This window comes from Pedobacter quisquiliarum, from assembly GCF_014642175.1.
Lineage (GTDB): Bacteria > Bacteroidota > Bacteroidia > Sphingobacteriales > Sphingobacteriaceae > Pedobacter > Pedobacter quisquiliarum.
This window is the reverse complement of record NZ_BMIL01000003.1, coordinates 1-57,671: the sequence shown is the minus strand read 5'-3', so window position 1 is coordinate 57,671 and position 57,671 is coordinate 1. Positions and strand designations below refer to the sequence as shown.

The following is a 57,671-nucleotide window of genomic DNA, read 5'->3' as shown; positions in this document are numbered from 1 at the left end:
AAACGCTCTTTAGCTGTAGCAAACACTTCATCATATTTGATTTCGATATTGTTGTCCTTGATGATTTTGTTCTCAATCAGCGTCCACTTCAGATTCTTAGCGAAGTCTTCATAGCCTTCGTTCAACTCCTCGTCAGTTAACTTTTCGTTAGTCGCTTTCAACCATTTACGTAAGAACTCATCAGGAAGTTCCATTTTCACTTCGTCAGTAAGCTTAGTATACATATCATTCTGAAGTTTACGGTCAGCATCTTGCTTAAACATGCCTTCAATTTCTTCAGTGATTTTAGCGGTAAAACCAGCCTCATCCGTTACTACACCTTCTCCAAATATTTTATCAAAGAACTCTTGGTTCAAATCAGCCTCTTCCAAACGGTTTACATTCTTAACCGTTACCTGGAAGGTAGATTTCATTTCTTTTGCTGCTTCTTCAGTAATGTCTAACAATTTAGCAATGATGTTTTCATTGTTATTGAAAGCTTTCTGAAGATCCAGTTGAAGAACATCGTCTTTCTTCAAACCGATTAATGTGCTTTTTACAGCCTCATCAGTCACCTGATCTAAACGAATTGAACCAGTATGATTAATGCCACCTTCAAAAACTGAACCATCGGCCGAAAGTTCTGCTAATTCAGCATATAGCACATCCTCTTCTGCCGAAACTTCCGGGTTTGTCATTTTGCCATAGCTTTTACGGATATTCTTGATTCTTGAAGCCAGGGTTTCTTCATCAGCTTTAACTTGGTAAGCTTTGAATTGATCAGCATCGCTGATGTTTACCTCTACAGCAGGTGCCAATCCGATTTCGTATTCAAATTCGAAAGCATCAGTAAAGTCCCATTTGAATTCTTTAGTATCATCCATTTTAGGTAATGGCTGACCAAGGATTTCAACTTTATTCTCAGAAAGGTAGTTGTTTAAAGCGTCAGAAAGCATTTTGTTAATTTCTTCAACAAGGATGCTTCTACCGTACATTTTCTTGATGTGTGCTGCAGGAACCATGCCTTTACGGAAACCGGGGATGGTTGCCTTTTTCGCCTGATCTTTTATAGTCTTATCAACCTTCTCTGTATAATCTTCAGGTGCAATGCTTACTTTGATGATAGCATTTAGGTCGTTGATTTTTTCCTGTGTAATGTTCATTTTTTCAGAATCAAAAATTTACAATCTTTTTAATAAAAAAAATCCCCCGAAATACATCGGGGGAATCATTAGTGCGGATGAAGGGACTCGAACCCCCACGCCGTGAAGCGCCAGATCCTAAGTCTGGTGCGGCTACCAATTACGCCACATCCGCATCATTTAGGAATTGTTTTGTTCTGCAAATATAGAGATTACTTTTACTTATTGAAAAGCTATCCAACTTATTTTTGCATTCCATCAATAAAAGCCTAAATATCAGCCCAATAATTTTCAACTTATTTTTCGCTCCAACCCGATCACGATGAAACAAGGCGTTATGTTAGCCCTAAACCGGCCGCTAAATAGCCTGTAAACAAAAAAGCATGGATGTATCACCCATGCTTTTTGTTGATTGTCTTACCGAAATATGCACCAATTAACCTACTCCAGGCTATTTCTTGCGCTTTAAAGCACCTATTTTTTTACTAATCCTGGTAATCACCTTCCGAAGCATCAAGTGTCTATTACTTAAAACTCTGAAATTCTTGTACGGCGTCTGCTTTAAATATTGATGGAACAGGTCATAATACTCCGGTTGTGACTTATACGACTTGAAAATTGGTTTAATATTAAGATAGTGCACCAAAAAAGGATCCTCATACTTGTTGTCAGCAAAGGCATTCCATCTTGGGTCTAGCATTACCCATTGGTTTACCAGCACGACATTCAGACCGTACTGATCGGGCCATTTAGCATATTTAGTATTTTCGCTGATTACTTTGATGACTTTATTGGGCACGTCCATTGCACGCCATCGAATCGGGTCCAGCAACAATAGACCAGAGTTGAAGTAAGCGTCGTCGGCTTGTAGTCCAAGTTCCTTGTAATTGGCTACTCCGCCCCACTTGCTTAGCATCGTCGCACACCTGTCCTGCACGGCAGCAAAAAGCTTATCGCCAAGATCAACGTTCCACAGCTCTGATATATCTTTCAAGACAATCATGTCTACATCAAGATACAACATCTTCTTTGTTTCCTTCGGAATCAAATAGGGCGCGAATAATCGCATGTATACAGTTATCGGCAGCGCAGATATATCGTCAGGGAACTTAACATCTTTTGGCACCACCGTATTGGTCTTATGCCAAAAGAAAGTAAACATATCTTTACTAACGGTTTCCGAGATTAGCTTTATGTTTTTGGATGATATACCATCATCAATAACATGAACATGGATTTTTTCTCCAGATTTATGATTTAGCTCGATCGACTTTACTAAAGCGGAAAGCAGGATCGCATAGAAGTTGTCTGTAGCGACAACAAGGGTTATAGGGTCTGATGTTTTCATTGGTTATACTGCCTACTTTGTTGGCAAAACGCACTGGTAGATGAGCGTCCAAAACTACAAACATGAGGCCAATTTAGTCTTCACACTTTTTGACCATTATACTTTCACATTAAGTCTTTTTGAAGTTGAAAAAGGTAGCCTACGGCTTTAACCAAGCGGCTGCCGTACCAGGAGAACATCTCACCATCCACAATCCTCACGTGTGCTCCAGGCATCAATGTAGAGAATTCCGCGATGTGCTTTTCCCCAAAGGGATAAGGCTCACTTGATAGGAAGATTAACTGCGGGTTCAGTTGCCCGATCGTTTCTGTTTCCAAAACTGGGTATCTGGCTTCAGCCAAAACATTGTTCAAGCCAATCTTGCGCATTACATCATCAATAAAGGTGGCACGGCCTGCCGCCATATAAGGCTTCTTCCAAATCATGTAAAGTACGTCGGCGCTAATGCGACGTTCTAAAGCGAGTGTTTGTAAGTCTTTAAAACCTATGGAGATCAAATGCACCAGATACGCAGCTTCCGGCGCGCGGTCTACAATTTCCCCTACCCTGCTGATCATGTCCAATGCCTCATCAAGATTGGATATGTCGCTCATCCAAACCGGGAATTCTTCCTGGAGTAATTCAATCTCTTCGCGTGTATTCTCTTCTTTGTTCCCGATAATCAAATCTGGTTTTAGCGAGCGGATCAGTTCTATATTCAGCTTCTTAGTGCCACCGATCTTAAACTTGGCATGTACCTTTTGCTCTGGATGGATGCAAAACTTCGTTACCCCTATAACTTCCTGATTAAGGCCTAAATCAAACAGCAGTTCTGTTTGTGAAGGTACCAGTGAAATGATGCGTATTGGTGGAAACCCAAGTGTTATGCTGTTTCCCAACTGATCGATATAGGTTTTCTTCATAAAAAGTAAAGGTAAATGTCTGCGTGCACTTGCACGAAACATTTACCTTTCGATAAACAAACAAATAAAATGTTAACCTTACTATATGGTTGTTCCTGATGGAACGATTGCACCCTTTTTAACAACTACAATTCCATCCTTTACAGCATAGAACCCGAAGTCACCATCTGGCAGGTGCATACCGCCTTTGATCTTCACGCTATTCCCAATTCTACAGTTCTTGTCAATAATAGCGTTAGAAATCTCACAATCATCACCTATACCAATTAGCGGATGGCCGGCATCATTTTCCTCCTGTATCTGCTGTAAGGTCTGATAACGATCACTACCCATGATATAGGCATTCTCGATCTTGGTGCCACGGCCAATTCTGGAACGAATACCAATCACGGCATGACTGATGGCTTCAGCCTGTAGTATACACCCTTCAGCAATCACAGCCTTATTCAATGTTGTTCCAAGTATTTTTGATGGCGGCAACATGCGAGGTCTTGTGAAAATACTTTGATGACTATCAAACAAGTTAAACTTCGGTATGTCGTCAGTTAATCCAAGGTTCGCCTCAAAGAAAGAAGATATGTTACCGATATCGGTCCAGTACCCCTCATATTGATAGCTTAATACGCGGTACTGATTAAGCACCATTGGAATAATCTCTTTACCGAAATCTTTCTCATTCGGATTCTCCTCAAATATGCGGATCAGCAAATCACGGTTGAAGATGTAGATACCCATTGAAGCCAGGTAGTTTCTACCTTCAGCCTGCATCTCCGGACCAGTATCAGAACTCCATTCCTTAATCAATTCTGAATTCGGTTTTTCCGTGAAGGAGGTAATAATGTTTTCTTCATTCGCTTTAAGGATTCCGAAATCTGTACCATCTTTAGCGGTAACCGGAATGGTCGCAAGCGTCACTTCTGCTTTGCTCTCAATGTGCGCATTAACCATTTCATTGAAATCCATCTGATATAATTGATCTCCAGATAGGATCAATACATATTCAAACTCATGATTCAACAGGTGGTGCATCGTTTGACGAACAGCATCGGCCGTTCCCTGGAACCAGGTTGGGTTTTCAGGTGTCTGTTCAGCAGCCAGAATATCCACAAAGGCATCGCTAAAGTGGCTAAAGTGGTAAGTGTTCTTAATGTGCTTGTTCAGCGACGCAGAGTTGAATTGCGTTAGTACAAACATGCGGTGAATGCCCGAGTTCAAACAGTTTGAAATTGGAATATCCACTAATCTATACTTACCTGCAATAGGAACGGCTGGTTTGGATCTGGTCTGCGTTAGTGGTGATAACCTGGAGCCCTGGCCACCGCCAAGAATTACTCCCAATACTTTTTCAGTCATATAGTTAAGTTTATATTTGGTAAAAGTTGATGTAGTCCTGAGCTGATTTATCCCAGGAATGGTCAAGTGTCATTATACGTTTTCTAATCTCTTTTATAGCTTTTGGGTTTTGATATAGATGAAAAGCCCGGCCTATCGCGTGCTCCACATCCGGCACCGTCGCCTGTTCATGGCAGAAGCCAAAACCACCATCACCCACGTCAATAACCGTATCCTTCAGGCCACCTATGCGGCGCACTATCGGTATCGTGCCATAACGTAGCGCATACATCTGGTTCAAACCACAAGGTTCAACCCTGGACGGCATCAGCAAGAAGTCTGCTCCAGCATACATTTGATGGGACAGTTGCTCATTGTATCCAATATAGGTATTGTAAATACCCTTGTACCTATCTTTAAGCTGTTCCAGCTGATCCTCGACATGTTTCTCGCCCGATCCAAGCACCAGGATATTTAGCGCACCTTCACTTTGCCGCATCACGTTATCGAAGATCTGCGGCAGTAAATCAGCGCCTTTTTCACCAACTAACCTGCCAATAAATGTATACAAAGGCTTGTTTACATCCAGACCGAAAATGTTGCAAAGCGCCTGTTTATTTGCTTTTTTCCCCGCTTCAAAGTTCTTCAAATTGTAATTCTTCGCCAGCATGTTGTCCGTCGCAGGATCCCAAACGTCGTTGTCGATGCCATTCAAGATGCCGTGTGACTTGCCCCGCTCCCGCTGAAGCAAACTTTCCAATCCATTTGCGCTATAACTAACTTCTTCCATATAGCTCGGCGATACAGTGGAAATTTTCCATGCACATTTAATGGCTGAAGCCAATGGATTAATCGCCTTATCCCATTCCAGTTTGCCAGAGTTTCGAAGGTCAAAGATTGGAAGCAGATGTAGTTTATCCCAGCCAAATTGCCCCTGATACTGGGCATTGTGGATGGTAAATGCGGTAAGAACGGAATTCAAGCGCCAAAATCGCGGACAGTTTGATACCATAAATGGAATAAGACCAGTATGGTAATCATGACAATGAATCACATCGGGTTTGTGCTGCCACTGATGTATCCAGTCGAGCGCTGCCATTTGGAATGCTAAAAAGCGCTCCGTATCATTGTCGTAGCCGTAAACTTTAGGGCGATCAAGCAACCCTGGAATGTGAACCAGGTACAAGTCAAAACCAAGCTTATTCGACTTCTCTCTGATAATTCGTACCTGGTAATTGCCCGTGCCCATCTCCACCCAGCCTTCGTAAACCCCTTCAAACTCGTTTTCATTCAAAAACTTGTTATCATAGGCGGGCATCACAACTTTAGCAGTATGACCAATTTTGTTTTGATACTTCGGCAATGCACCCACAACGTCGCCAAGCCCACCGACTTTAGCCACTGGATAACATTCTGCACTGAAGTGTATGATTTCCATCTTTTATATGGTATTAAATAAATTGTTGAAATATAACAACTGAAAAGCAATCGAGTTTGCCCAGTATTCCCAATTATGTTCGCCAGGCCGGATTGTGAAATCATGAGGGACATTCTGGTACATCAGCTTGTCGTGCAGCGCAACATTCACCCGGTAGAAAAAATCATCCTTCCCACAGTCGATAATCAATCTGAGCTGACCTGGTTTAATGAGGTGCGTCAATTCAATTACTGAATGTGAGGCCCAACTATCCGGATTTTCATGGTAGGAACCCAAACGTTCTTTTATCGCCCAACTATCTGGAAATGGACGAATATCCACGCCACCACTCATGCTTCCTGCTGCCGAAAAAAGATCCTGATGTTTAATGGCCAGGTACAATGCGCCATGTCCACCCATACTCAAGCCTGTTATTGCACGGCCCTTCCGGTCATTAATCGTACGGTACCGCTTGTCAACATCAGGGATGAGCTCTTTTGTCAGATATGTTTCGTACTGCCATTTGGGATCTACCGGGCTGTCGAAATACCAGCTTGAAGCATTACCATCAGGACAAATGATGATCAGCTTGAGTTGATCGGCATGTTCTTTAATCTTTGGAACTGTTCTGATCCATTTACTATAATTATCACTGTAACCATGCAGTAAATACACCACCGGGAAGGTTTTTCCCTTGCTGTAATCTTGTGGTAGAATAACGACAGATTTGATATTCTTCTTCATGGCGCCGCTATAGGTTGATATCGTATCTACCTGTGCAGAAAACCCATGAAATGCAAATCCCAGGACCAACAAGGATATGTATAAGATTTGCCGATAAAAACCAATGATCATCACGTTACAAATTAAAGTCTGAATATAGAGATATTTATTCTAGGTATAAACATGCATGAAAATATCTGAAAAGGTGAAATTGTTTTCTTAAAACACAAGTTTCAATCTAATTTCAGTTAATGCATTGATAATGTTCCAGTTTAAATTCAAATTCATAAACTGCTAATTTAAACAGGAACCGAATGAAACATTTCAGAATTTCTTTACCGGCATTGCTGATGATATTTTTACTATTTCATGTGTCTTGTACAAAGAAAGGTGCTTCGCCCGCGCCAGATGGTCCCGAAAAGCCAACCGCACCCGGAACCCCGCCAAATCCTGCAAGCCCAACAACACCGACTAACCCTACAACGCCTACAAACCCGACGAACCCAACAAAAAAGGTCCTGATACCTCAAAGTATAACGACAGACAACTTAAAAGTAGAATTCAAATATTCCGTGACCGGTAATCGATTAACGGAAATCCGGCAGTCAAATGGAACGCGTGAAATGATCCTCTATCATGATAATGGGTTTCCAAAAGAGTATCAACGATTTTTGAAAGACGAGTTGATTTACCATGTCTATTATGTGACGAATGCTGATGGCTTAGTTATAAAGGCCATTCAATATGCAGTGGCATCTGGTGGCAAAGCGAAGACACTTTTAGGAAACTACCAGATTAGCTATGGAGATCACTTGGAAATAAAAACTATAGAATGGTATGATTTTACGAACATGCTTACCTCAAGCAGGGAGCATAAGTACAACGACGACCTGCAACTAATTAGTAGTCAATCTGCAGTTAAAACCTCAACCTTACAGTCTTTCCAATATGATGGTTCTGAGGGGATTTTGAAACACGTAACCCATGCGCAACTCATCGCCATTGAACACCCAGCCTTTTACATGCTGAACCAGAAATCAAATCTACAATCAATAAAACACGAGAACCACACTACGGAAGATCTTAGGTTTGAAATGCAGTATAATGTTGATGATTACCCCTCGGCAATCACGCAAATAAATGCAGCCAATAACCAGAAAACCTTCAAAATCACTTACAAATGAAATGACTACTTAGAAATTGCCTGATAGACCATCTCCAGCGTAAATCGAACAATTAGCAGCATTGCGGATACAAAAAGACCAAAGACAAAAGGATGGCCAAAGGTTTTACCTTGAAGGATTAACTTTCTAACGATGAAACCCGCAATGAAATAGTTAAGCAGAATAACAAAAACAACGCTGCTGTAATTTTTGGAAATCAGCTCATAGACAAAAAGCAGCACACAGAAAATCATGATACCCCATTTCGCAGATTTCCAGATCTCCGGTGCTGTTGCAGCGTGCGGGTTGGCATGCAGCTTCCTTCTTTCCAGCATACGCTCAGTCAGTGCAGGATTATGCAACACACGTTTATACATCTCCCGATCTGCGGCTTCCACCGCCTCCGCTTGGTAGTGGGAACGTTTTTCGATAATGACATTCATCAACTCATCGTCGGTAAGCGCCTGCATTTTTGCACTAAAATTATTTTCCATTATTCTTCCTTATCACAAGCTCATGATTATGAACTTCCGCCAAATCTACTGCTTTTTTGAATTCAGCAATACTTTCGAAGGTTAATTGCGCTATTGTTCTTGATTCATAAACAACTGTAAAAGCATCAGGCTCGAACGGCCAGTCTTCAACGACCAAAGCACCATCTTCGGACATGAAAAAACCGTAAGACTTCTGATCGGGGCCATTACTGATCTCTATCTTTCTTTGTTCCGGTTGAATCAACCCTTGGCAGATCAGCAAAGAAAAAGCATCACAGAATTCAAGCAATTCGTAGGAGGCATCAATATCCTCCAGTGTTGCGCCCGACTCTTTCAACCATTTCCGCTCCTGCTTCTTCATTTCCTTGCAAAATTCTTTTGCAGCGATATCCTTACCATGCACAAAATGTATGTGTCTGGCTGTAAGTAAAGCGATGTAGCGGCTCTTTGTGAGTGCCATTTCCAGTTGTCGCTTACACATGTTTGCTCTGAATCCGGTCATCTTAAAATCAACCGGACCGCCGTTTTCGTTCAACAGCTGATCATCCTCGAACTCGTTATACACATCATCATGTTCAGCGGTTGCGATGAGCGTTTCCAACCAGCGCGCTGGTTGATTAGAGTTTTTCCAGCGCGCACAAATCTGCGCTGCAATCAATCCGTGTGCACGTTGTGTGATTATTTGCCAGCCGGCTTCTGTGTAATTTACAATCATGGATAAACAAAAAAATCCCAAATCGAAACTTGGGATTTAAATATTATTGGTTTGTGGTCAGTTAACTAGCTCTGGCTATCATGCCCTTCAAGTTTCACAAGCTTATTGTAAATACCTAAAAGTAAAAATGGAGCAGCCCATTGTCCAACAAATAATGCGGTATGTTTTTGTCCAAGGCATTTTAATGTTAAAGAGACGCCCATAGATCCTAACGCAGCCCAAAGAAATATATCAGATGGCAGTTTAGCAGTTTGTTCTTCAATTGTTCTTGCAACAGGTCCTTCTTTGTGTTGCGGGTTGTCTTGTAATTCCATAGTTAGTCCTCCGATTAAATGAATAATAATTTAGGTTCTTTTGCTATATATTACAGGTATTCAGGCCTTTTGTTTACGATAATTTGATTAACAGTATATACAACATTTGGAAAAGTGTTAATACGTATCTGCTTCATCAGACTACTCTAGGCCATCACGAAGCTGCTGAAGTTTCAACTTACCCATAGCCGTAAGCACGGCATAATGTTGTACATGTTCCCGGTGAATGGTCACATAGCCATGTGCTTCCAACTCTTCGTACTCGTGCTCCATGCCACCTAAAATAGATGAGCTCTCCTGGTGTTCAATCGTCTCGAGCATGCGCAGCAAATATTCTCTTTCCATAATTTTATATTTAGTTAATTATATAACAATTATGTTTTCAAGGAGTTTCAATTATTTCGCTTCCTGAACATTGCTAATCCTCAGGGCGCTCCCTGGGGTCCGCCATTTTCACAATTCTAGGCATGAAGCTACCTAAAACATCTACCAAATCCCCCTGTGCTTTCATAACAGCATGGATGTCTTTGTAAACCATTGGCGCCTCATCAAGGCCGGATCCAAGCAACGTTATGCCATGTGTTTTCAGCAAATCATGAACAGCATCCTTGCTGATTTCTTTGAATGCACGGTTCCTGCTCATCAAACGCCCCGCACCATGAGAAGCAGAATCTATGGCGGCCGGATTGCCCTTACCTCTGACCAGAAAACCCGGACTTGCCATGGAACCAGGTATAATCCCCAACACACCTTCACCTGCGGGGGTAGCACCTTTCCGGTGGACTAACACTTCCCTGCCATCAGACAATTTCTCTTTCCATGCAAAATTATGATGGTTCTCTATGCGCAGAATGGGCTGTGCCTGTAGCTTTGTAGAAATCTTATTATGTATCTCGTGGTGATTTGCGGAGGCATAATCGCCAGCAAGATTCATCGAAATCCAGTACTCCTGTCCTTCTGCGCTGTTCAAATCCAACCAGGCGAGTTCACGAGCCTCCCGTGGCAGGACTGTTTTTTCCATCGCAAGCTTGGAATAATAGTTGGCGATGGTTGCGCCAAAACCACGAGATCCAGAGTGAGATAGTAAGGCCAGATAGTTACCGGCCGGCAGATCATCCAACATACCATCGGCGATACTAAAGGTGCCCCATTCCACAAAGTGGTTCCCGGTTCCTGAAGTACCTAGTTGCGCATAAGCTTTGTCCTTTAAACTTCTGATGAGTTTGGTGGCTGACCATTCATGCCGGTCAAAGATGCTGGTATCATAGTAATTCCTGCTCTTGCCACCCACACCAAATACCGTGTTTTCGTTAAGGATCGTCTTCAGACGGCTAGCCTCTTTTTCAAATGCGCGATCAGAAATGTCGTAAATACTCAGGCACATGCGACAGGCAATGTCGACACCCACCGCGTAAGGGATAATGGTGTTCGTATCGGTTGCTAGTACCCCTCCAATAGGCAGTCCGTAACCGGAATGTGCATCCGGCATCAGTGCGCCAGCAAGGGAAATGGGCAGGCGCATGGCAACATTCATTTGATCGATGGCTTTTTGATCAATATGTTCTGCTCCGTAAATCGGGAATTCAGGTGTCGCAGCTTTGAGGTCGTAAGATTTTGAATCTGTTTGCGGTAATGCATCCTTTCGCTGCTTTGCCAGAAGTAGCTCTGCTAAATACCGAAACTTACTTCCTTTCTCGTCCGCGAAAACAAGCGGGTTCTCTATTACCTCCGCCAATTTAGATAGCAGCTCCCGCTTAGAGATGTCGTTTTTCTTCAGTAGCCCATTGCATACCTGCTGAAATTTCGTCTGTAGTTTGGCATCGTTAATGCCCAATGCGGCAAAATCTTCCTTATTAATCCATGCTTTCTTCATACAAGTTTAGCTAGTAAATAGCGGAGAATTAGATTCATGGCCCCGCTACAGTTTGGTTGCTAAACGTCCGCAAAAAGCGTACTAAAGAACTACAATGGATTGAAAGTACTAGATTAACGTATTACTTAACGCGAAAAGCCTGCTTCCCGGACAGCAGATCCCAGAAAAGGATGAAGTCGCTCGCAAGACTAAATCGGGGATACTTAAAAGTTGCCGGTTTGTTCTTTTCGAAGAAGAAATGGCCTACCCAGGCAAATCCATAGCCAACAACTGGCATGGCTAGCAGGAAGAGATAGGTATGAAACAGTATGGCTGTAATGAAACACAGGATAACCAGGCCGGTACCGATGAAGTGTAGGATCCTGCTGGTTAGATTACGATGCTCCGATAAATAGAAGGGGTAGAATTCGGCAAGCGTCTTAAATTCTTTTTGTTCCATATTGCTCTTTATTTAATCTTCAAAAATAAGCTATTAACGTTAGTGGCTGGTCTTGGAATTATAATATCTGGTGTTTCTTGAGAAAGGATTCCAGCTCACGTGGATGCACATCCATCAATAAGGTTTGAAAACCTGCCTGTTTTGCACCTACAAGATGTTGTGGACTATCATCAATGAACAGTGTTTCTTCTGCGACAAGACCATTCTCCTGGATGACCTTTTTGAATATCTCGACATGAGGTTTTCGCAAGAACATGTCTTGTGAGTAATACGTCTTCTCAAAAAGACTGCTATTATCTGGCATGCCGAATTCGCGATCCAGGTAGCTGATGATGTATTTGTAATGGATGACGTTATTGTTACTCAGCAAGAAGGTTCTGTATTTCTCGCGCACCTTCAACAGGGTGTCGTGTATGGTGGGTGGAACTCCAATTAACAAGCTGTTCCAGGCAGCATCAATTTCCGCATCAGTCAGATTCGGGTTTTCCGCTGCAGCCCTTATGCCGGCCCGGAATTCATCTTCAGAAATCGATGCCGTTTCGAAGTCATCAAACAAAGTATTGTGTGTTTTATGAGCGAAAAAATCTTCAATATTGGCAATACCTAGCTGAGCAAGAGCCACCTGGGCCTTTTTGAAGTTGATTTCGAAGATAACATTACCGTAATCAAAAATAATATTTTTAATGTTTTGCATAAAAACTGTTTTCAAAATTGAATGTAAATATGTAACATTGCACTCGCAAAATCAACATCGATTTTACGCGGGCCTATAGCTCAGTTGGTTAGAGTAGAAGACTCATAATCTTTTGGTCCCTGGTTCGAGCCCAGGTGGGCCCACAACAAAAAAGCCGTTTCTATCATCTAGAAACGGCTTTTTTATTTAATACCTGTCTTAGTATCCAGGATTTTGCGTCAGGTTGTTGTTACCTGAAATGGCTTCTGTCGGAACAGGGAACCTATTCAAATGCGCAGAACCTGAAGGCTGGTGATCCCACCATCTTCCGGAGGTGAAAACCTTCCATCGAATCAGGTCTGTTCTTCTCCTGCCCTCACCAAGGAATTCTATACTCCATTCATCCAGGAAGCGATCCTGATCCAGATTTGCAGCTGTAACCGGGTTTGGATCTACGCCACCAGGGAAGTTACGCTTACGCACACTATTGATCAGGTCAGCCGCTCCAGCACGATCGCCGGCACGCCATTTACATTCCGCAAGCATGTAGTAAATCTCTGCCAGACGAATCACCGGATTGTCCGCGCCCCAGCGAAGTGTATTTTCAGATAGTGGCGGAATTGGTACCTTCACTGGTCTTACACCTGTGTTTTCCTCTCCAGTCGACATCTTAGATTCCAGCTGTGCGATGCTGCTGTACTTCTTACCCGGACCAACTTCTGAGAACCTGGCCACTTGATCCCGGAACACTAAAGGTTGATCTTTATACTCCTCACCGCCTTTGATAACTGCTCCCGCAGGTGACACGTGTGGACCGTTCAAAAACATACCTTCATACCCGCCGTTACCTAAATACTTGTAAGGTTTTTTACGCAGGTCGGTATTATCGAATGTTTCAAACGGCGACCCCAATTGGAAATCTGCTTTATAGAGTGTGCTATCAGGCTTCCGCGATGGTGTTAGGTGCGCTCCATTATTAGCACCCATGTCGGTATTGAAATATTCCCTCGTATTGTAATGGTAGAAGTCTGCATAAAACCAGCTGTACTGTAGTCGGTTGAACTGTGAAGGTATCGACCAGATGATCTCTGGAGACCGGTCATTGGCAAAGCCATGTGGCCCGTTCCAGGTTGCATCCAGCGTATAGGTGCCATACTCACCGTTTATGATTGCCTGTGCAAGTTGCTGTGCTTCCGTGTACATAGGCTTGCCAATATACGCCTCCGCGTTAAAGTACAGCTGTGCAAGCATAGAAGCAGCCGCAGCCTGCTTCAAAACACCTTCTTCGGTTTCGCCGGCCTGCTTTTTCTTCAGTTTAGTCAAGGCTTCTTTAAGGATGCCTTCGATGTGACTAAACAGTTCCTGATCTGTATTCCTGGGTAGTGACTCCTGATCTAAGGAGGTAAAAATTGGCATTCCACCGAAGTAGTCCAGCCCTCTTAAGTAAAAATAAGCTGCCAGGGTATTAAGCTGATTTAGATGGGCATCCTTATCTTCCTGCGTCAGTGCAAACTTTGAATAATCCAGTTTCTCAAGATCCTGCTTGGTGTCCAGCGCAAGCGCTACGCCCATGAGTGTGCCGCGCCATGATCCCCAAATCCAGCCATCATCCGGTGTCCAGCGGTGATAGTGGTAGCGCTCATTTTCACCACCATTATACCAATGCCGGCCCTTTGTGGTAATGGCAAAGTTATCGGCGGTATATTCCTGCAGGCGCCACCTATCTTCACCCATATACCAGGATGCATGTGTAAACGGCCTGTTTAAGGCTGCGAGAACATCTTTCTCGCTCTGAAAAAATGTCTCTGGAGTAACCTCTCTGTAGAACTCCGGCTCAAGCTTGGTACAACTTCCCATCAAAACTCCGGAAAGTGCAATGGCCCATATGTATTTCTTTTTCATCTTTTATCTATTAAATAGGTTAGAAATTCGCCTGTAATCCAAACATGAATGTTCTGGTTTTAGGATAGGCATTTCGTTCTTCAAAACCAGGCTCTAAACCGTTGATGTTTACTTCAGGATCTAAACCGCTGTATTTGGTAAACACAAATAAGTCACGTCCGGAAGCATATAACCTCAAGTTCTTCAATGGCTTCACCCAGTTTTTATTGAAAGTATAACCAAGGCTTATTACGTCTACTTTAAGGAAGTTTCCTTTTTCCAGCCAGTAGTCACTTAGCTCCTTCTCACCACGAATATCCTTGTGTTTCTCATATGCGTCTTTCAACACGTTTTGACCTTGAACATTTGGCAAACTGTAATACATGGCAATCATGTTGAACACATCGTATCCCAACCAGCTTCGCAGATAAACACTTGCATCCCAGTTTTTATAGCGAACACTGTGGTTCCATGACAATTGTAGTTTGGGAATACCGTTACCAATAAAGCGTTTGTCAGCATTGGTCTTGTTACGCTGCGTTACGTCAAATACTTCATTGTTTTCATCATACAGCTGCCAGTTTCCTTCAGGTGTAAATCCTGCAAACTGCCAGATGAAAAATCTGCCGATTTGTTCTCCAGGGTACAAGCGTACGGCGTTTCCTGGTGATCCCGGTGCAGGAAATCCTTTTCGGTCAGAGAAAGTCTGACTGCCGTAAAGTGAATTCAGGGTGCTCTTGTTATGAGAAGCTACAAGACTAGTGGTATAGTTCCAGTCCGAGCTATTTACGGCGTTGTAGGTTAGTTCAAACTCGTAGCCTTCGTTTTGCATACTACCAATGTTCATGGTTGTTTTATCATGAATTGCTGGCGGCTGTGAAACACTGATGTCGTAAATCAAATCATCAATCTTACGTTTGTAGTAATCAAATCGACCCGAAAGTTTTCGTTTGAAGAAGGCGAAGTCCATACCAATGTTGTATTCTTTTTTAACCTCCCAGCGGATGTTCTGATTCTGGTTGTGGCGAACACCATAGGTGCGGATCCAGTTTCCATTCACCAGATACCAGGTGTCGGCGCTGTACATCCTTGTAGCAACATTCGCGTTAAAACCCTCATTCCCGGTTTCTCCGTATCCTGCTCTGAACTTCAGATCATCAAACACATTCAGATTCTTGATAAAAGATTCTTCAGAAGCTCTCCAGCCCAGCGACAATCCAGGGAAGGTACCCCAACGGTTGCCAGGTGCAAACTTAGAGGACCCTTCATGTCTTATCGCAGCTGTTAAAATGTAACGGTCTTTGAAGGAGTAGTTCACCCGTCCGAAAAAGGCGGCTAGCTTAACAGTTGGGTTTTTAAATGAGCCCAGCCCTGCACGGCCATCTACCAGGAATGTACCGGTTCCAAGGTCATTCTCCCGGATGCCATCTACCGGGAAGTTGGAGTTATTTGCATTAAATCCTTCTCCATTGAAATCCTGATAGCTATAACCACCAACAGCGTTGATAGAGTGTTCGCCAAAGCGCTTATTATAGTTCAGGGTCCATTCGAAGATCCGATCATCATACTTGTTGAAATCCTGACTTCCGTAACCATCGATACCATTCAATCGGGATTCCCGGTGTTGAGCAGATCTGTAATAACGTCCATAGTCGTTATTACTTTTAATACCGAGCGTACCCGAGGTAAACAGATCCTTCGTTAAATTGATTTTCAACGTGGTATTCGCCAAGAGGTATTTGTATTGTCTTTGATCAGACCGTAGCGCAACCTCTGCCAATGGGTTCCAGTAATCATAACCGCCAACCAATACATTATACCCCGTTATATCCGAAGCATTATAAGGCGTCTCGGTCGGATTAAGCACCAGTGCCATATTAAACACGTCATTATTACCGAAGTCTGCAGTAATCTGATTGTAGCTGATGTTGGTAGATAACTCTGCCACACCATCGAACATTTTGAAATTGCTGTTTATACGTCCCCCAATCTCGTCCCGCTCCGAGCCGATGGCAATACCTTTGGCGTTTCGCTTGAAGAGCGTGGTATACAGGTTGGCATTCTCAGAACCGCCACTCATGCTTAAAACATAACGCTGACTAAACGGATTATCTCTGGTAACTTCCTTATACCAATCGGTTCGGTGACCAAGATCTTCGCCAAGTCCATTCGCTACGAATTCCTCTGCAGAGAGCATTTCGGGCCTTTTGCGCACTGTTTCTGTAAATAGTTCTGATGTAAAGGTCACAACCGGCTTGCCTGCCTGCGGTCTTTTAGTAGTAACCAGGATAACACCTCCAGATGCCCTTGTACCATAGATTGCAGCAGCCGAAGCATCCCGCAGGACGTTTATAGACTCTATATCTTCTTTAACGACCGAGTTAAGATCGCCTCCAGGCACCCCATCGATCACCACCAGAGGACCCTGTGATGCATTTACCGAGTTTACGCCCCGGAGTTGAAGCGATACACCAGCATTCGGATCCGTTCCGTTTGAAGAACTGATGTTCAGACCGGGTACTTTTCCCTGAATTGCGATGAGTGGTGATACCGCACCAGCGATCAGATCCTCCTGACGAAGCGTTGAAACTGAACTCGTAAGTTCCTTTCGATCAAGAGATCCATAACCAACAACTACAACTTCGTTGAGGTTGGCGGCATCTTCTTCAAGGTTGACCGTAATTTGGCTGCGACCGTTTAAAGGAATTTCCTGGGTAACATAACCCGTGTAGGAAACTACAAGGACCACATTGCCAGTAACATTAGCAATACTGAAGTCCCCGTCCGTGTTTGTCACCGCTGCCTGGCTTCCGCCTTTTACACGGACTGTTGCGCCTGGCAGTGGCGTTCCAGTTTTGTCGGTAATCTTTCCTTTAACGTTTGTTTGAATGGCGGCTCGTACCCAGTTCTTATACTTTAATTCAGCAGATACTGGTGTAGTTGCAAAGAGTGAACTTCCAGGAAGCAGCAACATTCCTGTTAAATTCAAAACAACTATAGCCCTTTTTAGAGTAGGTCCATGGCTTACCCATGGTTCAAGACCTTTAGTTTTGTTCATACATGATTTGGTTAGATTGGTTTAGTAAATTATTCTACTGTTAATTTCTTACAGCAGAATACGCTGGAAGTACTCCAGGAACGATAGATAAATCGTTTTACGTCGGTGCTCTCATAAGGATCTATTTGGTACCCGAAAATAAATAATCCAATAAGACGAAAGGAAGTTTTAACTGTAATTTATACAATGCAACGTCCTTGTTACAAAACAACAAAATCTGAAGCCTAGCGAATAACCTGCTGTATGTACTTTTCTGTTTCCAATAATTCTGGATCTAGCGTATCAGAGTTGTAGGCGATTTTACCTGCGGCATCTATTAGAAAGTAAGTGGGTACGCAGTGGAATTCCTGCTATCTAATAGCTCGGTTTGGGCGGCCAGTATCAGCATTGACGATGATTGTTCCATAATTTATTTGCAATATTTCTGCAGCAGCTCATCAGCTTCATGATTGCCGAGCGCCCTTATTTCGGTCCAGTCTGCACAAGCCCCCTCAAGATTTCCAAGCATTTGTTTGCAAATCCCCCTTCTATACAAGTGTTCTACCTCATCTCTCCTGTTTTCCAATGCCTGATCATAGTAAAACAGCGCGGTCTCATAGTCTTGATTTTTGAAAGCGATATTAGCCTTCTGCCCATGGAAGTATGAAGGCAAGGTTTGCTCTGAAGTAAAATATCTCAAGCGCTGGTTCATCAACACTTTCACAGCTTTTCCGTTGATTTGCGCCGGCTGCCACATGTTTTTCGCCGTCTTAAAAGCCTTGAGATACTCCGCATCATACTTTGGATTTATGCCTTCTATGATCCTGAGGCTATCCGCATGGCCACGTTCATCAACAATAAACGTGGATATCAGCGCGCCAGATTTAACATCCGGTGTTTTATTCCTGACCTTTTCATACATATAGTTCTGAAAGGATGGCCCCCTAAATTGTGCGTAAACTTTCTGACCCGACTTGAAAACAGTGTCCGTCTTTTTAACAGTAAAAATATCGTTTGAACTAAGCGGCATTTTACGTTGAATATATTCCTCCTTGTAAAGCGTGTACTTAATTGCGAAAGGATCGTCTAAGGTCCCATTTGCGGAGCCATTAACCACCACGAGCTTGTTGCCCGTATATTCCAAAATCTTCATCGTATTGATAACTGCACCAGCGGAGCTTTTTACAAGCAGGAGATCACCGTTGATGGAGAATGAAAATGGGCTGCCATTTTCATAGTATACACCTGAAATGCCAATCTGATTACCCTTACTGAACGTGTATTTGACATAGGTAAACTTTAGAAGGTTGTCATCCTGAAGTTCGGAGCCGTTCTGGTAGCTTATTCGCGTGGCAACATAGGCGCCATTTAAGTTTATTTGCGCTAAGCTAAGAAATGTACATAAAGTCAATGCAATGCTGAGGACGAAGCTGCATACGGAAGGTGCTTTAAAGTTCATGAGCGTTTTCAAACCCTAAAACTAATATTTAATCTGCTTTCATAAGTAAATTTTCGAAAACATGAGCTTGAGTGACGTAACTGTTAGCAGAAATTCAAGAAACTCCAAGGTGTTAAACAGCAGGCAAGAATTTCCATACATTTTCAACAGTATGGTCCGGAAACTTGTTTCTAAAATGAACTTCTGGGATTAATAAACTCGTGAACTGAACCTCATCTCCGTTTTTAAAGCTGACGTTAAATACCCTGCAATTCGCCCATGGATTTCTCCTGCTGCGTCTTCCAGTTATCGTAATCAACTCGATATGCGACTTCTGATACACTGTTGTATCATCGCCCTGCTGTAGAGTAAATGAATCACTACCCCGGGAAAGCTGCAGGCATTTATCTTTATCGAAGTGCTTGTAGTTGAAGTACAGGTAAATCAGCGGGCTGTATGATAGGACGGTTAAAACAAGCAGGATGACTAAAAAAGTAAAGCTGGATACTGTCATTGGCATAAAAAACATCAGCCCGGCAAAGAACAATCCTATCAAGAGGACCAGCCTCGCATTCTTAAAAAAGTGTTCGGTGGACGGTCCGCCCAGCTTATATACAAATGGATTTGTGAGAAAATGCGCTGAAGGTCTGAATACAAACCCATACTTAGAGAAATCATTAAGTATGCCCTCTTGCCTGAAGAAACTGCTAATGCATTCGGCGGCTTCTGCCAGGGTTGAAGCGGGTTTAGAATACACATGCTTGTTTCCAGCCAAGTAGTAGAGCGAAAACTTACCCGAAAAATATGGACCCACTTTCAGAAAAGTACCGCCAGGATGTTCTACAGTTACAGAGGGGCAGGTAAGTTCAACATTAGCCAGGTGTCGCTCCTGTTCCCAGGGAAAATTCAACAATAGGGAAATGGTATCCTCCAGGTTACGCTCGGCGATTTCATGAAATTCGCCTTTTTCACAATTTCTGTTCTGAACCTTCGAGATGAGTAACGCCATGGCTGAATATATAAAAATGCTGGCTTTTACCAAAGCAACTTAGAACCACGGCAAGAATCTATAAACATCGACACCTACTTCTATGGGCCTATAAGTATTTGGCTAACTGGCGATGATTATCTAGATTCGTTAGTCACTAACGCAATCAAAACAATTATGCTCAAATGTTTAAATACACCTAAAAACCTAGCAATCCTGCTGTTATTTACATGTGCCTTCATGTCGCTCAATACTACCCTGGCACAAACCAGAAAAGACAGCCTAATTGTATTTGTTGGAGAAAAAATCAGTGTAGTAGAAGATCCAGAAGAAGAGCGCGGGTGGATCATCGACTCCGTTGTTATCAAAGGGAAAGACACTGTGGTTTCACAACATGTGGACCTTCCATTTAACAGACGATTTCGCGCGAAGTACAGAATTCTGGAAATGGTACATGGTTCATACACCGCTGACACCATTGAATTTCTGGCGTATGTTCATGAAGGCCCCCTGGCCTTTGACGAATATAGCAATGTCCTGCTCTTTGTTTCTAATCACGGTGGCCAGCTATACCATGAAAAATACCAGTTCTTCGATGTTTACAAAGCGCAGAATGGTAAATGGGCCAGCCCGTACCCCACAGCGGACTACAACCATCCGTTCAAAGACAGTATAACGGTAAAGCCTGAAAAGATTAACTTTCCGCAAGACTTGAAGTACAGTTTAAAGCCTTCTTTTCAGGTGATGAGGCGTCAAGATTACACAGCACCTTTTTATAGAATTGTTGGTGACTATGCCGTGCCTGTGTACGGAAATTACGTACAGGACCTCTTCAAATTGAAGATGGAAACAACTTTGAAGGCCCGAGGCATATTTTAATTGCGGAAAGTCGTATTATTACCCCAATATGAACGTGATCAACTTTCGCAAAATCATCTTGGCGGTAGCCCTGCTTGCGACCGTCTATTCTTGTAACAAGGGCGACTCAAAACAATACCAAGGCACCGCGCTTGATCCTCAAAGCAATGCGGCTACATTAGACACAACCAAGTACAATGCCGAGTATCTCCCCTATGATGCGGTCAAAGTAAATGGCAAGTTCCCGCTACAGTCCAGCTATAAAGAATTTCTTGCAGCATTTGGAAAGCCCGACAGCTTAGTTCAATACAAGGACGATGAATGTGCATTCTTCGAGGAACCGTACGAATACATTCATTTCAAGGGCAACATGTTTTACCTGGTTAAAGATAGCGCCATATTCCAGAAAGTTAATTTCCAGAGCAGTCCGGATTTTGAATTGACAGCACCGGCGTTGACATTAAAAAAAAACACGACACTTGCTGAAGTTGAAAAGCTTTTCCCGAACGCTGTGCGTAACATCAGGACAACAGAGCATGCCGAGGGGCGTGCTATGCGGTGGGTAAGTTTAGGCGCGTCAAAAACCATTGCAGATGATTTCTGGATACTTGAATTTGATGGAGAAAAGCTGGTGAGCGTTGAATTGTATTCGCCATGCTAACACCTTGAACATTTGCCATAAAGCGTAACCACGTTTGGAGCTGTAACGCCTAAATCGCATCTACGACGAACCGGTCTACAAAAAACACGATTGGCAGAATCAAGCCAATGGTCAGGAAGAGCCAATCCTTAGAAGCCACCCGATCACGATGTTTCCGAATCTCGTAAATTCTTGCGGCGGCGGCTACAAAAACACACACCCAAAATATGTACAGGAGTACTGCTATAAAATTCATCATAGATAAACTTAACAATTATTTCTTATAGAAACATCCTAACCGATTCATTAATTCTTTCTCACAGAAAACCTCAACCCTAATGTAGGTTCCGGAAGTTACTCTCGTTTTTAACATCAGTTTCATATTGCATCTTCTTCCTTCTGCTATTAACCAGCAGGAATACGAAGGCCAGCGGAAAAAAGGTAAAAAAAGTAAATCCATTCTTTACAGCGCCGTATACAGAAACGCCAAGGAGTAAGCCAATCAGCATAGCAGCCGTCAGTTTACTTGTTTTCAGGTTCTTTTGTTCTTGAAGCAACTCCTGGTCACTTAACTCAGCTGGTTTCTTTTGCTCCATGTGCTATTGCTTAAATATTCGCTCAAACTGTTGGCGCAAGTTTTAGATCTTGCTACTACATAAATTTATGTAATTGAGTCAATACTGCAAAACAGATAAGCATTATCTAATCACACCATGTATTATATAAGCTTTAGGTCGGCGAGTTAGACTTTTAACAACCCATAAGTCGCCCTTTTAAGCCGGTGAATGTCTCCGCAGCTGGAAAAATGAGTTTAAACTGTATCTTTGGCGAATATGGGTTTTGCAAAAGAAAGAGGAAAGCTGGAAAAGCTATCGACGAAAGTTCAGGGTTTAACAAATTACGACGAGAAAAGTCTTGCTGTAATTACGGACATTTATGAGCAGTATTCTCACACGATCAGAATATTAAAAAACAAGAATCCAGAAGCCTTCAACGAGGCATATCAGCAACAATTACCACAGGTAAAACTGGCTAAAAACGCATTGAAAGTCAGTGAAGAAGCTGAGAGACAGGATAAATTTGACAGCTACAAACAAGTACTTTCAACTACACTGCAAAGTGCAATCGCGCTAACACACGAAGCGCAATAAGCGGTTTGCGCGTTACCATATCCGCACGCGCTCCGCTTCTGCTTTATAATTCTTGTCATCTGGCTGCAGATTAAAGGCCCGGTAAAATGGCTCAAAGTTCATCAACGGCCCATTCACCCTCCACATGGCGGGTGAATGTGGATTGGTATTTACATAAGTGCGCAGGAATGCGTCTCTCGTTTTTACCCTCCAGATCCTGGCGATAGATAAAAAGAATCTTTGATCTGGTGTATAACCATCAATCTTGACAGTACCTTTTCCTTGTTCCGTAAGCTTAAATGCATCATAAGCCATTGCTACGCCCCCATTATCTGCGGTATTCTCGCCCAAAGTTAAGCCGCCCTTAATATGCACGGTATCCAGCACAGTAAATGAACCATACAGCGCAGAAAGCTGTTGGGTTCTTTCCTTAAACTTTCTGTAGTCTTCTTTCGTCCACCAGTTTTTAACATTACCATCCTTATCATACTGCGCGCCCTGGTCGTCAAATGCATGGGTCAACTCATGTCCGATTACCATTCCAATACCGCCATAGTTGATCGCGTCGTCAGCAGAAAAGTCGAAGTATGGATACTGTAAGATACCTGCGGGGAAAACAATTTCATTTAGCGCGGGATTATAATACGCGGTAACAGTTGAAGGCGTGGTATGCCACTCCGTTCTATCCACTGCTTTATTCAGCTTGGCCAGTTCATCCTGAAAATCATTTCGATTCAGCGACAACACATTCTCAAAATACTGGGTCCTGCTTATTTGTACTTTATCGTAATTCCGCCATTTGTCTGGGTAACCAATCTTTTTGGTAATCGTATATAGTTTCTCTTTCGCTTTTACCTTAGTGCTGTCACTCATCCAGTCCAGATGATTAATTCTATTTTCAAAAGCTTTTTGCAAGTTGTTCACCAAATCAAGCACACGCTTTTTTGAACCTTCATCAAAATATCTCTTGACGTAAAGCTGTCCTAAAGCCTGACCTAAGTAGTTGTCCACGTTCTCCGTCATAGTCTGCTTGCGTGACTTTTGTGTGGTCTGCCCGGTCAGCATCTTACTAAAGTCAAACGAAGCATCAACATACGGCTTGCTCAGCATTTTTGCATAATGTTGCAAGGTGATAGCCTTCAAGTAGACTTTCCAGTCGTTTATAGCCACAGATTTCAACAGCCCATTTAATCTATCATAATAGGCGGGCTGAGCCATATCAATAGAATCGGTCTTAGCACCAAGATTAGCAAGTACTGTTATCCAGCCGATATTAGGCTGTGTTTTGTTGATGTCAGAGAGGGCAACCTTGTTGTAGTTGGCTGCAACATCTCTCAGTTGTACGTTGGTCTTGTGAGATGCTGCGAGTTGTTTCTCAATGCCGTAGCTAACATCTGCATGCTGACGAGCGGCCGCATGGTTACTTCCTGTAAGTTGGAATAACGTGCTGATGTATTTTTTATATGCTTCTTGAATGTGGAGCGTTGAAGAATCACTTCTGAAGTAGTATTCTCTTTCAGGCAATCCGGTACCTGCTTGCGCGACATGGGCAATGTTAAAACCACTGTTCTTGTCGTCGGGGGATATACCCAACTCAATGATGGAGCTGTTGCCCGATTTCATTTCAGCGGCAACAAATTTCAACATCGAAGGCACATCCCGGATGGCGTCAATTTGAGCAAGTATTGGCTTTAAGGGCTGATGACCACGTTTATCAATCGTCGCCATGTCCATTCCTGATGCGTAAAAGTCGCCCACCTTTTGCTCAACGCTGCCAGCGGTGTTCCGGGTAGCGGAAACGCTATCCAGTATATTCTGGAGCAGTTTCTTTTGTGGAATGTTTAGGAAACTATAAGAACCCACACCAGATTGGTCGTTAGCGATTTTTACAGTGTCGTACCATTTTCCATTAACATGGCGAAAGAAATTGTCGCCCGGTTTAATGGACTGATCTATTCCGGGCACGTCTACGAACTGCCTCTTCTGAGCCTTTGAAGAACTCGATGCACTTAATAAAACTATGGCAACACACAGGGGGACCAACTTAGTCATATGCTTGAACTTTTTTTAAATATAAACCTTTCCGCAACGTGCAGGAGCTGTGATTCAAAATTTTAACGTGTTAAGAAAGACTGCACGCTTATTCTTTAGTAAGCGTGAATTGTTGACCGCTTTGTTTAAACACCATGTTTTTTTGTGCGGGATTAAACTCGAACACTACACCTGCTTGTTCAAATCTGAATTTATCTTTTTCCGTTGCCTCAAGTGGAAATGATAATTGACCAGTAGCCTGGGCCATTAAAACTTCATTGTCTTTCGTAATGGTAATTTTCAGCGGAAAATCTTTGGCGCTATAAACACCCAGGTATGCGTCCAGATCTTTTGCATCAACCTTATAGTTTGAAAATACCGGAAGTTCATATGGCTTGTCGTAAACTGCACTCAATACAGCAATCGAAATATTGTTGGTGTTAAAGTTTGTTCCATTTGAAACCAGGGCATAGGAAATGTTTCCATCAGAAAAGAATTGAAATACGGATCTGAAACCATCAATCGAGCCGGTATGACCATAACTCGATTTATCATAAAACGGGCTTTTAAATAAACCTAAGCCAAAGCCGTCTTTGATGTCTTTCATCAGCACAAGGCTCTCACTTTTTAACAGTTTTCCACCGAATAGAGCATCGTTAAACTTCGTCAAATCTGTTGCTGTAGAACTGATACCGCCTGCACCTAGTGGAATAGAAAAATCCGTTTCCGGTTCAATTTTCCAGTAACCGGCAAATGTATAGGAGTTGACTTCATGTTTGTCAACATTGATTTTCCCAAAAACATAGGTGTTCTGCAAGCCGAGGGGCTTCGAAATATACTTTTGTAATAACTCACCATAAGGTTTTTTGAACGTCTTCTCAAGTATATAGGTCAGGAGCACATAGTTTGAATTGCTGTACGCTGCTTTGCTGTCTGGTTCAAATTCACTACCGCCCTTTGCAATGATGGCAACCATCTCTTTTTCTGTCTTCGCTTGGGTGTACCAGGTTAAATACTCTTTATCATTGGTAAAGTTGGAGATGCCACTCCGATGGCCTAGCAAGTGCTTTATGGTAATCTTACCGGCGTTTTTTATCGTGGGAAAAAACTTGTCAATCGTCTGACTTAAGTCCAGCTTGTTTTCCTCAATTGCCTTAAAAATTAGTACCGAAGTGAAGGTCTTAGAGATAGAGCCTATTCGATATTTAGAAGTTTCATCTGCTTTAACCTTATTTTCAACATCAGCAAACCCGACAGTTTTGGAATAGATCACCGCGCCATCCCTGGACACGGCTACACTGCCCATGAATTTGTTGTTTGCTTCAAGTGCATTGAAGTAATTGTCTAATTTGGCTTTGTCAATCTGCTGCGCAAATCCGCTTTGACCTACCGTTGCAACTAGTAAGAGCGTTAATAATTTTTTTTTCATGTTTTTATTTCGTTGATCGTCAACTGCCGGGTTAACGAGTGTCACCGGCATTTAAGCGTCAGTAAAATAGTAAATAAAAAACTATGTTTACAACTCAAAAGATGTTGCCGGGAAACAGCCAATGTGGTTGGACTACGAAGCTAACGACCTCTTAGAAAACATGAAAATTATAAAAAGAATGATCCTGAGTCTAATCTGCCTGTTACTCCTTCTAATTGGGGCAACATTAATCTATATGCAACAGCAAAAATTTGGTAAAGCACCAAATCGGGAATATCTGGATTTGATCAAAAAATCTCCGAATTACAAAGATGGCAAGTTTCAGAACCGTCATTTCACACCTATGATAACAGAGGGCTATTCTTTCCTGAGCGTTACTTATGATTTTATTGTCACCAAGTTTCCAAGAACTAAACCAACAGCGGCTATACCATCCATAAAAACTGATTTGAAGAATTTAGCACGCACAGAGAACGTGCTGATCTGGTTCGGGCATTCTTCCTACTTCCTGCAGCTGAATGGTAAGCGTTTCCTGATTGATCCCATTTTTAGTGGCAATGCCTCCCCTGTTCCGAATTCAACTAAAGCGTTTCCCGGAACAGATGTTTATGCTGCCGCTGATTTCCCGGAAATTGATTATCTCCTAATCACCCATGACCATTACGACCATCTGGATTATGAAACGATATTGCAGCTGGCGCCAAAAATTAGACATGTCGTTTGTGGCCTCGGTGTAGGTGCCCACTTCCGCCACTGGAAGTTCGACAGCACAAAAATCGTTGAGAAAGACTGGGATGAAAAAGTGGTGATTGATGATCAAATGACTTTGCATACGGCTACCGCAAGGCATTTCTCCGGACGTGGATTTACAAGAAACAATACGCTATGGCTATCCTTTATTTTACAGACGCCATCCTTTAAAATATATCTTGGTGGTGATAGCGGATATGACACCCACTTCAAAGAATTAGGACAGAAATTTGGCGGCTTTGATTTAGCCATCCTCGAAAACGGGCAGTATAATGAAGCTTGGCATGAGATACACATGTTACCTGAAGAAGTCCTGACCGCCGCTCAGGAGCTCAATGCTAAAAGGCTGTTTCCGGTACATTCGGGAAAGTTCGCACTCGCATTCCACCCATGGGACGAACCCCTGATACGATTAAGTAAGCACAACCGTGATAAGTATCAGCTACCATTAGTCACGCCGATCATCGGAGAAATCGTTTACCTTGACAAACCTAACCAGGTCTTTAAAGAATGGTGGAAGGATGTTGAATTCTAAACATTCGCAGGAAGCGAGAATGTAAAGGTACTGCCAATTCCTGATTCACTCTCCAACCAGATCTTGCCATCATGGCGCTCCACAATCTCTTTTGATAAGTAGAGCCCGATGCCAAAACCCGAGATGTTCTCACGATGTGATGTCGAGATGCGGTAAAAACGCTCAAACAAGTGCTTGCGGTCTTCTTCTTTGATGCCCATACCCTCATCCCGGATGCTCACCTGTATATGGTCCTCAGCGGAACTACAAGTTACTTCAATGAGCTTGCCGTGCGGCGAATACTTGATTGCATTGCTGATCAGATTGGATACCACTGATGATATCTTTTCACGATCTGCATGCAGCATTGCACTTGCACAGGTGTGCAACACAATCTCATGTGTATTGGTGATCATATGAAAGTCTTCAATCAGCTCCTCCAAGAGTAAACGCATGTCGAAATTCTCCTTCTTCAACTTGATCTTTCCGGATTCCAGGTGTGAGATGTTCAAAAAACCATTGATCATGGAGGTCATTTTACGGATCTGTTGATTGGATTTGTCTAACGCTACACGTGTAAACTCATCGGTGCTGTTCATTAATTTCTTGCGCAAAATCTGCTGATATGCAAGCATTGAGGTTAAGGGCGTTTTCAACTCGTGACTTACCATCCCAATAAAATCGTTCTTGCGCTCTTCATCCATCTTCTGACTAGTAATATCAAGTACGGATCCAATAAACCGCAGCGGCTTCCCTGAATCATCGAAATAGAGCTTACCTAAGGCGCGAACCCATCTTATGCTACCGTCATGTTTAGAAACGGTCCGGTATTCTACATCGTAGGTACCGTCGGAAATCTCAGGATTGGAAAGGTTGGCGATTACCTTTAACACGCGTTCACGGTCTTCTTTATGCACACCCTGAATAAAATCATGTTCATACGAAACCGGACCTGAGTGGTCAATACCGAACAACGATCTTGTCCTTTCATCCCAGATCATTTCTTGCTTGGTCATATCAACATCGAAAGTACCAAGTTGTGCGGCCTGTTTGGAGAGTCTAACCTGCTCGAAGGCATTCTCCAGGTTTTTACGGCCCACAATCTGATCGGTAACATCGTTTGCAATAATGATAATCGCATTCTTAATGCCATCATAATCTGCCATCAGATGAAAAACAAAATCTATATAAACGACTTCCTCTTTTCCATTTCTAATAAGCGGTACCGCTTCGCCACTCGCGCGGTAAGTTTCTCCGGTTTCAAATACAGAATCAATGATCGGTTTGTATTTTTCTTCCAGTTCGGGATTCACTTCCCAATATGGCTTGCTCAGCAATTCATGCGGTGGTTTCCCGATCAGCTGAACAAAGTAGTCGTTTATCTCTTCTACATAGAGCAGCCTGCTTTTCAGAATGCACATGCCTACCGGCGCTTCTTTGACCATCCGTCTGATACTGGCTTCACTCGCGATCAGGCGTTGCATAGCCATCTTTGCTTCAGCAGTGCTGGCTAAAGCTTCTGTAATGTTTATGGCGGTGTTAATGATGTGTGTAACCGCTCCATTCACATCAACCAGCGGCTCGTAATAATTGCTCCAATGCTGAACCTCAGCTTCACCGCTTTGCTCATTGAAGTTCTCATAGCTTACATTGGGTAAGTCAACGCGTTGTCGGGTCGCTACGACCTGTTCAAGGGCAGCAACTAACTTTATTCGGTCAGTATCATCCTCAAAGCTATTCGGGAATACCGTTAAAAGTTCTTTCTGAAGAAGATCTTTCCGTTGCATACCAGTGATCTTCAGAAACTGATCACTAACGGCTAAAATCGTGAAGCGAGGCGGATTCGCTTTAATAATCATGGAGTTCGCTGATTGCTCAAAAAACTTTTGAAACGGCGGACTTAGATAAAAGTCATCATTATGCTCAATCAAAACTTTACAGGGATTAATGTGCGGGCACTACCCAAATATGTAGATAAAATACATAAACAAAAAGGGGCGCTATTGTTTTTAACGTCCCCTATTGTAAAAAAGTTATTAAACAGCTTGCTTATAACCTGAATTGTAAACAGACCCTGTTAAAAGGGGTAGGCATAAGAACCTGATGCTGTCCTGGATAACACCCGAAACACAGCTTGCACACACAATGCGTGGGTGAGGTGTGGGTAAGGTGTGGATCAGCTCTGGGTTAGCTGTGTCTAACATCCCGATTTACTGGTTGTTTATTCATTGTCGTCTACCCCAGGATCGCCAAGGTCATTCGTACCGTCATCAACATTTAAGTCCATGTCCATTTGCGAATCATCACCGTCATAACCGATCATAGTGTCTTCAATGGCCAGCTTATCATCATGTGCGTCTTCACCCGCACTTACTGCATTGGTCGTACCTGCAAAGCCGGTATCGTTGTAATCTTCTGGTGGCATCTTACCAAATTCTTTACCTGTAGAGTCATGCGTTGTGCCGTCATTTTCCATATCTCTCTGCTGATTTTCCTGTTGATTTTCCATAGCTCTAAATTTTAGTTATTAATTTAATTCTGACTATCTTAACAAACCGCTAAGGGTATACTTGGTTTTTTATAAGGAAATTTCAAGTACTAACCGTACCTGCTGTATAAGGTGCATTTGCCTTTATTAAAACATTAGCAGAACCGAGATGGTTCTGAGATAAGTACAGAAAACAACAGCTATGAACTCACGTCGATTATTTTTACAGAAACTTGGAGGAACCGCGTTAGCGACGCAGCTTGCCCCTATTGCAGCATGGGCGGCAAAGCCCGGCATGGAAGAAACGTATCAGGGACCAGTTTTACGAGTGGCCATCATGGGCCTCGGTGGATATGCCACCCGGGTAGCTGATGCAATGAAAGATTGCAAAAAGGCTAAACTTGTAGGTGTAATCAGTGGTACCCCTTCCAAGATCAAAGATTGGCAAGGAAAATATAACATCCCTGAAAAGAACTGTTATAATTATGAAAACTTCGACACCATTAAGAATAACAAAGACATAGATGCGGTTTATGTCATTACACCAAATGCATTGCATCACGACAATACCATACGGGCAGCACGTGCGGGTAAACATGTGATTTGTGAAAAGCCAATGGCCATTAGTGCAAAAGAAGGCCAGGAAATGGTTGACGCCTGTAAAAAGGCGAATGTGAAGTTGCTGATCGGATACCGGATGCATTTCGAGCCACAAACGCTGGAGGTGATCCGGATGCGTAAAGACGGGGAACTTGGAAAAATCACGTTCTTCCAGGGCTTAACGGGATTTACCATTAACGACCCAAATCAATGGCGTGTAGATAAAAAACTTGCCGGTGGTGGCTCCATGATGGATATTGGCATTTACTCGATCAATGGCGCCCGCTACATGGTTGGGGAAGAGCCGATCTGGGTTACGGCACAGGAAACCAAAACCAATCCTGCAATCTTCAAAGAAGGTGTTGACGAAACTGTCCAGTTTCAACTTGGATTTCCCAGTGGTGCTGTGGCATCCTGCTTATCTACCTACAACATGAATAACCTGGACCGCTTCTTCCTTAACGGCACCAAGGGCTACGTTGAAATGTGTCCTTCCACGAATTACGGGCCTATTCAGGGGCGTTCACATAAAGGGCCATTAAACCAGCCGATCGTGACGCACCAAACGGTTCAGATGGAAGAGATGGCTGACATCATTCTAAACGGGAAAAAGCCCGTTGTACCTGTAGATGGTGAAGAAGGTGTACGTGATATGAAGATCATAGAAGCTGTTTACGCCGCGGTAAAGAGTGGCCAAAAACAGAAGATCAGTCTATAAATTAGGATCAGGTATGCGTTAAAACGCATACCTGATTTTACAATATGGCAGATGGAGCTCCACCAGATCGGTGAATGTATCTACTAAGTCCTTCTTAAATCCGCGCTTGTACCGTACATTCCGACCACCAGTCTGGCTGTATTTCACCTCTTGTATTTCTGGCCGCCACAGCACCTCTTCTGCTTTCGGGTGCCAGTTCATGTTCACTTCGTGCAACTGTTCATTGTGGGTAAGAAATATGATTTCCGCGGTTAGCTGCTCCTTTGTTTTTGCATCCAGTTTGTCATTGAGTTCTGCGAAAAGGAGTACCCAGTCGTCTATCCAACCTTCATAATAGATAACTGGTGAGAAGTTCACATTTACCTCATACCCTGCCGCTACAAACTCGTTCATCACATCAATTCGGTCGCTTATAGGTGTGGTGCGCACGTCTACAAGCTTACTCATCTTGTGTGGCATCAAGCTAAAGCGGATGCGTGTTTTAAGTTGGGGATCATAGTGCAGCAGCTCCCGGTTCACAAACTTCGTGGCAAAGGTGAGTTTCCCATTGGGGATTTTTGTAAAAGCATGAATCATGTCCTTTACGTTATCACAGATGGCCGCATCGGCTGAGCAGTCGCCATTCTCCCCGATCTCATACACCCAATACTGCGGATCAATGAAATCCGGCTGCAATTTCGGACCTTGCCGCATGGCATGCCGCTGCAGGTACCTGATGATTTGTTCAATGTTGACAAAGATGGTGATCGGGTTGGCAAAGCCTTTTCTTCGCGGTACATAGCAGTAGGAACAGGACATCGTACAGCCATTAGACTCAGAGGGTGCAATCCAGTGGGAACTCCTGCTGTTTGCTCTTGCGCTGAGGGACTTCTTGATCCCCAGGATGAGCACGTTTCGTTTGTTGCTGATCCAGTCCTCTACGGAACCTTCAAAGCCAAACAGCTCCGGGATCTTCCAGTGTGAAGCAACTTCAATAAGCTTGGCATCAGGGTATTTAGCTAAGATCTCCTTGCCTCTTGGCATATGGTATACTTCAGGTTCGAGGTAAATCTCTTTTATTTGAAGCAGATGATCGAGGGTCTTTTCGTGCAGCATAATCAAATTTTCTAAGCTAACATCCTGAACGGAACATTGTTTATGAATGACTAACGCAAATGTATATTGAACACGGTTTCACCTGGTTTTATGGTCTTCAAAGAGAACGAAAAGCCATGATTTAGAAAGATCTCCCTAACAAGGGTCAATCCGATCCCCTGCCCATCTGTTTTGGTGCTGTAGAAGGGACTGAACAACAAGTCCCGATCCTGTTCCTTTATACCAGCGCCATTGTCAATAATCTTCAACTGACCAACGGTCCGTTCAAGTACCAGCTTGATGCAACCGTTATGGCCGATGGATTCTACTGCATTTTTAAGGATGTTGATGATGGCTTGCTCGAGCTGCTGCGCATCCGCATGAATGAGGAACGGCTCCTCCCCGGTCTCGAGTATAAATTCAACCTGCCGCTCCTGTGCCGTAAACTGCATCAATGCAACCACGGATTTCAGCAGCTTCAGCACATCGATCTGGTGTTTGTTTGCAGGCGGCAATTTCACCAGATCGGCGAAATTGCGCATAAAGTGATTTAGGTTCTGGTTCCTATCGATGGCAACCTGCAAGGCTTGCTGAAGGAGTTCTGCATCATTGCTGCTCCAGAGCGCTTTAAAACTGAGCGCAGACGCGATGATGGAATTCACAGGCCCCACAGTGTTATTAACCTCATGGGCCATCATGCGGATGACCTTACTGTAGACATTCTTTTCGGCTTCAAAGATCTCAGCAGTTACTTCTTCCATCATGATAAACCTTCTTTCGAACCCCCTATCGATGAACTTCGATTTCTGGATCTTATAGGTACGCAATCCATCTACACGGATGACTTTTGGAACACCGGTATCTACATGGCGGAGCTCTGCTTCCAGCGCTGGTGCAGCTTTCAGGATTTCCGCAGCTTTAGGATTAATTTGTTTCAAATCACCATCAAAGTCCATGATAATGATGGCCGTTGGTGAGGTTTGTATAAGCTTTTCAAGAAAGAAGTGCTGCTCCTGCTGCGCAGTACGTTCGATGCGAAGTGCATCAATCATGCGGTTATAAACTTCAACCAGTTCATCAACCTCCGGCTGTCCTGTGGGTCTGAATTTCACGTTGAAGTCCTGATCTTTGATGGCCGTGATGCCTTGCTGCAGGTTTGAGATGGGCTGAATGAGCTGCTTATAAAGTTGCACAGCGACCAAAGCACAGCCAATGATCAGCAGTTCCGAAAGGATGAATGCAATCTTATGTGCTTCAAAGATCAGGTAGCTCAGCACCAAACAGATGGACAGCAGCACCGCAATGAAGAGGATGTATTTGACTTTAAGCTTCATTCCCTATTCGCTTTCATCGTAAGGAATCTGATACTTTTCCAGTCGGCGGTACAGGGCATTTCTGGTGATGCCAAGTGATGCGGCGGCTCGGGTAATCCTGTTGTTGTGGTATTTCATGGCTTGTTTCACCATTTCCGCTTCAACCTGATCTAAGGTCATGACGCCGACCTCAGGCAGACTGTTCCTGTTTTCCTTTGGCGCAGGATGTAGCTGCGATTTGAAATCTTCCACCTTCAGCTCGTCACGGAGACTAATCAGCACGGTTCGCTCCACAAGATTTTTCAGCTGCCTGATGTTACCTGGTAGTGGAAGTTCCTTAAGCCAGCGCATCGTTTGGGCTGGCACCTGAAGTAAAGGGCGGTTGTAGATCTCTTTCAAGTTGTCTATGAAGAAATTTACCAAGAGTGGAATGTCATCCTTTCGGTCCCTAAGCGCAGGCAGATGTATGTTGATCAGATTTATACGGTAGAGCAAATCCTCGCGGAAAAGTCCTGCGCTGACCATCTGGTTCAGGTCTTTGTTGGTGGCACAAACCACACGCGTGTCGACGGTTTTGGTACGGCTGCTACCAAGGACTTCATAAGTACGATCCTGTAAAACGCGGAGCAATTTCACCTGGCTGCTTGCTTCAAGGTCACCGATTTCGTCTAGAAAGATGGTACCTTTATTGGCCATCTCAAATCTTCCCATCCGGTCTATGCGGGCATCTGTAAAAGCACCGCGCACATGTCCGAACATTTCACTTTCGAACAAGGATGAGGAAATACCACCCAGATTTACTTTGACGAAGGGCTTTGACGCTCGATTGCTGTTCAGGTGAATGGCTTCCGCGATAAGTTCTTTTCCGGTTCCACTTTCGCCCGTGATTAACACGGAAGCGTTTGTTGAAGCCACACGGCCGACGGTTTCCAGGATATCGAGCAGGCCTGCATCTTCACCGATGATCTGCCTGAAATTGTATTTACGATCCAGATCTTTTCTGGTCTTTGATACTGTTCGTGCAGTTCTCAGCGTCAGAAGGGTTTCTACAGATTGCAGTACATGCTCGTTGCTCCAGGGTTTGTTCAGGAAATCGTCCGCACCGAGTTTCATGCCCTGCACCGCAAGTTCTATGCTCGCCCAGCCCGTAATCAGCATGATCGGCACGCGGGCGTTTACCTGACGTACTTTCTCGAGCAGCATGATGCCCTCCTTTCCGGAGGTATCATTAGAAAAGTTCAGGTCCAGGATGACCAGCTGCGGCGTTTCATTTACGATCATCTCGTAAGCCCTTTCCGCATGATCAGCAGTGCACACGCTGTACCCTGCTGTTTTTAGCAGCAGGGATAAGGAGGTTCTTACCGCAATATCATCATCTACGATCAGTATCATGTTATAAAAGTATAGATTTATTCTTCATGTAAAGCAGTGGCAGGGTGTATTGCTGCAGCCTGTTTGCCGGGGTAAACAGAACAAGCGATGACTAACAGGTAGATAAAAAGCACCGTCAGCAGGATTGCGTAGAGGTAGACGTTTGCCGCAACGTCAAAAACATGCAGCAACGGGAATTGCAGTGCAAAGAAGCAACCGACGATAATGGACAGCGTAGCCAGGATTAGTGATTCTGAAACGAGTTGACCGGATACGGAGGTACTACTCGCACCAATAGCCCTCCGCAATCCAATCTCACTCCGGCGCCGGTTGATGTTATACCAGAGTACGCCAAACAAGCCGAGCGCAACGTTGATGATCAAGAATCCGGCAACAATCATAAAGATGATCATGGGGATTAAAGTAACTTCATTCTTAGCGGTACGCAGGTCCTTCATGTAGGTAATCTCCACCCGCTCATTGTTGAAGCGCTGACCGAGATACTTGTATAACTTGCCTTCAAAATTTGCATCTGCAGCTTCAGTCACTTTCAGCAGAATGAAGCTGTTCCACTTGATGTCTGTCGTATCTAATGGCGTGTACATTGCCTTGCCCGATGGCAGATAGTCGCCCTCAACTTTAACATCCTGGACAACGCCGACAATACGTCGTCTGGAGGTTTTATCATGATTATCGAACAGGCGACCGACCGCGCTTTGCTTTCCAAACGCTTCAGCCTTCAACGTTTCATTGATCACGATCGGTTTAATCGCAGCGGCTGCATCTTCAGGGTAAAACCACCTGCCTTCGGTCAAATTCATTTGTAAGACTTTATGGTAATCAATACCGCTGACATAGCGATTTACGGAATTGATGACCTTGTCGCCGAGTGATACATTGGTATTCATGACACTTTGCGAGTAAGGAAAATTGGCGCTGGTGTATGCAACTTCGCGGATTTGAGGCATTGCTTTGAGTGATCGCTCCAGATCATCATAGAACAATCTGGCAGAGTCGAGCTGCTTGCTTACCTGTCTGTTATCATACGAAACGGTCCATACACGTTCGTAGTCCAGACCTTTTGGCTTCTGGTAGTTCTGGAAGTAATACACCAGAAAGGAAAAAAGGGCAAAAATGACCAGGAAGGATACTAATATTTCGGAAAGTAAGAGGAAGTTCTGCTTCCGCTTGTTCCACATAAGTTTATAGAGATGTTTAAACATGACTTGTAGGTTTTAAAATGAGGGTTATTGTGCTTTCAAAGCATTTACAACATTGAGTCTGGACATGCGCCAGGCTGGGTACACACCCGAAAGCAGACCAAAGAGCATGCAGGCCAGGAGGCTGTAAGCAAGTACGGCTGGGCTTAAGGTCAGTCGCATGTTGGAGATCAGATCAGCATGATTAATAAAGTATATTGCTATTGAGGAAAGCAGCAATCCAAGGATTCCACCGATGATGGTGAGTATCAGGTTTTCTACAATAAACTGGTAGACCAAAGTGCTGGAAGAGGCACCAAAAGCCTTTCTAACGCCGATCTCAGAAGATCTTTCCATGATCCGTGTGATATTGATACTCACCAGATTAATCGTTGGCAGCAACAGAAATATCGTCAATAATGCCAACAGCAGACCGATAGCCTTGTTTTGTCCTGAATTTTCTCCATCTCCCGTAATGCGCCGCGTAACACTTTCGAAGTAGGTATCTGCGTTCGAAAATGCTTTGTCAAATTCTTTGTCGGGTAAAGGCACCTTGCTCATCATCTGATCAAAGTCCCGCTTGAGCTGGGGTACATCATCTGGTGTTCTTGCAAGCAATACAGCGGTGCAGTTGCCTAACAACCCAACCTCATTCCATTTCTGTCTGGAAACGGTGTATGGTATGTACATATCACCTGCGAAATTGTACAAGGTTTTGGAAACGTTCTTCACCACACCAATCACCCTATAGTTGATGTTGTCTGCAGAGATATACTTGCCTACGGCCTTAACATTTGGTCCGAAGTAGTCGTCCCGGGTTTCTTCAGAGATCACAGCAACCATGTTTGCATTTTCAATATCCTGTACACCGTATGGTTTACCCTCCAGGAATTCATATTCGAGCACATTCCAGTAGTCGGCGTTGGTGTACTTGTATTCAATCACGATCTTCTTGTTGTTGATGAAAGCGTTAGAAGCTTGTGCCCCACTGGAGATCGCCATTTTTTCTACACGCTGCAGTTTGGAAACGTAGTGGTCGAGAAAGTAAAACGAGACATCACTCCGGTTTAACCAGCCCTCTTTGGAGTTTCTTAACTCCATTGTTCCGACGTACAGCGATCTTTCCCGCTTGTAATCAGGGTAATCTTCGTTGATGAATTTGTTCAGGAAAGCCACGGCGACCGTAATTACCGTCAGCGTAAAGCTGATACCGAATAAGCTGATGAAGGTGAAGAACTTCCTCCGCTTCAGTACAGCGATTGCGATTTTAAAATAGTTCTTAAGCATAGCTGGGTTTATTGTACTTGTGAACCATCAAACAGGCGTACCAGACGGTGGGTCTTTTGCGCCATACTTTCATCATGGGTAACCATTACGATGGTGGTTCCTTCATTTTTGTTCAGGTTGATCAGGATGTCCATAATCTCGTTTCCCATGGCACTGTCCAGGTTGCCCGTTGGCTCATCTGCCAGGATGATTTGCGGCTGGCCTACGATCGCCCGGGCTATGGCGACACGTTGTCGCTGCCCACCAGAGAGCTGTGTGGGAAAATGTTTGGTACGATTACTCAGGCCAACTTTTTCCAGGGCCGCTGTAGCAAGCGCTCTTCTGCTTTGGCTGCTGCTGTTGCGATATAATAACGGTAGCTCCACATTATCGAGCACCTGCAGATCGTTGATCAGGTGGTAGCTCTGAAAGATGAACCCCAGTTTCTCATTCCTGAAATTTGCCATTTGCTTATCCGAATACCGGCTGATGTCCTGATTGTCAATCTTGATCTGGCCCCTAGAGGGCTCATCGAGCAGTCCCATGATATTGAGCAGCGTACTCTTGCCGCAGCCGGAAGGCCCCATGATGGACAGGAATTCTCCTTTTTGCACGTGCAGATTGATGCCGTTGATGGCTAAGGTTTCTACCGTATCTGTGCGGTAGACCTTTTCAATATTTTCTAAGCGAATCATAATGTATATTTAATAATAAGTATTGATCAATAGCTAATCTTTTGGTTTTTCTCGAAATCGTATAGCGACAGGTACCGCAACTGGTAAAAGGCCGTCCAGAAGTCGCGCATGGAGGTTACATAATCTCTTTTCGCCCGATCATTCTCCTGGAAAGCGATACTCAAGTCTGTAATGCTTAGATTCCCCAGCACGTAGCGCTCACTTGCGATCTTGTACTTCTCTACAGCAATGCGTTCTGCCTCAGCAGTCAGCTTGATCTGCTCCTTCATCATGTTGTATAATGTTACTTCGGTGATGATTTGCTGTTTAAAGATTTGCTGGTCCTGCTGCACAGAATAGCTGATGAACTGCTCATTTGCCTGCGCGGTCTTGGTGCGCGATTTGGAACGGCCCCAATCCAGTACGGGGATGGACAACTGAATTTCCACGGACTGCTGGCTCTTTGGTGAGCGATAAACATCCATGATTCTGGTTGCGGCATTGGAAAAGCCGAGGTTGGCCCGCAGCGTTGCTTTTAGCCCATTCTCTCCCCTTGCTTTTGCCACATCTCGCTTTGCCTCCGCCAGCTTCCTTACGAAAGCAATGGCATCAGAACGGTTCTCCAATGCTTCTTTAAGCACCAGATCTGTAGACACATCGATGTTCTTGCTGGCAGCCGGCATTTCGAGGATGATCTTGTTGCTGGCATCAAGGCCTGCATAGCTGACCAGGTTTAAGGTCGCGATCTCGACATCGCGGTTAGCACTGCCCAGTGCCTTCTGTGCATTAAGTACTTCGAGCTGGAGTTGTAGAATCTCGTTTTTGGTAATCTTGCCCAGTTCGAATTTCGTTTCGGCAATGGCGGAGATCCGCCGGGTGTTTGCAAGGTTGGATTCAGCCATGTTCACATTGGCCTGTGCAAGTAACAGGTCGAAATAGTAGTCGGTAACATTGACGGCAATTTTCTCCTGGCTTTCAATGTAGGCTTGTTTGCTTTCATTGTACTTGAGTGGCTCTATTTTTTTGTCCCATTTTAAGCTATTGAATTGCAGAATAGGCTGGGTATACCCAATACCATAAGGTATCCCGTTGTAGAGCACATTATTGCGGTCGAAGTCATCGAAGCGCTGCAGTTGTGTCGTACCGTAAATTGTACCTCCCGTTGCAGCAATGCTCTGGCTAAAGTCGAGCGTGAGCGATGAATTATCGTTATGCACCGGTTGAAAAAGGATGGACCCATTTGGCTGCTGCACCTGTACATAGGTTTTGGTGTAGCCTGGCAAGATGCCGCTTAAGGCAAGCTGCGGCTGGTAGTTGGACTTGAATGTTTTCCACTCCCAGTATTTTGTTTCCTTGATGGTAACGGCCTGCTTTGCCGCGATGGAATTATTTTTTGCAAGTTCGACCACCTGCGGAAGACTGAGCCGCAGGGTATCATTCTCCCCAGGCCGCGCAGCTTGCCCAAACAGGCTTAAACCAATAAGTAGTAGCTTGATCATGACTGAAAGAATTAGTTGCTTGTGATTGGGATTTTCTGATAATTCTTGTACGTGCTCATGTCGGTTGTAATCACCGCATCCCCTGGCTTCAACCCATTTTTGATCTCGATATAATCAAAGTTACTGAGGCCAGTCTCAACGGTTCTTCGCTCGGCAACGCCATCTTTGAGCACAAAGATGTCCTGCCTTCCAGCGCCGTTAAATGCTGGACCGTTGGATACGCGCATGACCTTGGGTCGGGTTTGTGTGACGAGGAACACGTCGACTTTTTGATTCGGCCGGAGTACCTTTGCGTCCTTTTGATCAAGTCTTAGTTCGAAGGATACAATGTTATTGTTGATGGCGGGCGAGATGTTGGCGATACTTCCGCGCAGGTGACTTTCTCCGACACGGACGATGGCTGGCATGGCATTATAGATCTGGTCGAGCATGTTATCGGACATACTTCCTGCAACTTTGAAACTGCTCAGGTTGGCAATTCTAACCAGTGCCTCGCCTTCGTTGATGCTGGCGCCGATGTTCTTGTTTACCCAGGTAACCACCCCATCGCGCGAAGCGACAACCTCTGCCTTGTCGAGTTTACGTTTAAGTGCCTGCAGATCATTCTGCTGGATCGCCAGGGCAATTTCCGCTTCGCGGATCTCGATTTTCATGGTTTGCTGTTTGCTCCGGATCTCGTTTTCCAGCTGTTGTTTCTCCAGCTGTGCGACCTTTAGATCAAGCGAAGCTTTTTCCACATCTTCTCTGGTGCCGCCGCCGGCCTTTAATAAGCGCTGTGCTGCCGAGACGTTGTCTTTAAGGTTGCTGATCCGCAATTCTTTGATACTATTGTTGGATTTAATGTCGTAAAAGCTTTTTTCCAGTGTAAGCCGAAGCTTGCTGATCTCGTTTGCTTTAGATTCCATTTGAAATTGAAGGCGCTCGTATTCAGACTGGGTTGCGGACTTATCCAGGCGCAGGATGGACTGACCTTTTACGACTTTTTTTCCTGGATCTAGTAAGACCTCCTGAATGGATGCCTTGATGGGGCTGGCGAGAATTTCCTCAAATTCTGGGAGCACTTCGCCAGATGCGCTGATCGTGTTTTCAACGGCACCAAGTTCCACCTTGGAAACCAGGATGTCGCTGGAACGTAGGGAGGGCTTTAACAGGCTACGTACCACCCAGACGGTTAATAGTAATGCCAGCAGAACTCCAATAATGATGATTAATCGACGCCTCTTTTTTGTAGCAGATACCTCTACTTCGATACTCCTGTCCATTGTTTGTATTTTGAACAGGCTTTTACAAGCGGAATACCAAAGTTATATGATTGATTATCAATAGTTTACAAAATAGGTATTTCATAAAAATGCCCGATATCGAACGTTATGTTTGATATCGGGCATAAAGTAAGGGTTAAAGCATGTGTGTCAGGCGAGCGTTGATCGGTCAGCCTGAAATTCATTGATTATTGTATATAAAAGTACTTATGATTTAAATTGTTTGATTCTTTCAGGTTCATAATGCAGGCCTGGAGACAGCCAGTAAAGCAATACCATGCGGGAATAACGATAATTGAAGGGTGCAAAGACAAGAGAGGTACAGATAATTAGGCCCACGTAGTACCAGATGTTTTCCTTGCTAAGCTCCAAACCGAGGATGTACGCTGCGACACATACCGAGATCATTTCGGCGCAGTTCAGGGCATAGCTTACGAACATGGCAACGTAAAAGTAACCTGGTTCACGTTCAAACTTCAAGCCGCAGGCTTTGCAGATTTCCTGCATCTTTTGCCCTTTTACGCTGTAGGTAAAGCCAGTGAAAACATCACCCGCACGGCATCTTGGACATTTACAGTTTACTAAACCAGACCATTGTGAAATGCGGGGTATGTTGTTGTTTGTTACGTTATTTTCCATGTTGCAGTATGTTTGATTTTCTGAATTTTTCTGGTGTTATGCCTTCATGTTTTTTGAAGAACTTGATGAAATAGGAATGATCGCTAAAGTTGAGTTTATCGGCCACTTCAGCGATGCTTAAATCCAGGTTGATGAGCAGTCGTTTTGCTTCCAGTATAACCTGTTCCCGAATGAGCTCGCCAGCGGATACCCCCATGATGTCCTTACACAAGGCATTTAGGTGATTCGGCGTGATGTAGAGTAAGGCTGCATATTCTTTGGGTAGTTTGAGGGTTGTATAATGTTCTGCAATCAGCTTCTGGAAATTCCTGAATATCGTATGGTTGTATGAATTTGCAGTTACCTCAATTTTGTGGCCAGAGGCACGTTCGGCTCTGATAAAGATTTGTAACAGCAAGCTGCGAACCAGATCATCACGCAACAGGCCATTTACAGCACCCTCTTTGAGTATATCTTCAAAACTTTCGACGATGGCAGCAGCAGTATCTTCATCTACTTCGATGACTTGTTGATCGGCAATGCCGCTAAATACGGAGAAGTTATGGAAGTAGGTGTTGTTACTTAAGAAGTTGCTGAAGTAATCCTTAGAGAAGTTGATGATATAGCCATCTGGTTCAGACGCAAAGGACCAGCTATGTACCTGTCCTGGAATCATGAAGTACATGCTTGAGGGTTTTACCTCAAATTGCTTGAAGTCTATGTGGTGATGCCCGGTACCCTGGCTGAAGAAAACCAGGTGGTAAAAGGAATGCCGATGCGGGCTATGCAGGTGCGCGTGTGCCTTCGCGTAGTGTCCAAATCTACTCGCCACAAGCCCCTGGGTTTTATATTCCCTGAAGTTGTTGATGTCGTAAACTGGTATCTCGGTCTTCACATTCAAAGGTACCCAAAAAAATAGTGGGTTTATGGTAATAAACCCACTATAAATGGTACTTTTTACGGATCCGCTTATGAAAAGCGGATTGTTTACAATCTTCTGCGTTTCTTTTCCTTCAGGATCAAATTAAGCTCCCTGCTGGTCTGACCGGCCACAGAGGTGTTTTCCTGTGCTCTTCTGAAAAGGTAAGGCATAACTGCTTTGATTGGGCCGTAAGGAACGTATTTCGCTACGTTGTACTGCGCATCTGAAAGGTTGAAGCTTAGGTTATCGCTCATCCCCAACAACTGCGAGAAGTAAACATGAGGGTGGTTGTGTGGAATGTTATACTGATCAAGCAACTGGGCAAGTAGCCTGCAACTGTCTTCATTGTGTGTGCCACAAACCAGTCCGATTTCCTTGATGTTGGTAATGCAGTAATTTACACCAGCATTGTAGTCCTGATCGGTTGATTTTTTATCCGGTTGAATTGGCGACTGGTAGCCACGTTCTACTGCACGCTTACGTTCTTTCTCCATGTAAGCACCTCGGACAAGCTTTACACCCAAGAAGTAGCCCATTTCTTTTGCAATAAGGTGGTCTGCTTTGAGGTCGGCTAGTTTATCGTGTCTGTACAGCTGGTAGGTATTATAGATCAACACCCTTTCTCTATTGAACAAGCGCATCATTTCGATGGCAAGGTCATCTATGGTTTCCTGGATCCAGGATTCTTCTGCATCAATCATTACCGGCACCCCTTTTTCAAATCCAGTGCGGCATATTTTCTCGCAGCGTGCTTTAACGCGTTCGAACTCTGCAGTTTCAGTTGCATTTAATGGTTGCTTCGCGTCCAGTTTTTCGAGTAGCGCAAACCTCGCGATCCCAGTGATTTTAAATACAGTGATTGGGATTCGCTTATCTCCGGCAGCACGTAAAATGGTGCGGATGATTTCTTCACAGGTAAAATCAAATACTTCTTCTTTCTCCTCCCCTTCAACAGAATAGTCGAGGATGGTACCCACGTTCGCACTGGCAAGCTGTGCTATGGCCTTTTCGCACTCTGCAATGGTTTCACCACCACAGAACTGCTTGAAGATGGTGGCTTTAATTGCAGGTTGGATTGGTAGCCCTACATTCAGGAAGAAGTTGGTTATCGGCGGGCCCACTTTTGTCAGGAAGTTGCTGCTGATGACCTTAAACAACAAATAGGCAGCGTTGAGCTCTGCATTGCTTTTACTTCTAAAAGCAATTTCCGTATCGTCAAAATTCAGTGTTCTTTTCGGGGAAATTTCCATCTATTCGTGTTTTGGATTTCTATGGTGTTTGTGTGTTATTTTGATGTTTTTATTTGGGCATCTAATCCTTTCAGATTTGGCGTATGATCCTTATAGAACGCTGTGATTGGTATAATCATGCCTAAGTTCTACAGGAAAGTCGTGTTCAGCCCTCAAAAACGGAGGCAAAAATATGAATTCAACAGCTGCAAAAGGTAAATCCGTTTGTAATAAATTGTAAATTTGCTAAACCATGGTAGAATTTAAATTAGAAGGTGAGTTTATCCCCCTTATACAATTGCTAAAAGCAACTGGACTGGTTCAGAGCGGCGGCGAAGCGCAAACGGTTGTTGAAGACGGTTTGATCAAATATAACGGTCAGGTAGACTACCGTAAAAGGCTGAAAGTGCGTGTTGGCGACGTTGTAGATTTTATGGGTCAGCAAATCAAAGTGATCTAATGGCGGAAATCGTAAGCAACGGTCACAGCATCCATTTCGACACCGGTTTGAAACCTCTTCAGGCTTTCTTGAATGATCAAAAATATAGTAAGGTTTTCGTGTTCGCTGATGGCAACACTTCGGAAATTTGCCTACCGGTTTTTCAGTCGATGCTGGATGATTATACTGCGTTTGACCTGATTGAGACGGATCCGGGTGAGGAAAACAAGAATATTGACTTCTGTATTGGCATCTGGAAGACGCTGCTGGACTTTGAAGCGGACCGGAAGGCATTGATGATTAACCTTGGTGGTGGTGTGATTACCGACATGGGGGGATTTGTGGCTTCTACTTATAAACGCGGCATTGATTTCATCAACATCCCGACGACTTTACTCTCGATGGTAGATGCTTCTGTAGGTGGAAAGACGGGTATAGATATCGACAATGTGAAGAACATGGTGGGTACTTTTAGTTTACCGCAGGCGGTATTCATAGAGTCTGAGTTTTTGAAGACCTTGCCAGAAAGGGAGCTTCTGTCTGGCTTCGCAGAGATGATTAAACATGGTTTGATCATGGATAAGGCTTATTTTGAGGCCCTAAAGGGCATTAACTATCGTGAGGTTACCGCAGATCTTATCTTCCGCTCCGTGGAAATTAAACATGAAGTGGTGACGCAGGATCCTTTGGAGAAGGGGCTGCGTAAAATTCTGAATTTCGGGCATACGATTGGGCATGCGGTAGAGAGTTATGCTTTGAGCAACAGTAAGCAACCGCTTACACATGGCGAAGCCATTGCGATTGGCATGGTCTGCGAATCGTTCCTATCGGTGAAGTACTGCGGCCTCGCAGAACAGGAACTAGCAGAAATTACAAACTATATTAAATCTGTGTATCCAGCTTATCAGATTTCAGCGGGCAGTTTTACTGCAATTTTAGACTTGGTTAAAGCGGACAAGAAGAATGAACATGGTTATGTGTTATTTTCTTTGTTGTCTGCCATTGGCGAGTGTAAATACAATTGCAGGGTGGCGGATGAGGATTTGTTGGAAAGTTTGAAGTACTATAATGAGGCTTTTGGAGCTTAATAAGGTTTCATTAAAGGGATTTTGTTTTTAAGCTTGACCGGTGACTCTGTTTTTAAGCTTGACTGGTGACTTTGTTTATTAAGCAGCAGAGATTACATTGAGCACTTGCCTGGGGGCATTTGATCTATGACACTTGCTTCGGTTACTTGTGCGGGCATCTTTAGCACTCCATTTGCATTGCAGTCTTTAGTACTGCATTTGCATTGCAGCGCCTTGATCATACAGCAATTGGATGCGCTTGGCATTGTTTGGTGTGTGCTGATCGTACAACTGTTCAGGTTTAGGCGCATCTATGGCTTAGCACAAACTTTCTATTAACAGCGCTTAATTAATTCTTCACCTTTGAGCTGGTGTCATATTCTAAACATCTTGAAAGCTTATTTCGTCGTTAGGGCTTCGGAGCGAAGATCATTTCAGGTGAGTATACCGAAGCGGAATATAGACTATGCATGGGGGTCAGATGTTTGGCTTAATAGATTAAGTAATTGAGTTTACGATTGTTAATTTTTTGAAATTAAATATTGACAAATTAAATTTTGTTATTACATTTGGGCAGATAAGAACAAGAAATGATACTTAACAGCACATATTGGTTTGGTTACTTTTACTACTTTAGTAAGAGCCGGGACTAATATGCAATCTGATAAGATGAACTGTATATAGAAGTCCCGGCATATTGCCGGGACTTTTTTTGTTTTTAGCCATTTTGAATATGAAACGCAAATAACACAAATCATCAAATAATGAAAGCACCAAGAGTTGCCATCCAGGGTACAAAAGCCTCATTCCATGAAGCAGCGGCATTCAAGTATTTCGGTAAAGACATCGAGACGATTGAATGCGAATCCTTCAAGAAAACCTGCGAAAGCATGCAGCAGAATGAGGCAGATTACGTGGTCATGGCCATTGAAAATTCCATCGCCGGAAGTTTACTACCAAACTACACCTTACTCCGGGAATACAACTTTTCAATCACTGGTGAAGTCTATTTGCCGATCCAGCTTCACTTAATGGCACTTCCTGGAGTGAAATTCGAGGACATCAAGTATGTGACCTCCCACCCCATAGCAATCCGTCAATGCATAGATTTCTTTGATCAGTTCCCACACTTACAGGTGATTGAAAGTAGCGATACCGCGGCATGTGCAAAGAAAATCAGCGAAGAGCAGCTGACAGACACGGTTGCAATCGCCAACACCTTAGCTGCTGAATTATATGGCTTAAACATCATTGAACGCAGGATTGAGTCGAACCGCAAGAACTTCACCCGCTTTCTGATTCTTAAGCGCGAGGCGGTTGAAGAGGCACACGACATCAATAAAGCTTCTATATGTTTCCAGGTCGGAAATGCAGTAGGCACGCTGGCCAAAGTGCTTAATGTTTTCGCTGAGGAACGCATTAATTTATCCAAGATTCAATCCATGCCTGTTTTGGGCAGACGTAATGAATACAACTTCTACGTAGACATTGAATGGGAAAATTTCGACCAGTATGATCGCGCGCTTAGACGTGTGCTGAAGTACACCGTGAACTTCAACATCATGGGCGAGTACGTGAAAAATGATCAGGTATAAACGATTGCCGACTGTTGAAGGTGATTTTGACCTTAGAAGCAAGGATTGATATCACCCAACAGCAAAGACACAGCAGCAACAAGTAACAATTAAGTAAAACAAGCAGCGCAACACGCATCAGTAATGCATTGCGCACCAATAATTTAGATAAACCCACAAAAACATAAACGTCATGAAATTAAACTTAGACATCCAGCCATTAAGCAGCTGGGTTAATGTAACCAACGAACCTTTGATTATCTCTGGGCCTTGTAGCGCAGAAACGGAAGAGCAACTGCTTTCAACAGCACATTTGCTGAAAGCTACCGGGAAAGTTTCGGTATTGAGAGCAGGGATATGGAAACCACGTACCCGTCCGGGAGAGTTCGAAGGTATCGGTAGCATCGGCTTGGAATGGCTTAAAAGAGCAAAAGAAGAAACAGGATTGCCTACAGCAGTTGAAGTTGCGACAGCCAAACACGTGGAAGAGGCTCTGGCAGCAGGTGTAGATATCCTTTGGGTAGGTGCAAGAACCACTGCAAACCCATTTTCTGTACAGGAAATTGCTGATGCCTTAAGAGGTCATGATGTACCTGTATTGGTGAAAAACCCGGTAAACCCTGACCTTTCTTTATGGATCGGTGCACTTGAGCGTATCAATAACGCTGGTATCAAGAAGATTGGTGCAATACACCGTGGATTTTCATCTTTCGAGAAAAGCTCTTTCCGTAATGAGCCGATGTGGGAACTTGCGATTCAACTGAAAACGCACTGCCCTGAATTGCCGATCATCAACGATCCAAGTCACATTTGCGGAAATCGCGAGCTTATTCCTTACATCGCGCAGAAAGCGCTAGACCTGGATATGCAAGGCTTGATGATCGAGTCGCACATTGATCCTTCCGTAGCCTGGACTGACGCTAAGCAACAAGTTACGCCTGCAGCACTTGCTGAACTGGTAGAGCGTTTTTCAATCCGTCAGCCGGAATCGAAGAACGAAGCTTTTGCAGATAAACTGGCAGACCTAAGAAAACAGATTGACAAGATCGATGATCTAGTGATCCAGAAGCTTGGGGAACGTATGGCCATTGTAGAGAAAATCGGTGAATTTAAACGCGACAACAATGTAACCATTCTTCAGGTACACCGTTGGGATGAAATTATGAAGCGTCGCGGTGCTTTCGCATCAGCCTTGAAACTAGACCCGAACTTCACAGAGAAGTTTCTTGAACTGATTCATAGTGAGTCCATCAGGAAGCAAACGCTGATCATGAACAAAGATAAAACTGCTGCAACGATCGTTGAAGTTGCGCCACCTGTTCAAATCTAATTACGCTCAGCTATACTGAAAATGAATAAACAACAGGCTTTGCTTAGTTTTCCCAAAGGCACAATAATAAACGCGACCATCCGTTTGACGGGCTCCAAAAGTGAGAGTAATCGTGCCCTGATCATCGCTGCGCTAAGCAAGGGGTTGATTGAGGTGGACAACCTTTCTGACGCTGCCGATACGGTGACGCTGAACGAGATTCTACAGCGGCTTGCCAAAGATCCTTCTGCTGCATCTCCCATTGACGTGGGACATGCAGGCACGGCAATGCGGTTTCTAACCGCTTACCTGTCGACCTTAGATGGCACTTTCGAACTTACCGGATCAAAGCGCATGAAAGAAAGACCTATAAAGCTTCTGGTAGAAGCTTTATGGACGTTAGGTGCTACGATTTCCTACCTGGAAGAAAACGGTTATCCACCGCTGCAGATTAAAGGTGGCTTGAAGCAGGCCACAGACGCTGTTCAAATAAGAGGTGATGTGAGCAGCCAATACCTTTCCGCATTACTGATGATTGGTTCTTCCCTTGAAAAGGGTCTCTCCCTACAGATCATCGATGATCTTACCTCTGAACCCTACGTCCGGATGACCTTGAAAATGCTGGAGGAAGCCGGCATAAAGCACACTTGGACACAGAATGTGATCAAAATTGAACATCAGGATTTTAGCGCCGGACGACTGGTTGTGGAACCGGACTGGAGTGCTGCTTCTTATTGGTACAGCATCGCTGCTTTAGTACCCGGTGCGCAGATTGCATTGCCAAACCTGAAAGAATACAGCTTGCAGGGCGATAGCCGGATTCAGCAGCTGATGTTGGCTTTGGGTGTAAAAACCACGAGAACGGATGATGGTGTTTTGCTTCAGTCTATTTCTACATCGGAGCAGCACGCTGCAGGTTTAGGGGCTCAGGAAGTTCAAAGTTCTGCTACCGCAGCGAGTTCGTCGAATGACCCAGCGGCATCTAGCGGTAGTAATGGTACACAAAACGATCTTAGTACGCATACAAACCTCCTGGAGGATGAAAGCGGCATTATTGCTGGCGAAGCTCCAATCATGGAAATTCCTGCGTCTTCTTCGCTTCACCAAGATCAGGTCCATCGTAATCAGGATGATTCAATTATCGACTTGAAAGACTGCCCTGATCTGGCGCAAACGATCATTGTTTGTGCTGCGGCAAGGGGTTTAAATTTGAAGTTCACAGGCTTGGAAACTTTGAAGATCAAAGAAACAAATCGCGTTAAAGCATTACAGAATGAGCTTGCGAAGATCGGTGTTGAGCTTTTGGAGGATAATTTTGTTTACACGCTAAACTGCAGTAACCTGCATTTTCCGGAAAGGGTGAATATCAAAACGTACGATGATCACCGTATGGCAATGGCATTTGCGCCCTTAAGCATTTTCATTCCGCAGCTGGAAATTGAAGATATGGATGTTGTAGAAAAGTCGTATCCTGATTTCTGGAAAGACCTGCAAACTGCCGGTTTTGAAGTAGTAACGAAGTAATCAAAGATTGAGGATGTAGGGGCTAAAACATATGGCATCAAACATTGAAATCAACCAGAAGCAAACATCACCTCTATTAAATAAAAACACTTGTCTGCTTCCAACACTGAAATCAGCCAGAAGCAGACATCACTAATAATAAAAATATGGCAGGTAGCACCTTAGGACAGCTTTTCAAAATATCTACTTTCGGGGAATCACATGGCTTTGGAATCGGTGTAATCATCGACGGTTGCCCGGCAAACCTGCCCATCGATCTGGAATATATCCAATCAGAACTAGACCTCAGACGACCCGGACAGTCCAAGATCACCACACAACGTAAAGAAAGCGACACTGTACAAGTGCTTTCGGGCATCTTCGAAGGCAAAAGCACCGGAACCCCGATCGCATTGCTCATCCCGAACGAGGACCAGCGCTCTAAAGATTATTCGCACAACAAGGACGTTTACCGCCCTTCACATGCCGACTACACTTACGACGCTAAATACGGCATCCGCGACTACCGCGGCGGAGGTCGCTCATCAGCACGGGAAACTGCCGCACGTGTTGCTGCAGGTGCCATCGCAAAATTGCTACTGAAACAGCATGGCATAGCGATATTCGCACATGTCTCCGCGGTGGGAACCATAGAAGCACCAAATCTTTCTGACCTAAGCATCGATGAACTTTACCTCCAAAGGGAAGAAAACATCGTGCGATGTGCAGATCCCGCCACTGCACACCAAATGATTGACTGCATTGACCAGATCCGCAAAGAAGGTGACACCATCGGTGGAAAAGTAAGCTGCATCATCAGAAACTGCCCCGCAGGACTCGGTGAGCCTGTATTCGATAAACTTCATGCAGAGCTGGGCAAAGCAATGCTGAGCATCAATGCTGTGCACGGCTTTGAATATGGATCCGGTTTCAGCGGCAGTGAGATGCGCGGTTCCGAGCATAATGACATCTTCATTCCGGATGGTACAAATCCGAGAACGCTGACCAACTTCTCCGGAGGCATACAGGGCGGCATCTCCAACGGCATGGAAATCAACTTTCGTGTTGCATTCAAGCCTGTTGCAACCATCATGCACAACCAGCAAACCATAAATGCAGCTGGTGAAGCTTCAGAAATTAAAGGAAAAGGTCGTCATGACCCATGCGTGGTACCCAGAGCGGTAGTGATCGTGGAAGCCATGGCGGCGCTGGTACTTGCAGATCAACTCCTACGAAATAAAAACAGCCGGTTGGATTAATCCACCGGCTGTTCTAAATAAGATCTATTTTTCTAATTTATATATCTAATTGGGTATCTCTAATTTATATATCGAATTAGTATTTCTAATTAATATATCTAATTAGGTATCTCTAATTAGTATATCGAAGGATATTTAGCAGCATTATACTCGTGCATCATCTGATAAACCGCTTCCACAACATCATCCACAGAAGGTTTAGTGAAATAATCACCATCAGAACCATAAGGTGGGCGGTGTGCTTTAGCCGTTAAAGTCCGAGGTTGCGAATCCAGGTAGTAATAACCTTTCTGCACTTCCATAATCTGCTGCAGGATATATGCACTCGCACCTCCAGGTACGTCCTCATCTACCACCAACAGTTTATTTGTCTTCTGCAGCGACTGCGCACAAAGTCCGTCTGTATCGAAAGGTAACAAAGTCTGCGGGTCAATCACTTCTACTGAAATATTAAGCTTCTGCAGTTCTTCAACCGCTTCTTCAACAATTCTCAAAGTAGAGCCGTAGCATACCAATGTTACGTCCGTTCCCGACCTTAAAACTTCAGCCTTACCCAAAGGAACAGTAAACTCCCCTACGTTATCCGGCATTTTCTCTTTCAGACGGTAGCCATTCAAACACTCAATCACCAGCGCAGGTTCATCGGCACGGAACAACGTGTTGTACATCCCAGCGGCCTGGGTCATGTTGCGCGGTACGCAAACATGCAGACCTCTAAGAGAACCCAGGATCATGCCCATCGGCGACCCCGAGTGCCAAACACCCTCTAGCCTATGGCCACGGGTACGCACAATAACCGGTGCCTTCTGACCCGCTTTTGTTCTGTATGACAAGGTAGCGAGGTCATCACTTAATATGTTTAAAGCAAATAACAGGTAATCCAAGTACTGGATCTCGGCAATCGGGCGTAAGCCGCGCATTGCAAGTCCTATACCCTGCCCAACAATCGTCATCTCGCGAATACCCGTATCGGTAACCCTTAAATCTCCATATTTTGCCTGCAAACCGGCAAAGCCCTGATTTACATCTCCAATATTGCCCAAATCCTCACCGAAAGCAACCAGACGCTGATCGCGTCCAAAGTTCGCATCAAAACAAGCATTCAGAAGCTCACGACCGTCAATCATTTTCGCATCATCAGCATACTGCACAGGAGCAGATTCCACCGCGAACGGGGTATCCTTACCATCGGTAAACAGCTTAGAGTTATAACGCTCCGCATTTTCTTCCATGTGCGCGTTTACCCAGGTGAGTAAGGCATGTCTTTCAGCAGAATCATTGTTTATACTCAAGCGAAGAGCTTTCCTCGCAGCGGTAAGCAAATCCTTACGCAATGCATCAGGGGTGCTTGCCAGGCGGGCAGTAATGCGCTGGATATCCGGGTCATGCTCATTAATTGCATTAATCAAGCTAATCGCCGTTTTCTTGTCTTCCTTAATTGCATTAAGAAACTCGTTCCATGCTTCTTTCTGTGCATTTCGCACGAAAGCTTTCGCTTCATTCTCAATCAGCGAAATTTCCTCTTCTGTGGCAATAGCCGATTCAATCATCCATTTGCGCATCTGCAGAATACAATCGTATTCTTTCTCCCATGTTAGGCGAGCGGCATCTTTGTATCGCTCATGAGAACCCGAAGTCGAATGGCCTTGCGGCTGAGTAACTTCGGTGACATGGATAAGCACTGGAACATGCGATTCACGACATACGTCGATCGCTTTTTGATAGGTCTCGCATAAAGCTGGATAATCCCAACCTCTGACTTTGAAAATTTCATAGCCATTCTGCGTATCATTACGCTGAAATCCTTTAAGAATCTCAGAAATATCTTCTTTAGTCGTCTGGTATTTTGCAGGCACAGAAATACCATAGCCATCATCCCAAACAGACACCGCCATCGGAATTTGCAGTACACCAGCAGCATTAATCGCTTCAAAGAATACCCCTTCAGATGTAGAGGCATTACCAATCGTACCAAATGCAACTTCATTACCATCAACCGAAAAGTTCTTCAGGTAAGCAAGTTCAGGATTTTGTCTGTAAAGTTTTGAAGCATATGCCAGACCAACAAGTCTGGCCATTTGCGCACCTGTTGGTGCAATATCCGCAGAACTGTTCTTCATCTGCGTCAAGTCCTTCCAACTGCCGTCCTCGTTTATCGACCGGGTCGCAAAGTGACAGTTCATCTGGCGACCTGCGGAAGCGGGATCTGCTTCCAGATCTGGATTTGCATAAAGTTGTGCGAAGAAACTTTTTATGGTGGCGATGCCTGTGGCAAAAGCAAAGGTCTGATCCCGATAATATCCTGATCTCCAGTCCCCTTTCTTGAAAGCCTTGGCCATCGCGATTTGTGGAATCTCTTTTCCGTCTCCGAAGATGCCGAATTTAGCTTTCCCGGATAATACTTCCTTACGCCCTAACAAGCTGGCCTGTCTGCTTTCAACAGCAATCTTGTAGTCCTGCATTACAATCGTCTTGAAGTCTGTGAAACTTAACTCCGCAGCGTCGATTGGGTTAGTCGTAAGGTTTATATTTGGCGTCATAAGCAATAGAATTACCCGTCAAAGATACAATTTTTATAAAGTATGAATTAACCGTGCTTTGTAATATATCTATGCAGGTCTTTCATAATCAATCTGAATACCCTATTTTTGACATAAACACACGGCAATATGAAAAAGATTTTATTACTATTTACCTTACTCGTAGGCGCTACTTTCATCGCAAATGCACAATCAGCACCTGCTGAATTCAAGTTTGAGAAAGAATCTCACAACTTTGGAAAAGTGACCTTAGGCACGCCGGTATCTGTTGATTTTGTATATACCAACACCGGCGACGTACCATTGCAAATCAACAAAGTAGAGTCCAGCTGTGGCTGCACGGTATCAGAATACACCAAAACACCCGTTAAAAAAGGTGAAAAGGGATTTGTAAGGGTTACTTTCAATCCTGCAGGTGCAGCACTGCCCTTCAGCAAAATCGTAACAGTTGCTTCTAACGCCAAAACATCTACCAAAGTCCTTTACATAAAAGGTGAAACGGTTGCCAAATAGCATTTAAAAGATATTACAACATAGACCCCGTTTTTTAGCGGGGTTTTTTAATTTTGTGCCATGCCTAATATATCAGAAAAGGGAATTCAAATGCCCGCCTCACCGATCAGAAAACTAACGCCATTTGCAGATCAGGCAAAAAGAGCGGGTAAAAAAGTATATCACTTAAACATTGGTCAACCAGACATTGCAACACCTGTTGGAATGCTTGACGCCATCAAGAATATTGATTTTGATGTTTGGGCCTATACCTCTTCTGAAGGTACGTTAACCTACCGCACAAAGCTTGCGGAATACTACAACAAACTCGGTTATAACATTACCCCGGAAGACATCCTTGTAACAGTGGGTGGATCGGAAGCCATCACCATTGCCATGCAAACCTGCGTTAATGAAGGCGATGAAATCATCATTCCTGAGCCTTTCTATGCCAATTACAACGGCTTCGCCTGTATGAGTAATGTGGTTGTGAAACCAATCCTATCTCATATCGAGAACGGCTTTGCCTTACCTGCAATTTCTGAATTTGAGAAGCTGATTACCGATAAAACTAAGGCCATCATCATCTGTAACCCAAATAACCCGACCGGCTATTTATATTCAGAGGAGGAGCTTGATGCCCTAAAAGCGCTGTGCTTGAAATACGATCTTTTCTTATTCTCAGATGAAGCTTACCGCGAATTCTGCTACGACGGAAGAACTTTCATCTCACCGATGCACCTGGAAGGTCTTGATGAAAACGTCGTGATCATGGACACGGTATCTAAAAGATACAGTGCCTGCGGCGCTCGTCTGGGCTGTTTAATCACGAAAAACAAATCGGTGATCACATCAGCGTTAAAGTTTGCACAAGCAAGATTAAGCCCCGGCATGGTAGAACAAATTGCCGGTACTGCTGCTGTAGATACACCAGACAGCTATTTTGAAGAAGTAAACAAAGAATATACACTTAGAAGAGACACGTTGGTGAACAGACTGAATGCCATTGAAGGCGCATTCTGTCCAAATCCAGGTGGCGCATTCTACGTCGTTGCCAGATTACCAATTGACGATGCAGATGTTTTCTGCCAATGGATGCTGGAAACCTTCGACCTAAATGGTGGAACGGTCATGATGGCACCTGCAACTGGATTTTACTCTACCCCAGGGTCAGGTAAACAAGAAGTCCGCATGGCCTATGTACTCAACACTGCCGATCTCGACAGTGCGATGAATTGCCTGGAGGTTGCACTTCAGCAGTACCCAGGACGAACCATATAACAAGCAACATACTTTTACATGAAAAGCCCTGGCAAATGCCGGGGCTTTTTTCATGTAATGGCATTCACAAGGCTATACACTAATTTGTAGCAGTGGAGAGCGCCTTAATTCTTGCCGCAGCATGCTCATTTCCTGCGTTCAGCGCCAGAGACTTTTTGTAGTTCGCTAATGCAGCTTGCTGGTCGCCCATGATTTCAAACATTTCCGCCAGGCTATCAAATGCATTTGCACTTTTCGGGTACATACCGGCGTTCAGCTTCGCAATTGATAATGCTTCTTTAAACCGTTTCTGCGCCAACAACTGGTACGCCCATCCATTAAGCTCATTTTCCGTCGGCATAAACGTACGGTCAGCCTTTCTAAGATCACGCAGGGCTAAATCTGTCTTTTCAAAACCCGTTTTCTTCAACGCAGCGTTCAACTTCTTCAGGTTCGGAGACAAACCAAAACCATTCGCTGCTTTCATGTCCGGGATATAGAAGCCAGCAAGCTCATCTATAAATTGATCCGGATTACCCCCCATCAAATTGCTAAGCACCACGATCGACAGATCATCTTTTAAATAAACGAACACCGCAGAACGGCCACCACCCACAGGTGCAACTGCCGGGTGTGCTTCACGTGTTACGGTTGGCCACCCTAGGGCATAACCATTTGTGAGTCTGTTAAAACCGCCAATCTGACCATTGTTTAAAATTGCAGGTGTCCACATCGTCTCTATGCTAGCTTTGTCTTTCAACAACTTACCAGATTTAAGTGCAATGATCCAGTTGGCCATATCCGTTGCCGTAGATAAGATGCCAGCAGCGGTTCTATAAAACTCCGGAAACTGAATGTATGCCACCCCTGGCTTGTCGTTCCTGATGAACTGCTCGCCCTTCTGCTTGGTAAGCGTATAAGAGCCGGCTGAATTTGCAACAACATCATAAGAATCGCCAAACCTGGTTAATTTCATACCAGCAACATCGAATTGTTCTTTTTCTATAAAATTCGTGAAGTGCATGCCACTAAGCTTGGTGATGATTTGTCCAAGCAGAACATATCCCGTTTGATTGTAAATAAACTTTTCCCCAGTTTTCATCACCATAGGATGTTTCACAATTCCCGCCATGGCGAGCTGCTCATCTCCTTTACCCATGATTAGGCCATCCGCATCATCCATGTCCGGCAAACCGGAGACATGCGACAAAACCTGCTGCAGCGTGATCTGCTGCCATTCCTTTGGAAGGTCATTCAGGTGCTTTCCGAGGGGATCTGTAACTTTAAGTTTGCCCGCCTCTGCCAACTGCATGATGGCCACGCCGGTAAAAGCTTTCGTAATGGAGTTGATGGAGAAAATACTCTCAGGCGTTGCCGGAATATTATTTTCAAGATTCGCAGTTCCATAAACCGCCTGCTTCACAATCTTTCCGTCCTGCAAAATTGCCAACTGTAATGCTGGAATTTTCTTAGCTTTCATGGTCTGCTGTAAAAACACGTCAATACTATCAGAAACTGTGCTTTGAGCATTAGCATACATGGGTATCAGTGCTGTTAACAACAACGCTGAAATGGTTTTTTTGAGCAACATCATTAGATTTATTTAATTTTAGATCAAGGAAATCCAGCTATGTTACATACACCTGAAGAATCATTTCGCCCCTCCAGCCGTTCAGATTGGAGAAATTGGCTGAAAGAAAATCATCAACGCAAACAGTCTATATGGCTCATCTATGTCAAGAAAGGTCGTCAGACCCCTACTCTATCTTACAGTGATGCTGTTGAGGAAGCCCTGTGTTTTGGCTGGATTGACAGCACACGCAAGTCGCTTGGCGAAGATGAGTTCACCCAGTTTTTCTGCAGGCGCAAACCACAAAGTGGCTGGTCGAAGGTAAACAAGCAGAAAGTACTCGATCTAATCGATCAAGGCTTGATGACCAAGGCCGGCTTGGATTGCATTGAAGCAGCCAAGCTGAATGGCTCCTGGACTTTGCTCGACGAAGTTGAGGAACTTTTAATCCCTGCCGATCTGGAGGCCGCGCTACAAGCGCATTCAGGTGCTAAAAACTTCTTCCTAAGCTTAAGCAAATCAACAAGAAAACAGATTCTCCAGTGGGTGGTATTTGCCAAACGTCCATCAACCAGAGAAAATCGCATCAAAGAGATCGTCTCCGCATCAGCGGAGCAGCGCAAACCCAAATTATAGCACCCAATTAATTAAGCAAGAAACAACCCTGTAAATTTGGCATAATTGATTTCTGGCATAATTGTGGTATATTTGTACCTAGAAAGTGGTTGAAGTAGTTAAGCAACACTATTCCACGCATACTGGGGCCGTTTTGGATTTGACAGGGTGGAGCTAAGTATGTTAGCATGCAGTGCGTTGTACGGTGAGCACTTAAAAGAGAACGTTCAAACTATAATTGGCGAAAATAACTACGCCTTAGCTGCCTAATTTAGAATTACGCTAGCTTTTGTTCCTCTAACTGCTGCATTGTTAGGTTAGAATCAGGAGCATCGAAATAACAATGCTGGCGACTGCCAGGTACGGGGCAGCCGTGAGATAAAGTACCTAAGGAGAAAGGCAAGGTAGGTTTCCGGCCCGTCTGATCCCGACAAGAAAATGGAAAATAAGCATGTAGAAGGCATAATTTATCACACAACTGGACAAGGGTTCGAACCCCTTCGGCTCCACAAACAAAAAGGGATGATTTAACAAGAGGCCACTGAAAAAGTAGCTCATTAATTAGAGACATTTCGAGCGATCAAGTAAAAAGTAACTTTT

51 protein-coding genes, 2 tRNA genes and 1 other RNA gene (1 of these 54 running past the window's edge) are annotated in these 57,671 nt (G+C 44.1%); 17 read left to right on the top strand and 37 right to left on the bottom strand.

The genetic code is table 11. The features are described from left to right. The 7 genes from tig to IEW69_RS04980 all read right to left on the bottom strand — a co-directional run. Positions 1 to 1,142, bottom strand: the 5' portion of a protein-coding gene (gene tig / locus IEW69_RS05010; RefSeq protein WP_188625738.1) for a trigger factor. The gene continues 205 nt to the left of window position 1, outside the view; 1,142 of the gene's 1,347 nt are visible here — the first part of the coding sequence; its start codon is at positions 1,140 to 1,142; its stop codon lies beyond the left edge, outside the window. A gap of 72 nt (positions 1,143 to 1,214) precedes the next feature. Next, positions 1,215 to 1,296, bottom strand: a tRNA-Leu gene (locus tag IEW69_RS05005). Positions 1,297 to 1,572: 276 nt separating this feature from the next. After that, positions 1,573 to 2,469 carry a glycosyltransferase family 8 protein gene (locus IEW69_RS05000; RefSeq protein ID WP_188625737.1) on the bottom strand — a complete coding sequence of 299 codons (897 nt, stop codon included), beginning with the start codon at positions 2,467 to 2,469 and terminating at the stop codon, positions 1,573 to 1,575. 104 nt (positions 2,470 to 2,573) lie between these two features. Then, on the bottom strand, positions 2,574 to 3,371 hold the full coding sequence (locus IEW69_RS04995; RefSeq protein WP_188625736.1) for a helical backbone metal receptor: 798 nt from the start codon (positions 3,369 to 3,371) through the stop codon (positions 2,574 to 2,576). A gap of 81 nt (positions 3,372 to 3,452) precedes the next feature. Continuing rightward, positions 3,453 to 4,724, bottom strand: coding sequence for a glucose-1-phosphate adenylyltransferase (locus IEW69_RS04990; RefSeq protein WP_188625735.1), 1,272 nt, complete (start codon positions 4,722 to 4,724; stop codon positions 3,453 to 3,455). A 10-nt stretch (positions 4,725 to 4,734) separates the two neighbouring features. After that, positions 4,735 to 6,141, bottom strand: a complete 1,407-nt coding sequence (locus tag IEW69_RS04985) for a glycogen synthase (protein WP_188625734.1) — start codon at positions 6,139 to 6,141, stop codon at positions 4,735 to 4,737. Between the two features lie 3 nt (positions 6,142 to 6,144). Continuing rightward, positions 6,145 to 6,864, bottom strand: a complete 720-nt coding sequence (locus IEW69_RS04980; RefSeq protein WP_229663520.1) for an alpha/beta hydrolase — start codon at positions 6,862 to 6,864, stop codon at positions 6,145 to 6,147. Between the two features lie 293 nt (positions 6,865 to 7,157). Between IEW69_RS04980 and IEW69_RS04975 the strand changes: the two genes are divergently transcribed. Continuing rightward, a complete protein-coding gene (locus IEW69_RS04975; RefSeq protein ID WP_188625732.1) occupies positions 7,158 to 8,027 on the top strand; it encodes a hypothetical protein in 870 nt (289 codons plus the stop codon). A gap of 5 nt (positions 8,028 to 8,032) precedes the next feature. Here IEW69_RS04975 and IEW69_RS04970 read toward each other — a convergent pair whose 3' ends face one another. The 7 genes from IEW69_RS04970 to IEW69_RS04940 form a co-directional block, all read right to left on the bottom strand. Beyond that, complete coding sequence (locus tag IEW69_RS04970; RefSeq protein ID WP_188625731.1) at positions 8,033 to 8,500, bottom strand: hypothetical protein; 468 nt, start codon at positions 8,498 to 8,500, stop codon at positions 8,033 to 8,035. Next, complete coding sequence (locus IEW69_RS04965) at positions 8,490 to 9,215, bottom strand: DUF3891 family protein (RefSeq protein WP_188625730.1); 726 nt, start codon at positions 9,213 to 9,215, stop codon at positions 8,490 to 8,492. The genes IEW69_RS04970 and IEW69_RS04965 overlap by 11 nt, the downstream gene beginning before the upstream one ends. A 65-nt stretch (positions 9,216 to 9,280) precedes the next feature. Further along, positions 9,281 to 9,529 (bottom strand): hypothetical protein, encoded by a 249-nt coding sequence (locus tag IEW69_RS04960; RefSeq protein WP_188625729.1) that lies wholly within the window; start codon positions 9,527 to 9,529, stop codon positions 9,281 to 9,283. Between the two features lie 141 nt (positions 9,530 to 9,670). Then, positions 9,671 to 9,874, bottom strand: a complete 204-nt coding sequence (locus IEW69_RS04955) for a hypothetical protein (protein WP_188625728.1) — start codon at positions 9,872 to 9,874, stop codon at positions 9,671 to 9,673. A 73-nt stretch (positions 9,875 to 9,947) separates the two neighbouring features. Continuing rightward, the gene (locus IEW69_RS04950) at positions 9,948 to 11,402 is read right to left on the bottom strand and encodes an RtcB family protein (protein WP_188625727.1); all 1,455 of its coding nucleotides are present in this window, start codon (positions 11,400 to 11,402) and stop codon (positions 9,948 to 9,950) included. Between the two features lie 121 nt (positions 11,403 to 11,523). Continuing rightward, on the bottom strand, positions 11,524 to 11,841 hold the full coding sequence (locus IEW69_RS04945; protein ID WP_188625726.1) for an Mpo1-like protein: 318 nt from the start codon (positions 11,839 to 11,841) through the stop codon (positions 11,524 to 11,526). Between the two features lie 58 nt (positions 11,842 to 11,899). Then, positions 11,900 to 12,535, bottom strand: coding sequence for an HAD family hydrolase (locus IEW69_RS04940; RefSeq protein WP_188625725.1), 636 nt, complete (start codon positions 12,533 to 12,535; stop codon positions 11,900 to 11,902). A 69-nt stretch (positions 12,536 to 12,604) separates the two neighbouring features. Between IEW69_RS04940 and IEW69_RS04935 the strand changes: the two genes are divergently transcribed. Further along, positions 12,605 to 12,678: transfer RNA gene (locus IEW69_RS04935), tRNA-Ile, on the top strand. A gap of 55 nt (positions 12,679 to 12,733) precedes the next feature. On the opposite strand, the gene IEW69_RS04930 is transcribed toward IEW69_RS04935, so the two are convergent. From IEW69_RS04930 to IEW69_RS04915, 4 genes are all read right to left on the bottom strand, one after another. Further along, positions 12,734 to 14,416, bottom strand: a complete 1,683-nt coding sequence (locus IEW69_RS04930; protein WP_188625724.1) for a RagB/SusD family nutrient uptake outer membrane protein — start codon at positions 14,414 to 14,416, stop codon at positions 12,734 to 12,736. A gap of 19 nt (positions 14,417 to 14,435) precedes the next feature. Further along, complete coding sequence (locus IEW69_RS04925) at positions 14,436 to 17,453, bottom strand: SusC/RagA family TonB-linked outer membrane protein (RefSeq protein WP_229663519.1); 3,018 nt, start codon at positions 17,451 to 17,453, stop codon at positions 14,436 to 14,438. 409 nt (positions 17,454 to 17,862) lie between these two features. Then, positions 17,863 to 18,891, bottom strand: a complete 1,029-nt coding sequence (locus IEW69_RS04920) for a hypothetical protein (RefSeq protein ID WP_188625723.1) — start codon at positions 18,889 to 18,891, stop codon at positions 17,863 to 17,865. A 112-nt stretch (positions 18,892 to 19,003) separates the two neighbouring features. After that, positions 19,004 to 19,879: a PH domain-containing protein gene (locus tag IEW69_RS04915; RefSeq protein ID WP_188625722.1), complete on the bottom strand. Its 876-nt coding sequence runs from the start codon at positions 19,877 to 19,879 to the stop codon at positions 19,004 to 19,006. A gap of 219 nt (positions 19,880 to 20,098) precedes the next feature. Between IEW69_RS04915 and IEW69_RS04910 the strand changes: the two genes are divergently transcribed. Together IEW69_RS04910 and IEW69_RS04905 are read left to right on the top strand one after the other, a co-directional pair. Continuing rightward, positions 20,099 to 20,737 (top strand): hypothetical protein, encoded by a 639-nt coding sequence (locus tag IEW69_RS04910; RefSeq protein WP_188625721.1) that lies wholly within the window; start codon positions 20,099 to 20,101, stop codon positions 20,735 to 20,737. A 28-nt stretch (positions 20,738 to 20,765) separates the two neighbouring features. Continuing rightward, positions 20,766 to 21,377: a hypothetical protein gene (locus tag IEW69_RS04905; protein WP_188625720.1), complete on the top strand. Its 612-nt coding sequence runs from the start codon at positions 20,766 to 20,768 to the stop codon at positions 21,375 to 21,377. 49 nt (positions 21,378 to 21,426) lie between these two features. On the opposite strand, the gene IEW69_RS04900 is transcribed toward IEW69_RS04905, so the two are convergent. Both IEW69_RS04900 and IEW69_RS04895 read right to left on the bottom strand, forming a co-directional pair. Then, a complete protein-coding gene (locus IEW69_RS04900) occupies positions 21,427 to 21,615 on the bottom strand; it encodes a hypothetical protein (protein WP_188625719.1) in 189 nt (62 codons plus the stop codon). Between the two features lie 76 nt (positions 21,616 to 21,691). Further along, entirely contained in the window at positions 21,692 to 21,952 is a 261-nt protein-coding gene (locus tag IEW69_RS04895) for a hypothetical protein (RefSeq protein WP_188625718.1), read from the bottom strand. Between the two features lie 237 nt (positions 21,953 to 22,189). On the opposite strand from IEW69_RS04895, the gene IEW69_RS04890 reads away from it, so the two are divergent. After that, on the top strand, positions 22,190 to 22,507 hold the full coding sequence (locus IEW69_RS04890) for a hypothetical protein (protein WP_188625717.1): 318 nt from the start codon (positions 22,190 to 22,192) through the stop codon (positions 22,505 to 22,507). Positions 22,508 to 22,519: 12 nt separating this feature from the next. Here the strand turns inward: IEW69_RS04890 and IEW69_RS04885 are convergent, their stop codons facing one another. Together IEW69_RS04885 and IEW69_RS04880 are read right to left on the bottom strand one after the other, a co-directional pair. Continuing rightward, entirely contained in the window at positions 22,520 to 24,538 is a 2,019-nt protein-coding gene (locus tag IEW69_RS04885) for a M13 family metallopeptidase (protein WP_188625716.1), read from the bottom strand. Positions 24,539 to 24,626: 88 nt separating this feature from the next. Next, complete coding sequence (locus IEW69_RS04880) at positions 24,627 to 25,946, bottom strand: serine hydrolase domain-containing protein (protein ID WP_188625715.1); 1,320 nt, start codon at positions 25,944 to 25,946, stop codon at positions 24,627 to 24,629. Positions 25,947 to 26,181: 235 nt separating this feature from the next. On the opposite strand from IEW69_RS04880, the gene IEW69_RS04875 reads away from it, so the two are divergent. Continuing rightward, on the top strand, positions 26,182 to 27,231 hold the full coding sequence (locus IEW69_RS04875; protein WP_229663518.1) for an MBL fold metallo-hydrolase: 1,050 nt from the start codon (positions 26,182 to 26,184) through the stop codon (positions 27,229 to 27,231). On the opposite strand, the gene IEW69_RS04870 is transcribed toward IEW69_RS04875, so the two are convergent. Beyond that, positions 27,228 to 29,069 (bottom strand): PAS domain-containing sensor histidine kinase, encoded by a 1,842-nt coding sequence (locus tag IEW69_RS04870; protein WP_188625714.1) that lies wholly within the window; start codon positions 29,067 to 29,069, stop codon positions 27,228 to 27,230. The two genes, IEW69_RS04875 and IEW69_RS04870, sit on opposite strands and share 4 nt — an antisense overlap. A 362-nt stretch (positions 29,070 to 29,431) precedes the next feature. Further along, positions 29,432 to 29,719 carry a hypothetical protein gene (locus IEW69_RS04865; RefSeq protein ID WP_188625713.1) on the bottom strand — a complete coding sequence of 96 codons (288 nt, stop codon included), beginning with the start codon at positions 29,717 to 29,719 and terminating at the stop codon, positions 29,432 to 29,434. 181 nt (positions 29,720 to 29,900) lie between these two features. Here IEW69_RS04865 and IEW69_RS04860 point away from each other — a divergent pair, with 181 nt between their 5' ends. After that, entirely contained in the window at positions 29,901 to 31,016 is a 1,116-nt protein-coding gene (locus IEW69_RS04860) for a Gfo/Idh/MocA family protein (RefSeq protein WP_188625712.1), read from the top strand. Positions 31,017 to 31,034: 18 nt separating this feature from the next. On the opposite strand, the gene IEW69_RS04855 is transcribed toward IEW69_RS04860, so the two are convergent. The 11 genes from IEW69_RS04855 to IEW69_RS04805 all read right to left on the bottom strand — a co-directional run bounded on the left by IEW69_RS04855 (position 31,035) and on the right by IEW69_RS04805 (position 43,464). Then, a complete protein-coding gene (locus tag IEW69_RS04855) occupies positions 31,035 to 32,111 on the bottom strand; it encodes a spore photoproduct lyase family protein (protein ID WP_188625711.1) in 1,077 nt (358 codons plus the stop codon). A gap of 50 nt (positions 32,112 to 32,161) precedes the next feature. After that, on the bottom strand, positions 32,162 to 33,424 hold the full coding sequence (locus IEW69_RS04850) for a sensor histidine kinase (protein WP_188625710.1): 1,263 nt from the start codon (positions 33,422 to 33,424) through the stop codon (positions 32,162 to 32,164). Between the two features lie 3 nt (positions 33,425 to 33,427). Beyond that, positions 33,428 to 34,795 (bottom strand): sigma-54-dependent transcriptional regulator, encoded by a 1,368-nt coding sequence (locus tag IEW69_RS04845; protein WP_188625709.1) that lies wholly within the window; start codon positions 34,793 to 34,795, stop codon positions 33,428 to 33,430. A 17-nt stretch (positions 34,796 to 34,812) separates the two neighbouring features. Then, on the bottom strand, positions 34,813 to 35,997 hold the full coding sequence (locus IEW69_RS04840; RefSeq protein WP_188625708.1) for an ABC transporter permease: 1,185 nt from the start codon (positions 35,995 to 35,997) through the stop codon (positions 34,813 to 34,815). A gap of 24 nt (positions 35,998 to 36,021) precedes the next feature. Further along, positions 36,022 to 37,260, bottom strand: coding sequence for an ABC transporter permease (locus IEW69_RS04835; RefSeq protein ID WP_188625707.1), 1,239 nt, complete (start codon positions 37,258 to 37,260; stop codon positions 36,022 to 36,024). A gap of 8 nt (positions 37,261 to 37,268) precedes the next feature. Next, positions 37,269 to 37,934, bottom strand: coding sequence for an ABC transporter ATP-binding protein (locus tag IEW69_RS04830; RefSeq protein WP_188625706.1), 666 nt, complete (start codon positions 37,932 to 37,934; stop codon positions 37,269 to 37,271). Between the two features lie 26 nt (positions 37,935 to 37,960). Further along, on the bottom strand, positions 37,961 to 39,412 hold the full coding sequence (locus IEW69_RS04825) for a TolC family protein (protein WP_188625705.1): 1,452 nt from the start codon (positions 39,410 to 39,412) through the stop codon (positions 37,961 to 37,963). Between the two features lie 11 nt (positions 39,413 to 39,423). Beyond that, complete coding sequence (locus IEW69_RS04820) at positions 39,424 to 40,674, bottom strand: efflux RND transporter periplasmic adaptor subunit (protein WP_188625704.1); 1,251 nt, start codon at positions 40,672 to 40,674, stop codon at positions 39,424 to 39,426. A gap of 207 nt (positions 40,675 to 40,881) precedes the next feature. Then, entirely contained in the window at positions 40,882 to 41,313 is a 432-nt protein-coding gene (locus tag IEW69_RS04815; protein ID WP_229663517.1) for a DUF983 domain-containing protein, read from the bottom strand. Continuing rightward, on the bottom strand, positions 41,303 to 42,187 hold the full coding sequence (locus IEW69_RS04810) for an AraC family transcriptional regulator (RefSeq protein ID WP_188625703.1): 885 nt from the start codon (positions 42,185 to 42,187) through the stop codon (positions 41,303 to 41,305). Before IEW69_RS04810 ends, IEW69_RS04815 begins: the two co-directional genes overlap by 11 nt. A 92-nt stretch (positions 42,188 to 42,279) precedes the next feature. Then, positions 42,280 to 43,464 carry a proline dehydrogenase family protein gene (locus IEW69_RS04805; protein ID WP_188625702.1) on the bottom strand — a complete coding sequence of 395 codons (1,185 nt, stop codon included), beginning with the start codon at positions 43,462 to 43,464 and terminating at the stop codon, positions 42,280 to 42,282. 232 nt (positions 43,465 to 43,696) lie between these two features. Here IEW69_RS04805 and IEW69_RS04800 point away from each other — a divergent pair, with 232 nt between their 5' ends. The 6 genes from IEW69_RS04800 (at position 43,697) to aroC (ending at position 50,594) form a co-directional block, all read left to right on the top strand. After that, positions 43,697 to 43,903: an RNA-binding S4 domain-containing protein gene (locus IEW69_RS04800; RefSeq protein WP_188625701.1), complete on the top strand. Its 207-nt coding sequence runs from the start codon at positions 43,697 to 43,699 to the stop codon at positions 43,901 to 43,903. Further along, positions 43,903 to 44,970, top strand: coding sequence for a 3-dehydroquinate synthase (gene aroB / locus IEW69_RS04795; protein WP_188625700.1), 1,068 nt, complete (start codon positions 43,903 to 43,905; stop codon positions 44,968 to 44,970). The genes IEW69_RS04800 and aroB overlap by 1 nt, the downstream gene beginning before the upstream one ends. 743 nt (positions 44,971 to 45,713) lie before the next feature. Continuing rightward, complete coding sequence (locus IEW69_RS04790) at positions 45,714 to 46,544, top strand: prephenate dehydratase (RefSeq protein ID WP_188625699.1); 831 nt, start codon at positions 45,714 to 45,716, stop codon at positions 46,542 to 46,544. A gap of 172 nt (positions 46,545 to 46,716) precedes the next feature. Then, a complete protein-coding gene (locus tag IEW69_RS04785; RefSeq protein ID WP_188625698.1) occupies positions 46,717 to 47,853 on the top strand; it encodes a chorismate mutase in 1,137 nt (378 codons plus the stop codon). A gap of 21 nt (positions 47,854 to 47,874) precedes the next feature. Next, complete coding sequence (locus IEW69_RS16895) at positions 47,875 to 49,356, top strand: carboxyvinyltransferase (protein ID WP_229663516.1); 1,482 nt, start codon at positions 47,875 to 47,877, stop codon at positions 49,354 to 49,356. Between the two features lie 146 nt (positions 49,357 to 49,502). Further along, positions 49,503 to 50,594 carry a chorismate synthase gene (aroC, locus tag IEW69_RS04775; RefSeq protein ID WP_188625697.1) on the top strand — a complete coding sequence of 364 codons (1,092 nt, stop codon included), beginning with the start codon at positions 49,503 to 49,505 and terminating at the stop codon, positions 50,592 to 50,594. A 116-nt stretch (positions 50,595 to 50,710) separates the two neighbouring features. Here the strand turns inward: aroC and IEW69_RS04770 are convergent, their stop codons facing one another. Then, positions 50,711 to 53,134, bottom strand: a complete 2,424-nt coding sequence (locus IEW69_RS04770; protein WP_188625696.1) for an alpha-ketoacid dehydrogenase subunit alpha/beta — start codon at positions 53,132 to 53,134, stop codon at positions 50,711 to 50,713. 129 nt (positions 53,135 to 53,263) lie between these two features. Between IEW69_RS04770 and IEW69_RS04765 the strand changes: the two genes are divergently transcribed. After that, on the top strand, positions 53,264 to 53,647 hold the full coding sequence (locus IEW69_RS04765; RefSeq protein WP_188625695.1) for a DUF1573 domain-containing protein: 384 nt from the start codon (positions 53,264 to 53,266) through the stop codon (positions 53,645 to 53,647). 60 nt (positions 53,648 to 53,707) lie between these two features. Next, positions 53,708 to 54,907: a pyridoxal phosphate-dependent aminotransferase gene (locus IEW69_RS04760; RefSeq protein WP_188625694.1), complete on the top strand. Its 1,200-nt coding sequence runs from the start codon at positions 53,708 to 53,710 to the stop codon at positions 54,905 to 54,907. A 79-nt stretch (positions 54,908 to 54,986) separates the two neighbouring features. On the opposite strand, the gene IEW69_RS04755 is transcribed toward IEW69_RS04760, so the two are convergent. Further along, on the bottom strand, positions 54,987 to 56,480 hold the full coding sequence (locus IEW69_RS04755; protein ID WP_188625693.1) for a serine hydrolase: 1,494 nt from the start codon (positions 56,478 to 56,480) through the stop codon (positions 54,987 to 54,989). A gap of 36 nt (positions 56,481 to 56,516) precedes the next feature. Between IEW69_RS04755 and IEW69_RS04750 the strand changes: the two genes are divergently transcribed. Beyond that, positions 56,517 to 57,092, top strand: a complete 576-nt coding sequence (locus IEW69_RS04750) for a YdeI/OmpD-associated family protein (protein ID WP_188625692.1) — start codon at positions 56,517 to 56,519, stop codon at positions 57,090 to 57,092. Positions 57,093 to 57,216: 124 nt separating this feature from the next. Continuing rightward, positions 57,217 to 57,583: a transfer-messenger RNA gene (gene ssrA / locus IEW69_RS04745) on the top strand. Positions 57,584 to 57,671 lie beyond the last annotated feature (88 nt).

Bases quoted from the DNA above. Each gene is read 5' to 3' on its own strand.
- IEW69_RS05000 (WP_188625737.1), bottom strand. From the start codon at position 2,469: ATGAAAACATCAGACCCTATAACCCTTGTTGTCGCTACAGACAACTTC.
- IEW69_RS04995 (WP_188625736.1), bottom strand. From the start codon at position 3,371: ATGAAGAAAACCTATATCGATCAGTTGGGAAACAGCATAACACTTGGG.
- IEW69_RS04990 (WP_188625735.1), bottom strand. From the start codon at position 4,724: ATGACTGAAAAAGTATTGGGAGTAATTCTTGGCGGTGGCCAGGGCTCC.
- IEW69_RS04985 (WP_188625734.1), bottom strand. From the start codon at position 6,141: ATGGAAATCATACACTTCAGTGCAGAATGTTATCCAGTGGCTAAAGTC.
- IEW69_RS04980 (WP_229663520.1), bottom strand. From the start codon at position 6,864: ATGAAGAAGAATATCAAATCTGTCGTTATTCTACCACAAGATTACAGC.
- IEW69_RS04975 (WP_188625732.1), top strand. From the start codon at position 7,158: ATGAAACATTTCAGAATTTCTTTACCGGCATTGCTGATGATATTTTTA.
- IEW69_RS04970 (WP_188625731.1), bottom strand. From the start codon at position 8,500: ATGGAAAATAATTTTAGTGCAAAAATGCAGGCGCTTACCGACGATGAG.
- IEW69_RS04965 (WP_188625730.1), bottom strand. From the start codon at position 9,215: ATGATTGTAAATTACACAGAAGCCGGCTGGCAAATAATCACACAACGT.
- IEW69_RS04960 (WP_188625729.1), bottom strand. From the start codon at position 9,529: ATGGAATTACAAGACAACCCGCAACACAAAGAAGGACCTGTTGCAAGA.
- IEW69_RS04955 (WP_188625728.1), bottom strand. From the start codon at position 9,874: ATGGAAAGAGAATATTTGCTGCGCATGCTCGAGACGATTGAACACCAG.
- IEW69_RS04950 (WP_188625727.1), bottom strand. From the start codon at position 11,402: ATGAAGAAAGCATGGATTAATAAGGAAGATTTTGCCGCATTGGGCATT.
- IEW69_RS04945 (WP_188625726.1), bottom strand. From the start codon at position 11,841: ATGGAACAAAAAGAATTTAAGACGCTTGCCGAATTCTACCCCTTCTAT.
- IEW69_RS04940 (WP_188625725.1), bottom strand. From the start codon at position 12,535: ATGCAAAACATTAAAAATATTATTTTTGATTACGGTAATGTTATCTTC.
- IEW69_RS04930 (WP_188625724.1), bottom strand. From the start codon at position 14,416: ATGAAAAAGAAATACATATGGGCCATTGCACTTTCCGGAGTTTTGATG.
- IEW69_RS04925 (WP_229663519.1), bottom strand. From the start codon at position 17,453: ATGAACAAAACTAAAGGTCTTGAACCATGGGTAAGCCATGGACCTACT.
- IEW69_RS04920 (WP_188625723.1), bottom strand. From the start codon at position 18,891: ATGAACTTTAAAGCACCTTCCGTATGCAGCTTCGTCCTCAGCATTGCA.
- IEW69_RS04915 (WP_188625722.1), bottom strand. From the start codon at position 19,879: ATGGCGTTACTCATCTCGAAGGTTCAGAACAGAAATTGTGAAAAAGGC.
- IEW69_RS04910 (WP_188625721.1), top strand. From the start codon at position 20,099: ATGTCGCTCAATACTACCCTGGCACAAACCAGAAAAGACAGCCTAATT.
- IEW69_RS04905 (WP_188625720.1), top strand. From the start codon at position 20,766: ATGAACGTGATCAACTTTCGCAAAATCATCTTGGCGGTAGCCCTGCTT.
- IEW69_RS04900 (WP_188625719.1), bottom strand. From the start codon at position 21,615: ATGATGAATTTTATAGCAGTACTCCTGTACATATTTTGGGTGTGTGTT.
- IEW69_RS04895 (WP_188625718.1), bottom strand. From the start codon at position 21,952: ATGGAGCAAAAGAAACCAGCTGAGTTAAGTGACCAGGAGTTGCTTCAA.
- IEW69_RS04890 (WP_188625717.1), top strand. From the start codon at position 22,190: ATGGGTTTTGCAAAAGAAAGAGGAAAGCTGGAAAAGCTATCGACGAAA.
- IEW69_RS04885 (WP_188625716.1), bottom strand. From the start codon at position 24,538: ATGACTAAGTTGGTCCCCCTGTGTGTTGCCATAGTTTTATTAAGTGCA.
- IEW69_RS04880 (WP_188625715.1), bottom strand. From the start codon at position 25,946: ATGAAAAAAAAATTATTAACGCTCTTACTAGTTGCAACGGTAGGTCAA.
- IEW69_RS04875 (WP_229663518.1), top strand. From the start codon at position 26,182: ATGCAACAGCAAAAATTTGGTAAAGCACCAAATCGGGAATATCTGGAT.
- IEW69_RS04870 (WP_188625714.1), bottom strand. From the start codon at position 29,069: ATGATTATTAAAGCGAATCCGCCTCGCTTCACGATTTTAGCCGTTAGT.
- IEW69_RS04865 (WP_188625713.1), bottom strand. From the start codon at position 29,719: ATGGAAAATCAACAGGAAAATCAGCAGAGAGATATGGAAAATGACGGC.
- IEW69_RS04860 (WP_188625712.1), top strand. From the start codon at position 29,901: ATGAACTCACGTCGATTATTTTTACAGAAACTTGGAGGAACCGCGTTA.
- IEW69_RS04855 (WP_188625711.1), bottom strand. From the start codon at position 32,111: ATGCTGCACGAAAAGACCCTCGATCATCTGCTTCAAATAAAAGAGATT.
- IEW69_RS04850 (WP_188625710.1), bottom strand. From the start codon at position 33,424: ATGAAGCTTAAAGTCAAATACATCCTCTTCATTGCGGTGCTGCTGTCC.
- IEW69_RS04845 (WP_188625709.1), bottom strand. From the start codon at position 34,795: ATGATACTGATCGTAGATGATGATATTGCGGTAAGAACCTCCTTATCC.
- IEW69_RS04840 (WP_188625708.1), bottom strand. From the start codon at position 35,997: ATGTTTAAACATCTCTATAAACTTATGTGGAACAAGCGGAAGCAGAAC.
- IEW69_RS04835 (WP_188625707.1), bottom strand. From the start codon at position 37,260: ATGCTTAAGAACTATTTTAAAATCGCAATCGCTGTACTGAAGCGGAGG.
- IEW69_RS04830 (WP_188625706.1), bottom strand. From the start codon at position 37,934: ATGATTCGCTTAGAAAATATTGAAAAGGTCTACCGCACAGATACGGTA.
- IEW69_RS04825 (WP_188625705.1), bottom strand. From the start codon at position 39,412: ATGATCAAGCTACTACTTATTGGTTTAAGCCTGTTTGGGCAAGCTGCG.
- IEW69_RS04820 (WP_188625704.1), bottom strand. From the start codon at position 40,674: ATGGACAGGAGTATCGAAGTAGAGGTATCTGCTACAAAAAAGAGGCGT.
- IEW69_RS04815 (WP_229663517.1), bottom strand. From the start codon at position 41,313: ATGGAAAATAACGTAACAAACAACAACATACCCCGCATTTCACAATGG.
- IEW69_RS04805 (WP_188625702.1), bottom strand. From the start codon at position 43,464: ATGGAAATTTCCCCGAAAAGAACACTGAATTTTGACGATACGGAAATT.
- IEW69_RS04800 (WP_188625701.1), top strand. From the start codon at position 43,697: ATGGTAGAATTTAAATTAGAAGGTGAGTTTATCCCCCTTATACAATTG.
- aroB (WP_188625700.1), top strand. From the start codon at position 43,903: ATGGCGGAAATCGTAAGCAACGGTCACAGCATCCATTTCGACACCGGT.
- IEW69_RS04790 (WP_188625699.1), top strand. From the start codon at position 45,714: ATGAAAGCACCAAGAGTTGCCATCCAGGGTACAAAAGCCTCATTCCAT.
- IEW69_RS04785 (WP_188625698.1), top strand. From the start codon at position 46,717: ATGAAATTAAACTTAGACATCCAGCCATTAAGCAGCTGGGTTAATGTA.
- IEW69_RS16895 (WP_229663516.1), top strand. From the start codon at position 47,875: ATGAATAAACAACAGGCTTTGCTTAGTTTTCCCAAAGGCACAATAATA.
- aroC (WP_188625697.1), top strand. From the start codon at position 49,503: ATGGCAGGTAGCACCTTAGGACAGCTTTTCAAAATATCTACTTTCGGG.
- IEW69_RS04770 (WP_188625696.1), bottom strand. From the start codon at position 53,134: ATGACGCCAAATATAAACCTTACGACTAACCCAATCGACGCTGCGGAG.
- IEW69_RS04765 (WP_188625695.1), top strand. From the start codon at position 53,264: ATGAAAAAGATTTTATTACTATTTACCTTACTCGTAGGCGCTACTTTC.
- IEW69_RS04760 (WP_188625694.1), top strand. From the start codon at position 53,708: ATGCCTAATATATCAGAAAAGGGAATTCAAATGCCCGCCTCACCGATC.
- IEW69_RS04755 (WP_188625693.1), bottom strand. From the start codon at position 56,480: ATGATGTTGCTCAAAAAAACCATTTCAGCGTTGTTGTTAACAGCACTG.
- IEW69_RS04750 (WP_188625692.1), top strand. From the start codon at position 56,517: ATGTTACATACACCTGAAGAATCATTTCGCCCCTCCAGCCGTTCAGAT.